This is a genomic window from Alkalibacterium gilvum (genome assembly GCF_900109085.1).
GTDB classification, from domain to species: Bacteria; Bacillota; Bacilli; order Lactobacillales; family Carnobacteriaceae_A; genus Alkalibacterium; species Alkalibacterium gilvum.
On the sequence record NZ_FNYW01000009.1, the window covers coordinates 1 to 48,345 of the forward strand.

The window sequence follows — 48,345 nt, forward strand, 5'->3', positions numbered from 1 at the left end:
ATTCCATAGAAAATTCCTGTAAGTATACCTTGTCCAATGGACACCTTGAGGGCATTAACAATAAGATTAAAACAATAAAGCGAAGTGGCTATGGTTATCGTAATTTTAAACATTTGAGAGCACGTATTCTAATTAGCTTTAAGTTGAAAGAAAAGACCAACAAAGAAATCAGACCCTTAACTTTTGAAGAAGAAAAAGAAATCGTCAAACAATTAAATACTAAAGTCGCATAAATAAAGGTAGAAAGCATGTCGACTTTCTACCTCGGAAATCTCTGACCAACACGATTTGACAAAGAACCAGTATTTCTAGCTTTTTTAAATCTGGTTCAAACGCATCCTTGTCATTTGTTTCTCTTGTACTTATTCGTCCCAGTGTCACATGCCTATAAAACTTTTTAGAAGCTCTTTTTATATTGTTTATAGTTGTTCATCTGTGGATTGGAATTGTGCATTATATAAATCTGCATAGAAACCATCTTGTTCTATCAGCTCTTCATGGTTACCCGTTTCAATGACATCACCATGATTCATCACAATAATCTTGTCCGCATCTCTAATCGTTGATAAGCGGTGAGCTACTACAAAGCTTGTTCTATTTTCAAGCAATCTTCCCATAGCCCGTTGTATCAATATTTCTGTTCGCGTATCTACAGATGAAGTTGCTTCATCAAGTATCAGAACTTCAGGATCAGCAAGGAAAGCACGAGCTATTGTTATTAACTGTCTTTGTCCTTGAGAAATATTTGTTCCTTCCTCATTCAGCATCGTATCATAGCCTTCTGGCAGACGTCTAACAAAATCATCCACATGAGCGGCTTCAGCTGCCTCCAAAATTTCCTGATCACTTGGATTTTCTTCATGACTACCGTATCTAAGATTTTCCCAAATCGTGCCGTTGAATAACCACGTATCCTGTAATACCATCGAGAACTTATTACGTAATTTGTCTTTCTTTATATCTCTGGTATCTACACCTTCATATCGGATGCTACCACCTTTTACGTCATAAAAGCGTTCCAATAAATTGATTAGCGTGGACTTTCCTGCCCCTGTTGGTCCAACAACTGCAATCATTTGTCCTTCTTTTACTGTTAGATTAAAGTCTGTCATAAGGAGGTCGTCCTGACCATATCCAAACTCTACATTTTCAAACTCAATTTTATAGTTTGTATTTTCTCTAGGTTCCAAGCCGGACTCCGTTTCTTTCATTGGGTCCTCGTCAAGTACTTCAAAAATACGTTCACAAGAAGCAATCGTTACTTGAATCGTGTTAGCTAAATTGGCTAACTGCCTTACTGGCTGAGAAAATTGATTAACATACTGAATGAACGCTTGAACATTACCTAATGATACTGTTCCGTTAGCTACTCCGATCCCACCAATGATGGCTACACCGAAATATCCTAAGTCTCGAGCAAAACTGACCAGTGGCATCATGATACCTGTTAGAAACTGAGCTTTCCATGATGCTTTATTTAATTTTGCACTTTGCTCTACAAATTTTTCTATTTCATCTTCTTCTCTGTTGTACGTTTTAACTATTGTATGTCCAGAATACGTTTCTTCAACTTGATCATTCAAAACCCCAAGTTCTTTTTGCTGGGCAGCAAATTGTTTCTGCGACTTTGGAGCTACAAAGGCAATCAAGAGAAAACTAATCGGCACCGTGACGATTGTTACTAGCGTTAATTGAATATTGATACTGAACATAACTATCAGCACAGTAACAAACTGGACCACACTCATAATAAATTGAGTCAAAGATTGCTGCAAGGTATTAGCGATTTGGTCCATGTCATTGACCGCTCGTGACATGATATCTCCATTAGAATGTGTATCATAATATTCTATCGACAGTGTTGACATCTTTTCTTTTAAATCTTTACGCATATCATACACAGTCTTTTGAGCGATATGAGCAGTGATATATTGTTGGAAATACCTAAATACTGCTTGTGTAATATAGACAATTGCAACAGTAATGAGTATATTTTTTATATAATCAAAATCTATAGGGAATGTATCAACAACCTCCCCAGCCTCTCTTAGCATCCTACCTTCTTGAATCCCGCGATATATTTCAGTTGTTGCTTTACCTAAAATATACGGCGCTAGTGTAGCTAATATGGTTGCACCTATAACTAAAATAAATGTTGCTGCTAGCCCCCAAAAGCGAGTTGACATATAACGAACTAAGCGTAAAGTCGTTCCCCAAAAATTATTGGCTCTTTTTGCTTTTAAATGTGCAGCATTTTTTGAATCTTTAGCCATTAAATGTCCTCTCCTTTCAACTGAGAATCCATTATTTCTTGATATACTTTATTCGTTTCTTTTAATTCTTTATGTGTTCCTTTTCCTACCATTTTACCTTTATCTAAAACGATAATTTGATTCGCATCCACAACTGTACTAATACGTTGAGCTATAATAACGACAGCTGCGTCTTTTGTTTCGGGTTCTAATGCTTCTCTAAGTTTAGCATCTGTTTTGAAGTCCAGTGCTGAGAAAGAGTCATCAAAAACTAAAATATCTCCTTCTGTAACTAAAGCTCTGGCAATACTTAATCTCTGTCTTTGTCCTCCAGAGAAGTTTCCTCCGCCTTGTTCTACATATGCATCGAGTTGATCCGATAAACCTAGAACAAAGTCTTTTCCTTGAGCAACATCCAATGCATGCCATATCTCTTTATCTGTAGCATCCGGTTTCCCATATTTTAAATTATCTCGAATCGTACCCGAAAATAAAATAGCTTTCTGCGGAGCAAAGCCTACAAGTTGTCTTAGTTTACCTTGTTCCACTTCTCTAATATCTTTGCCATTAACTTTTATTGAGCCACTCTCAACATCATATAAACGTGGAATCAAATTAGCTAAAGTCGTTTTACCAGAGCCTGTACCACCTATAATGGCTAAACGTTCTCCTTTTTTCAAAGTGAAATCAATGTTACACACGGCAGGTTTTTCAGCCCCAGGATAACGATAACTTACGTCATTGAATGCTAGTGACGCACCATCTTTTGTTGCCAATTCTTTTGGACTTTTTGGATCTTTAATAATATTAGGTGTATCTATGACTTCTAAAACTCTAGAAGCAGCAACTTGTCCACGTGGTAGGAAAAATAATGACTGAGATAACATCATAACACCGATAAGAATTTGCATAGCATATGTCATAAAGGCAACTAAATTTCCTACTTGCATGTCTCCAACACTAATTAACTGTGATCCAAACCAAATTATCATAATATTAGTAATACTAATAGCAAAGGTCATTGCTGGCATCATGAAAGCTAATCGAGTAAAAGCTTTAATTGATGTAGAAGCGAAATCCCAGTTCGCATCATCAAATCGTTCTTTTTCATATTTATCTTTATTGAACGCACGGATGACACGAATCCCAGTTAAGCCTTCTCTGAAGACTCTATTTAGTTTATCTGTTTTTAATTGCAATGATTTAAAAATTGGACTCGTTGCTCTTAAAATTAGGTACAACAAAAGTCCCAAAGCTGGTATAGAAATCAAAAATACAAAAGCTAATTGAGGCTCTCTTGTGAAAGCCATGATTCCTGCCCCTATCATAAGAAACGGCGAAAGCGCCATGACACGTAACACCATCATCATAACGAATTGAATCTGCATGACATCATTCGTTGTTCGTGTAATAAGTGTTGAGGTCCCAAATTTATCAATCTCTTCATTGGTAAAGTAGGCAACCGTCGTATAAATCTTTCTTCTAATTTTATCGCCCAATCCTTGTGACTCTTTAGCAGCGAAATATACATTACCCAAGGCTGAGGTTATTGTTAGAAATGTAAAACCCAGCATGATGAAACCTGTTTGTACAATATAATCAATATTTCCTTCTGCCACACCGTAATCAATAATATTAGCGGTGATCGTTGGCATGGCAAGCATGCCTACAATTTGTACTGCTAAAAAAACTAGACTTAAAAATATACGCCATGGATTCATCCACTTTCCTAATCTAATCATACATTTCCCTCTTTCTTTTCTGGAATAGCAATACCATAGGTGATCCATTCCAATCGTTTAATAAATAAGTTTTGAGTTTCTTTTACTGATAGTTCTTTCCAAAAGCCTTCCATGATTGTATCATTCAACATACTTAGAAAATACTTCAATATATCAAGTAGTTCATTTTCAGAATCAATTTTTAAATTGTCCCTATTTATGACATCAATAAGACGCTCATCTTTTGTTGGGCGTGTTTGTTTCCCTTTAAAATCCACGCGTACTTCTCGATTAATTTGATAATTCATATGAAGATACATATTTTCAAAAAAACCAAACTTTTTTGATTCCATAATATACATCACGTATTTTTCACTAAATAACTTGAAGCCTTCATAAAAATCACCTTTTTTTTCCTGAAAACTTTTAAGCATTAAATTATGATAATTACACCTGAATTTTCCTATCAGAAAAAAGTATAAGTCTTTTTTATCTTCAAAATACTGATAAAAACTACCTCGAGAGATCTCTGAATTTTTAACAATGTTTGAAATAGACGCTTCATTCAATGGTTTAGCCGAAAACTCCTTCATTGCTCCAGCAATTAGTCGTTCTCTTTTTTCTTCCGATAAATTAAAGAATGTTTGTGTCGGCAATTTAATACCTCCTTGAACGAAATTTTAAAATGACAACTTGTCATATTATGTTATTATATGTGCCGAGTTGTCATGATGCAAGAGAAAGATACTAAAAAAAGAAATCTTAGTCCAAGTCGTTTGAACTAAGATGTTTGAATTATTCTATTTTTCAGTCGTTTCATCAGTGACTTCTGTTGTCTCTTCTGTATCGTATAAATCAGAATTCTGCCTATACCACTGAAAAAGCATTGACAAGATTATTTTTAAAATCGCATATCCAGGTATACCAAATACTACACCCATTAGACCGAATAATCGCCCAGCTACAAGTAAAAGAAAAATAATATTGACTGGATGAATTTTTAATGAATTACCTAAAACTTGTGGTGAAATAACACGTCCTTCAAGCAATTGTTCAACTCCAAAAACAATCATCACTTTTAAAAGCATAAAGGGCGAATCGACTACCGCAATAATTAGTGCGGGTATTGTCGCTATAAATGATCCTAGGTAAGGTATTAAATTTAAAAATCCGGCGAATATACCTAGAGTCAAAGCGAAATCTAAACCAATAATTGAAAATCCAATGTAAAACATAAGTCCTACAAAAACTGCCACAATTAATTGGCCTCTAACGTAATAGCTAATTTTTTTATTAATATCTGTAAACAGTTTACTTATAGTTGGTCTTGCTTTTGTAGGGATAAAGCGAAAGAGTTTATGTGGGATTCCCTTCCCATCTTTAAGCAGATAAAAAAGTACAAAAGGCATTGTAAATAGAGTAATAAACGTACGTGTGATTGTACCAATAACGCTGCCAATACCCCCAACGGTTGCATTTAAAACAGATGACGTTTGATCTGTAAGTGTCTCAACAAATGACGTACTCTCAGTTTGATTCATTAAATCAGATAGAATGCCAATATTAAGTAAGGTTTCAACTTGGTCTATGAAGTTTTTCCAGTAAGACGGCCAAATATCTATAAGTGACAACACTTGTTTCTGTATGATTGGAACAATGTAATTCATTCCACCAATAATCACAAGAATAACGACACTAAATACAAACGCAATCGCGGTGTTTCTAGAAAAGCGTTTATTCTCCAGCCAATCAACTAATGGTGTAAAAAGATAATAAAAGATAACAGCAAAAATAATTGGAGGTCCAACGATACTAAAAGCTATCATAAGTGGTTCAAATATATAAGAGATTTGTGTAATCATAAAAACATTCAACGCTAAAAGAAAAATAACAAGCAGTACAGTGACAAACTTATTATCAATAATTTGTTTCCAGAACCAGGTATCATGCCATTTGTTTGAGTAATGTTTATCTTCTTTATTGTTCAATTTTCCCACCTCGTTTCTTCTATTTTAGCACACACTCATGACATAAAGGTAAATATTCATTCCAACATTTTCTTCTTTTTTCTGTTTCCTCTCTTTTGTACCCTCATCAGTAATTCTGTTATACTGTATAGGAAAATTAAATGCACTTAAGGAGGAAGGACGTATGACCCAAAAAATATTACTTGGTACCTATACTAAAAGAAAAAGTGAAGGTATTTATAGTGTGAAACTAGACGAACAAAAAAAACAGTTAATTGATTTAAAGGAAGAAGTCACTGTTTCTACCCCAACTTATCTTGCGGGAAACAATGATTACAGTTTACTTTTTTCTATTGCAAAATCTTCCAATGGACAGGGTGGGATTGCATCTTATAAATATAACAAACAGCAAAAATCATATACAAAAAGCGATAGTGTGTTTTCAGATGGTGCTCCACCTTGCTATATTGCTTATGATCAAGCTAAACAACTTATATTCACTGCAAACTATCATAAGGGACAAGTTTCCGTTTATCGAACTTCTACTGATGGTGACTTAACCTTAGTAGATACACATGTTCACTCAGGAAAATCTGTGCATGAAAACCAACAATCGCCACATGCGCATTATTTCGATTTTACACCTGACAAAAAATTCTTGGTCTCTTGTGATTTGGGTTCAGATGAACTTCTCATGTATACGCTGGATGATGAGAATAAACTCACTGTTTGTGATGTCATTTCTGTTACACCTGGGACTGGGCCTAGACACATAGTCTTTCACCCTAATAACCGCTTTGCCTATGTGGTAGGCGAATTAAGTAGTGATGTCATTGTTTTTAGCTATAACAGCACGAATGGGACGCTTACCCCCATTCAGACAATTTCTTCTATCCCACAAGACTACGATGCCTTTAATGGCGCAGCGGCTATTCGTATAAGCTCAGACGGTCGTTTTGTTTATGCATCAAATCGTGGACATGATTCCATTGCCATTTACGAAGCAGCAGAAGATGGCACTTTAACTCTTGTAAATCATACGCCTACTGAGGGTGAAACTCCTCGAGATTTTAATCTTGATCCTTCCGAATGTTTCATAGTGGTTGGTCACCAAGACTCAGATAATCTAACGTTATTTGAAAGAAATGATAAAGACGGCACTCTGACTTTATTGCAAAAAGACGTTTTCGCCCCAGAAGTCATCTGTGTAAAGTTTTAAGCAGGCAAAAGCAATCCTTATTTTATTTAAAAACAGGCTAGGGCAATTGCCCTAGCCTGTTTTTAAATTATAGTATTTCAAGTCACACTATTTAGACGTTACAGTACCAATCTCAGTTCCTTTGGTGGTTTCTCCGGTAGTGTTTAAGCTATAGTCATCCACTTGGTCCATATTAGTGAAGACAATAATAACTGTATCTTTTTTTCCTGCTTTTTTTAAGCCGTCTAGATCTACAGTCGAAATTTTTGTATCCGTTGTTACTTTATCTCCTTCTTTTACTAAAGTATCAAATGGTCCACCTTCAAGTTCAACTGTGTCGATTCCGATGTGCACGAGCACTTCGATGCCGTTATCCAGTTCTAATCCAACAGCATGCTGGGTAGGAAATACACTAACAACTTTTCCTGAGCCTGGTGCGTAAACATCTCCATCGCTTGGGACGACTCCAAATCCATCTCCCATCATTTTCTGAGAAAATACTGGATCCTCAACTTCTTCAATTGGAATAACCTTACCATTAACTGGACTCACTAATGATACTTTTGGATCTTTTGATTCTTTATCTTTCCCTTTTAGAAAATCAAATATACCCATAATTGTCCCTACTTTCTTTTATTTAAATTTTAATTATATTTTACCACTCAATCTATTATAATAATAGCATACACGAGACAATTCATAAATTAAAATGATCTTTATGTAATTTTTTTTAATATATCTGGTATTTCATTCCTAAGTTCGATATTATTAGAAAGCAAATATATTTTATTGAAGGAGTTATTTAAGTGTTTATAGAAATTATCAAATCAATTATTTTGGGAATCGTACAAGGTATTACCGAATGGCTCCCAATTAGTAGTACTGGCCATATGATACTGGTCGATGAATTTTTAGTTTTAAATACAAGCCCTGCCTTTAAGGAAATGTTTCTTGTCGTTATACAGCTCGCATCTATTTTGGCTGTAATCATTATATTCTTCAAAAAGCTTAATCCGTTTGATGCTGATAAAAATGATGATCAAAAAAAAGAAACATGGCACATTTGGTTTAAAGTTATTATCGGTGTCATTCCGGCTGGTGTTTTTGGGTTATTATTTGAAGATAAAATCAATGAAGTCTTCTTTAACTGGCAAACCGTGTCTGTTGCTTTAATTTTTTACGGTATTGCATTTATTGTTATTGAAAAAATGAACAAAGGAAAAAAACCGAAGATTACAAACTGGGAGCAACTAACTTATCGGATTGCATTAATGATCGGTTTCTTTCAGGTATTGGCGCTCATCCCGGGCACATCGCGTTCTGGTGCGACAATTGTGGGAGCAATATTGATCGGCACAGCTCGTCCGCTTGCAGCGGAGTTTTCCTTCTTTCTTTCCATACCTGTTATGGTAGGAGCAAGCATGCTTAAATTGCTTGGTTTTGGTTTCAACTTTACATCCGAAGAACTCATTATTCTTCTTGTTGGTTGCTTGTTCTCATTCGCTGTTTCAATCTTCGCAATTAAATTCTTGATGAACTACATTAGGAAAAATGACTTCAGCTTATTTGGTTGGTATCGAATTGTCATTGGACTTGTTGTGATTGGTTACTTCGCATTATTAGGTTAAGGCGCACAAAAAAGAGAGCCAGGGGCACTATATGACCTTGGCTCTCTTTTAAGTTTCATATAAATTAAATCAAGAAGTATGTTGCAAGTAAAGTAAGTAAAAATAACCCACTAACTATCCACTGAACGAGTGTAAGCTTATTTTTTTTGCCAATAGCTATTTGAACGAATGGGTAAAGAATAAAGCCGTACGCCATTCCGTCGACGATGCTGCCAGTAACTGGTATCAGTATAATAATCAATACAAGAGGCAACCACTCGACTACTTTTTCTACTTTAATAGAACGTACTGTAAAAGCCATTGAAAAGCCTGTAGCAACAATGACAGGTCCCACTGCTTCTGAAGGGATATACGATAAAAAAGGAGCTAAAAACAAAGCCATTAGGAACATAACTCCTGTAGTTATAGCTGTTAAGCCCGTTCTTCCCCCCTCAGCAATACCGGCACCATTTTCTGCAACAGGAATGGCCGGACTAGTTCCGAGTAATCCAGATATAAAACTGGCTATCGCTCCAATTTTATAAGCCTTCATGCTTCGCTTTCTATCTTCCAATAATGCCTCAATCATACCGATTGTTTCAAACATCAATAACATTGTGAGTGAAAAAACACCAAGTAGAAATTCGACTGAAAAGAACTGACTAAAATCAATTGCTGTAACAAGCTCATCAAAATTAAAGAGCGGTTTTAAATTAAAAGACACCGCTTCAAAAGAATCAAAATATATAACCCAATAAAGTAATGTGGTAAATAGGATAGCATATAAGAATCCGCCTTTTACATTAAAGCGTTTAATCAGTAGTACAAAAATAAGTCCTATAACTCCAACAGTGTTCCACTTTAAACTTCCCTCGACAATAACACCCATGTTCTCAAGGCCTATCACTACAAGAAATAGCCCAATCCCAACCGTAATTGCTTGTTTCAGCATGGTCGGAATAGCTTGGCTGACTTTGCTCATAACCCCAAATAAAGCAAGCAAGGAGAAAATTGCTCCAGAAACAACAACAACACCTAGACTCGACTGCCAAGTCAATCCTAAAGCCGCTACTAAAGTGAACGTAAAAAAGGCATTTTCTCCCATACCTGGTGCCATTGCTAAAGGAACATTAGCAAACCACCCCATTAAAAAACTGCCGATCACAGATATGAATATAGTTGAAAACACACTGAATTCACTTGGTACACCAGCTTCTCCAAGAATCATTGGGTTTACGAACAAGACATACGAAATTGAAAAAAATGTAACTAATCCAGCTAAAACTTCCTGTTTAACTGTTGTTTTGTTTTCTATTAAATTAAATCGGTCAAACATCAATACAGCCTCTTTCTTTTTAAATTAACGATACACCTTAGTTTAACAAGGTTTCATTTAAATGAAAAGAAAAACTTGTCTTTTAAATAAAGACAAGTTAATCATTTCTTATACTAAGGGTTCATCTAATAACTGTACACCATTCTTTTGCCCTACATATTGCTTTACTTTCCAGATATCATCTGAATAGCGCTTGATTGTATAATCAGCTGAAAAAGGTGCAGATGATGCGATATTTAGGAGTGATTTTCTTGTCCATTCCTTTTCATCTTTGTACAAAGCATCCACTTTTTCTTGAGCATCTACATACGATTCAAAATCCTTCAATACAAAATACTCATCATTATAATTGACTAAAGAATCAAAGATAGCATAACCTTCTCCATTTAAGCCTGGGATTGTATCATTTGTCAAGGCATCTAACGTCCGTCGCAGCTTATCATTCGATTCATAAATAGCTTTGGAATTATAGTTGTTTGCTGCTTTAAGTTCATAAACGTCATTACTAGATAAGCCAAAAACAAACATATTTTCTTCTCCGACAAAATCTTTTATTTCAATATTAGCACCATCTAGTGTTGCTAGTGTTAATGCACCATTAGCCATCAGCTTCATATTACTCGTTCCTGAAGCTTCCATACTTGCAAGTGAAATCTGTTCACTAACATCGGCAGCTGGTATGATTTTCTCTGCGAGCGAAACGCCATAATTTTCAAAAAAGACAATTTTTAATTTGTCACCGATATCTGTATCGTTATTTATTAACTCGGCTAATGAATTGATGACTTTGATAATTTGTTTTGCATACACATAACTTGGCGCTGCCTTGGCTCCAAATATAAAGACACGCGGCGTATAATCTATTGATGGATTTTCTTTTATCTCCAGATAACGGTAAAGAATATGCAACATATTTAAATGCTGACGCTTATAAGCGTGTAGACGTTTAATTTGTACATCAAAAATGGCTTTAGGATTTACTTTTATCCCTTGAACCTCTTCAATATACTCAGCCAATCGAACTTTATTTTCAAGCTTTATCTTGGCCAATTCATTAATCGTTTTCTCATCCTGTTCAAATCCTTTAAAAACTTTTAGCTCCGCAGGATTTCTCTTCCATTTTTGGCCTATCTTTTCGTCTAATAAATCAGTCAAACCTGGGTTGGATAATTGAATCCAGCGTCTTTGCGTTATTCCATTGGTTTTATTATTAAACCTTTCAGGGTATAGCTCAAAGAAGTCTTTTAATACATCATCCATTAATATTTCTGTATGAAGCTTAGCAACACCATTGACACTATGACTACCGATTACAGCTAAATGAGCCATATTCACGACACCATTTTGTAAAATAGCTGTTTGCCATGTGATACGCTCACCATAAATAGGTAATGTTGTTTCAACAAAACGTTTATTAATTTCTTCAATAATCATATAAATACGCGGTAACAAGTCTTTCATCATATCAACCGGCCATTTTTCTAAGGCCTCTCTTAGAATTGTATGATTGGTGTAACTACATGTTTTAAAGGTGATTTCAAAAGCTTGCTCCCATGACAAATGCTCCTCATCAAGTAAGATGCGCATCATCTCTGGAATGACCAGAGCTGGATGCGTATCATTGATATGAATCGCCACTTTATCTGGAATATTTTTTCTTGGTAAATTATATTTTTTATAATGACGTAAAATGGACTGCACACCTGCTGAAACCATGAAGTATTCCTGTTTCAGCCTCAACAATCTTCCTTCGTAATTTGAATCATCGGGATACAGCACTTGAGTAATTTCTTTTATTGGTTCTGTCGCTTCCAGAGTATGATAATTCTCTTCTTCTTCAACTGGAGTTTCCGCAGACCAAAGTCTTAAATTATTAACTATATCATTTCTGTAACCAACCATCGGTGTATCATAAGGCACTGCTAAAACATTTAACGTGTTCTCATATTTAGTTTTCATATGTCCTAAATGATTTTTTTCTAGCCAAACGTTTCCTCCGAATCTCACCATACAGGTTGACTTGTCGTTACGCGTTTCCCATACGTTTCTATAACGAAGCCAATTTTCAGGTAATTCGACCTGATAACCATCTACAAATTTTTGCTTGAAAAGACCGTACTGATATCTGATTCCATTTCCATTCCCTGGTATTCCAAGTGAAGCCAAAGAATCCATAAAGCAAGATGCCAAACGACCTAAACCACCATTTCCAAGTGCAGGATCGGCCTCGGCTTCTTCCAACTCATGAAATGATAAACCCATTTCTTCTAGTCCTTCTTTTATTGTATCAAGTAAACCTAAATTATAGGCATTACTTTCAAGTTGACGTCCTGGGAGAAATTCCATAGAAAAGTAATACACTTGTTTTACACTATTTTCTACATAATTTTCTCTTGTATTTTTCCAGTTTTCTGAAAGATAATTTTTTACATATATTCCTAGAGCATTATATATTTGCTCATTAGACCCTTCCTTATACGAGTAAGCATACATACTTCGAAATTGCACTTTAAATTCTTCAATGAATTTTTTTATAGTTAATGTCATAATAACCTCCATGTATTGGTCATAAGTATACGCGAAAGGAGCATTCAAAAGAAATTGACTTTCGAGTATGAATCGCACTATTTATATTTTATCGATATCTATTAGCATCTATTATCCTTTTTCAAACAGAATATAGTTAACATTATAACATTTGACAAAATACCTACTTTTTTTATAAAAAGAGCTCGTACCGCCCTTCACACTCAGGCCATACGAACCCTCTATCCGTTTATTTAATTTTAGTAGATCAAATACTTATAATGTTCAATATATTCTTGAGCAGATTTCTCCCAACTATTATTAATACTCATGGCTCTCGCTTGAATTTTTTTGAAACTTTCGGGCTTGTCATAGTAAACCGTCAGCGCACGATCAATGGTATTAAGCATTGTAATTGAATCAAAATCATAGAAACTGAAACCTGTCCCTTGTTCTTGGAATTCATTGTATGGATCGACCGTATCAACAAGTCCGCCTACTTCATGAACAATAGGCAATGTACCATATCGTAAAGAGTTAAGTTGTGATAGACCACACGGCTCAAACGCTGATGGCATCAAGAAGAAATCTGACCCCGCATAGATCCATTGTGCGAAATTACTATCGAAATGGATGATTGCTTGAAATTTATCTGGATATTTTTCTGATAAACGCTTCAAGTCCTTTTCAAAATAAGGCTTTCCAGTCCCTAACAGAACCAGCTGTACTTTTCTGAATTTTAAGAGCTCGTCCATAGACTCAACAATAAGTTGAACACCTTTTTGTTCATCAAGACGTGTTACGACTCCAATCAAAGCAACATCTTCTTGCGGAAGCCCCACTTTTTCTTGAAGTGCTTTTTTATTCTTCATCTTACCTTTTAAATTTTTAATAGAAAAATTATACGGAATTGTTTTATCCTTCTCAGGATTATAGGCATCATAGTCTATGCCATTGATTATTCCCACTAATTTATGATCAATTTTTCGAAGATCATTATCTAATCCATAACCAAATTCAGGAGTTTTAATTTCTTTTGCGTACGTTGGACTAACAGTTGTAACTAAATCAGAGTAATAAAGAGCCCCTTTTAGCCAACTCACTTTGTCCCCGTATTTTAATCCTTCTTCGTTAAAGGCTGCGTAGCCAATGTTATAAAAGTCAGATAAAATATACTGATCAAAAACACCCTGATAGAGGATATTATGAATAGTTAAGACTGTTTTAATATCTTTTAAAGCATTAATCCAAGAATATTTATCTTTAAGAAGTACTGGGATCATCGCCGTCTGCCAGTCATTAACATGTAAAATATCAGGTATAAAATCAATTTTTTCTAGCATTTCAATAATAGCTTGTTGGAAGAATGCAAAGCGTTCACCGTCATCGCCATAATCGTAAAGTTCTGAACGGTCAAAATGAAATGTGTTATCCACAAAATAATAAGTTACTGAGTCTTTTACCAATTTTTTTATTCCGCAATATTGTTTACGCCAGCCGACCTCAACAATGAAGTCGGTCACATCTTCGAGCTGTTCTTTTGTTGTATCGTCAAGTTTACTGATAAAATACGGTAAAACCACGCGAACATCATGTCCCTTGTCTGCCAACTCTTTGGGCAATGCCCCCACAACGTCGCCTAGACCTCCTGTTTTAAAAAACGGTGCACATTCAGAGGCGGCAAATAATAGTTTCATTTTTTTATTCACCCTTCTCTATGTCTCCTTCTGCATATATAATACTATCCTTAGCTACTACTATCGGATTTTCGATTGTTCCTTCCAGTCTAGCTCCTTTTTTCACGTAAACGTGTTTATCTAGGATTACATGATTTAAATATACATCTTCCTCAATGCAAGAATCTTGCATAATGATTGAATTTTCTACTTGAGCACCTTCTGCTATACTTACCTTCCTAAAGATAACAGCATTTTGTACTTTCCCGTAAACTTCACAGTCATTAGCAAATTGGGCGTTATTTATTTCTGATTGCTCACCATAATAGGTTGGTGCTGAATTCTTCGGCTTTGTAAGCACTGGATTAGCACGATAAAATAAGGCATTAAAATTATCCTCATTCAACATGTCCATGTTCGCTTGGAAGTAGCTCGAAATGTCTTCTATGACTTTTAAATACCCAGTATATTCATAACCAAAAATAGTTTTATCATCATCTAGACTGAACTGAATCAGATTTTTTACAGTGACATCTTTTTGCTGTTTTCTGGCTTTATAAAGAAGTTTCAAGAATGTCTCTTTATCTAGAATCATTATCTCCATGTTAAGTAACAGAGCGTTCTCTGTATCAGTTAAATCAGCAATAGAATTAAAGCCTACAATACGTTCTGAATCACTTTCACTCATAGAGAGTGAGGTATGAATAGAGTCTTTACGGACCTCCCCACGTTTTATCTTTTTGTAAACAACTGTAACGTCACTTTCTTTTTTCAAATGAAAACGCATCAGAGAATCCAACTGAACATTAGATAACATATTTGACCCCATTAACAAAACGTATTCAGCATTGGAGCGTGAAACAAAATGATAATGATCATCGTAATAATTCCCCGTGTATAATTCTGTCCCTTCTAACTCGGCTTTAAGATTTATATGGGAGTGCGTAAATACGCCACCGCCAACCCTTGATTCTAAACCCCATGTAGAACCTGAACGAATATGGTCATAGAGCGAATGCCCAGAACCTGAAATAAACAGAGCTGCAGACGGTACTTCTATCCCTGTCAGACTTGAAAAGGGGAAGTCTATTAGTCTATATCGGCAGCCAAAAGGTAATGCGGCCACAGGTCTTCTATTTGTTAAAGGTTTTAATTTGTCACTATTTTCTACTAAATTCAAAATAGGCGCAACTTTATTTCTCATCTGAGTAACCTCCCACTTCTTCATCGTACCCCACTACTTCAATTGTATCTGAAGTCCCTATTATTTCGACTCCATCATGGATATGTGCTCCTTCTCCAATAATTGCCTTTTCAATTTTCACATTTTCGCCAATAACTGCGTTTGGCATGATGAATGAGTTTTTGATATAAGAATTTTTTCCTACTTTTACACTGTGAGATAAAATAGAATGTTCAATCTCACCTGCTATATAACATCCATCTGTAATCATGGAGTTAGAGACATTCGCACTTTCAGTTAAAAACTGCGGTGTCGTGTTGGGGTTGTTAGAATAAACTCGCCATTTTCTATCCCTTATATTCAATTCATGTTCAGGATCCAAGAACTCCATATTTGCGTTCCACAAACTTTCGATTGTCCCAACATCTTTCCAATATCCTTCAAAAGAATAGGCATATATCGCTTCATTATTTCTTAAGTATGCAGGAATAACATGGTGTCCAAAGTCTGTTAATTGTCTGTCTTTAGCTTGACTGTCAACCAGATACTTTTTCAATCTTGACCAGTTGAATATATAAATACCCATTGAAGCTAAATTAGATTTTGGATTTTCTGGTTTTTCCTGGAATTCGACGATGCGATCAGTTTTGTCCGTATTCATAACGCCAAAACGTGAGGCATCTTCCCAAGGAACAGGCATAACTCCAACAGTTAATGTTGCCTCTTGTTCTTTATGGTAATCGAGCATTTTTTGATAATCCATTTTATAAATATGGTCTCCTGAGAGGATAACGACATACTCAGGGTCTTTATTATCTATAAAGTCTATATTCTGAAAGACTGCATGAGCAGTTCCTTTAAAGAATTTTTCGCCTTCCATGCTTGAATAGGGCTGCAAAATTGTTGCTTCGCCATCATGTCTATTCAATCCCCAATTTGCACCATTCCCAACATGGTTGTTTAAAATGAGTGGCTGATACTGAGTAACCACCCCTACGTCATTGATTCCAGAGTTAGCACAGTTTGATAAAGCAAAGTCGATGATACGGTAATTACCACCAAAAGGTACAGCGGGTTTTGCAATTTGCTTTGTTAGTTTCCCTAAGCGAGACCCCTGACCTCCGGCTAAAATCATTGCGACTGTTTCAGTTTTCATACGTTTTTGGAAGTGTCTATTGACCTTCCTTCCCTCCTCGTAATAACTAAATTTTTATCCCTTTTTATTGGCCACACCGTAAATACGTTTAGGTCTCAGTACAACAACACTTAAAGCTGGTAATAGTGCTTCTATAGCATAGGTTTTTCCATGTACGACTTCTTCGGTCGTTTTTAATATCCCCTGAGGTTTAGTCCAGGTCCCCCCTAAACTACTCCACTCAGTATTCCATACTTCCTCATATTGCCCTTTGTAAGGAACACCCACTTTAATATTTTTTCTTTCTACGGGTACAAAATTACAGAGTACAATTAGAAAATCTCTTGGTTTTTTCCCTTTACGAATAAAAAACAAGGTCGTTTCCTCTTCATTATCTGCATCTAGTATCTCTGTCCCTTCAAACTGATGATCGACTTCCCAAAGAGCTCTGTGTTGCTTATAAAACTCATTCAGTTTTCGGGTAAACGCGAGATGATTGGCATTCATCGAATCATCAAGGTTGTCCCATGCAAGCCCCTCTTGAAATCGCCATTCAAGAAATTGACCAAATTCTGCACCCATAAATTGTAATTTTTTCCCTGGATGCATCATACGATAGCTTTCTATTGTTCTTAATCCTGCAAATTGATTGTAGCGATCGCCGTGCATTTTGTGCATCATCGATTTCTTACCATGGACAACTTCATCGTGAGAGAAAGGTAAAATATAGTTCTCATTAAAGGTATACATAAATGAAAAGGTTATTAAATTGAAATGATTTTTTCTCAATAAGGGATCCATTTCAAAGAAACGTAACGTATCATTCATCCATCCCATATTCCATTTATAATTAAACCCAAGTCCACCTTCATGCACAGGGTGGGTCACTTTTGGCCAAGCCGTACTCTCCTCTGCCATCATCAATGTATCTGGATGTCTTTCAAAAATCACTTTGTTCATGAGCTGGATAAATTCGACGCCTGCTTTATTGACATTTGTTCCCTCGTCATTTGGTGTCCAAGGTCCTATGTCATAGTCCAGATAGAGCATATTACTCACTGCATCCACCCGTAAACCATCTAGATGGAATTGTTCTAGCCAGAATAAAGCATTGGATATTAAATAACTCCTCACTTGGTTTTTTCCTAGATCAAAGTTCAACGTTCCCCATCGATTATTATTAGCCTGATTAGGATCGCTATATTCAAATTGTGGCGTCCCATCATAATAAGCAAGTCCGTAGTCATTACGGTTAAAATGACCAGGTACCCAATCCATAATCACTCCGATATTTTCTTGATGCGCAGACTCAACAAAATCTTGCAATTCTTCCATTGTTCCATATTTAGAAGATACACCATAAAACCCAGTTGCCTGATATCCCCAACTTGCATCAAGTGGATGTTCCATTAGAGGCATAAACTCTATATGGGTATAACCCATTTTTTTTACGTAAGGGATTAGGTCTTCTTTTAATTCGCCAATCGTAAACCATGTTCCATCATCATGTTGCTTCCACGAACTCATGTGGACTTCATAAATATTTAAAGGACGGTTATAGCGTTCTAGCCGTTTACGATTAGCCATCCACAAGCCATCTTTCCATTTTTTGTCAGGGAGATCCCTCACAATAGAGGCATCATTCGGTCTCACTTCAAACTCATAAGCATAAGGATCTATCTTGTAGGCAACCGTTCCATCTTCTTGCACAATTTTATATTTATAACAATCACCTTTTTTAGGTCTACTATCTTTGAGCTTAAAGATACCCGTTTGTTCAACTTTTTCCATTCGATCAAGTTCAGCCCATTTATTAAAATCGCCTACGAGGTATACCTCTTTAGCATTCGGAGCCCAAACTGTAAAATTATATCCATCATCGTCTTTCTTGCATCCCATAGTCATATAACTATCGTAATTAGTCCCCTGGTTGAAAAGATAATAGGAAGTTACATCATCTTTACTGTCACTCCATTTTTTTTCATCATTGCTCATCAAAATCCCCCTTTTTGTGAAGCAAATCACTTTAAGTTTTAAATAAAAATTAGAAAGTTCTTATATAATTATTGTAACTTAAATAAAGGGAGTATACCAAACTTTAATACTTTTAATTTTTACTTTTTTTAAATGACCGTAACGCTTTTATCTACACCTTCAGACCGATGACAACTCTTTTCTTTAATGGTATGATGGTTGTGTATTAGATATTGTAATAATCTAGAGAGGAGGATTCATACTAATGGAAGGACTACTACTAGGTTTAGGCTTTATAGGAATAGCGCTAGCAATACTCACCCCACTTTTTAAAAGTGGCGCAGGGCTCGCCTTATTAAGTATGGCCGCTTATTTCTACTTTATAGGTACTGAAACGTGGTTACCTATCGTTTTATTCACTGCAGGATTATTGCTCATAGTCTTTGAAATATTTGTTCCAGACTTTGGTGCTTCGGGAATTATCGGAATCATACTTTTAATCTCAGGCCTGTATTTAACTATTGGAGATTTTACTCAGACCATACGAGATTTAAGTTTTTCCGTAGTCATTACAGCAGGTGTAATTATTTATCTAATTAAAAATGGTTACTCTCTCTCAAATGTGAACAAGCTTATTTTACAAACAAATATACAAAGTTCCAGCGATAGCACGGCTGTTGAAAAAGATAGAATCAACGTGGGTGAAGAAGGTGTAGCTGTTACTCCCCTTCGTCCATCGGGCAAAGTAACTTTTGGTGAAGATTCCACTTTGTATGACGTATTAAGTACAGAAGGACATATATCGAAAGATACAGCAGTCGTTGTAGAAAAAGTAAAAGGAACCAAGATAACAGTTAGAAAAAAATAGATAGGAGATATAACTATGGATATATTAGAAAATGGATACATCGGGATAATCATCTCAGCAATCATCATATTAATATTAATTAGCGTTTTCCTTCGCTTCGTCCCTGTAGGTTTATGGGTTACGGCTTACTTTTCAGGCGTCAAGGTAGGTATTGGTACATTAGTGGGAATGCGTCTTCGTCAAGTTAGTCCACACTCCATCATCCGTCCGTTAATTAAAGCCACAAAGGCTGGATTAGAGTTGTCAACAGATGAGTTGGAAGCACACTACTTGGCAGGCGGAAATGTTAACACCGTCATTGATGCCTTAATCGCTTCTCACCGTGCAGAAATCGATTTAGCATTTGAAAAAGCAGCTGCTATCGACTTGGCAGGACGTAATGTTTTCGAAGCGGTTCAAGTATCTGTTAATCCTAAGGTAATCGTTACACCAGATATTGCTGCTGTAGCAAAAGACGGAATCGAGATCATTGCAAAAGCAAAAGTTACAGTTCGTGCAAACATCGGACGTTTAGTCGGTGGTGCAGGTGAAGACACGATCATCGCACGTGTAGGTGAAGGTGTCGTTACTACCGTTGGTTCTGCCGAGAAGCACTCAGACGTTCTTGAAAATCCTGATATGATTTCTCAAACTGTCCTAGGTAAAGGATTAGACGCTGGAACGGCATTTGAAATCTTATCGATTGACGTTGCTGACGTAGACGTTGGTCGAAATATTGGCGCTAAATTACAAACAGAACAAGCGGAAGCGGATAAAAATATCGCACAAGCTAAAGCGGAAGAAAGACGTTCAATGGCTATTGCCCAAGAACAGGAAATGCGTGCAGAAACACAAAAAATGCGTGCCAAAGTTGTGGAAGCTGAAGCGGAAGTGCCTATGGCCATGTCAGAAGCTTTACGTAGTGGTAATCTAGGTGTTATGGATTATTACAAAATGAAGAATGTTAATGCAGATACCGAAATGAGAACAGCCATATCCGGACAGTCAACTGAAGAAGAAGAGTGATAAGTATGCCTCTTATAATTGGTTGGATTATTCAATTGATCGTATTCTTTACTGTTGTTTCATCTATCGCTTCTTTTTTTTCAAAGTCAACTAAAAACAAAACCAAGCAAAAAAAGGTAAATGACCCAAGCGAAGTTGAAGCACCTAAAAGAAAGAATAAAAATGTGAGACGTAATGAGCAACCCCAAAAGAATAAAGACAAACGCTCTCAACGCGAAGAAAAATATACACGTACGCCAAGAGCAAGAGATAGAGTGCGGGAATCATATGACCCAATAATCAAAGATGTGGTCACTATAGATAATCCTTACAGTACTAAAGAAAAGAATACTTCAGCTACTTTTAATAAAAAGAAATTAAAAGTAGCAGTTATTCATAAAGAAATATTGGACAAGCCCGTGTCAATGCGTGACGATTGGTAATTAGAAAATAAAAAAGCTTCAAGCAAGAAAAGATGAACGACCTCTATCTTTTCTGTTTGAAGCTTTTTTAGTCTCTATAAATCATGAAGAATTCTCTTTTTATTTCAATAAATTTTTCCATATTTCTGAGTATTTGAAATAAAACAGCCCGACTTTCGAACTCTTCTCTTGTTTTAGGTAAATCCGATCGCCTGTAATGACCATACAAACTTGATATATGATCCAAATGACTTAGAACTGGATTTTTTTCATGTAGTTGCTTAGAAATATCATCAAACAATTCAGCTAGCACAATATTTTGCTCTGTTTTTAGTTTAATTGCTGTAATATTATCGATATCCATTTCCAGTAAATCCAGCTGTCTTTCCCTCATCTCAATATAATTTATATAGTAATCATTATTATTGACTAAACGATTCTGATAATCTAATAAGGCAATCTTTTTTGTATCTTCAAGTAGATCAGACAGTTGATGAGCTTTAACTTTAAGTTCTCGATAGACAGTGTCCCCCATTAAATAAGTATAAAATAAACGTAATAACTGTCTCAGTTCTTCTTCAATCGAGCGAATATTCTCATTTATATCTTTCTCATAAGATGGCATCCAGAGATTAAAAACAATAGCAGTAGTAGCACCTATAATCATCAATAAGAACCCATTAATTTGCCAACTTAAAGCGATACTTTCTGCCGTAATAAAATGTGATACTAATACTGTTGTCGAAGCGATAACAGACTGAAAATTTAGTTTATACGCTGCAGGCACATAGACCATTAAAAACAAATTGAATGTCCAGACTGAAAAACCTAAAAAGTAAAATATAATCGATGCTATCGTAAAAGCCATCAGTGTCGATCCCAGCCTTTTTAAAGCAGTGGCTATGGATTCTTTTTTTGTATCTAGAACACTCAATATTGCTATAGTCCCTGCTGAAAAAGGATAAATCACCCCAACAGCCTTAGCAATGACTATAGCAATTGACGTAGCCAGCACGATTTTTATCATTTTGAATTTTATATTCATGCGGTCTATCCCTCTTTCGTAAAGGCAGTGTTCTCTCAACTAACTGTGTATCTAAGTCATTAATCGACGTCACAATGTTCCCGACTTTATTATCGATATCAATAGCCATAACCCCATTATTCCTGCTCCAATGAATATGATTATAGCAAAAATAGATACACCTGCTGCTTCTGCCATTACAAAAATAAAAGCAGATGCCAGTATGAGCGCTGCGATAATGACCGCAAAGACTAAACGATTGACCATTTTGTTTACCTCACGCCATTTATCATCGAAATGAACGAGATCAAGGTGAACAAGCAACCTTCCGTTATTTATCGTATCTAATGCACGTTTCAGTGCGGATGGGAATTTAATTGAATCTTTGGCTAACTGGTATGCATCTAATTTTATTTTTTCTGAGGATATAGCACTGAAAAACTTGATATCATCACTTGTTTTCATATAATCTGATGCTATTTCCATAATATTGATATCTGGATGTAAATCTGTAACTACACCTTCTAATATGGTTAACGTTTTAGCTAACAAGATAAAATCATTCGGCATAACCATTTTATACTTACGCGTAACATGTAAAACATCCGAGAAGAAGGCGTTCAAATTAATTTGCCCAAAACCTTTTGACACATATGACTGATAAAAATCTTCTAAATCTTCTGAAAACTGGAATCTATTTATTTTTTCTTTCGTAATCGCCATCTGCAATAAGAGATTCATAAGCTGGTCGATGTCCTCAAAAACAATCGCCTGCATCATTTTAATTAAATCTTTTTTTACTGGATCGGATAATTTCCCAACAATACCGAAATCAATAAACACAATTTTATTATCGCTTAAGATAATATTGCCAGGATGGGGGTCTCCATGAAAATAACCATCTTTAAATATTTGTGAAAGAATGGAATAGACTAGTTTTTCAGCTACATCTTTTTTTTCATAGCCCTCTTTTTGAATTTGTTCTAGGTTTAGACTCCTTATCCCTCCAACATAGTCTTCAACCAACACGCGTTTAGATGTATATGGAAGATATGGCGTAGGGACACTCACAGCTTTGTTATTTCTATTCATTTTTTTAAAGGCGATAAGTGCTTGTCCTTCATTTCTAAAGTCCAGTTCTATTTTTGTTGTTTCTTCAATTTCTCTAAAAGCTGCTTCAACGTCTACTAACATTTCCTTAACTGTCTCTGGTGCCATAGACACAATGCGCGAGAAAAGATGTATATCTCTCAAAAGATTCTCTTCAATTTCTGGTCGTTGAACCTTTATTACAACTTCTTCTCCCGTTAAGAATTTTGCTTTATGAACTTGAGCCACGGAAGCACTTGCTGTTGGTTTTTCTTCAACCCATTCAAAGACATCTTCAAGAGGTTCTCTAAATTCCTCATAAAATATTCGTTTAATTTCCGAAAATTCAAAAGGACTCGCATCATCTCTTAATTTTGATAGCTCTTCTATGTAAGTAGGAGGCAGTAAATCCTGACGCGTTGATATAATTTGACCGATTTTAATAAAGCTCGGACCGAGTTCTTCAAAAGCTAGACGTAGATTTTTAGCGTCTTGTTCTTTATGTTTCGTGCGCAAGCGTGTGCGGTAGATATGTCCAAAGCCGTATGACGCAAGAACACTGGCAATTTCTCTTAGACGCTCCCGATTACTTTTCATTTGTCTGCCTCCTATCTTTAAGTTAAAAAGAGGTGCTGACCAAGGATATGATCAACACCACTAACCTTATGAATCAGTAGATTTATTTTCTAATTTACTTTCCAACTCTTTAACCTTTTCTTCTAGTTCATCTATATCCTGTCTTTGTGCAACATTCATTTCCAATAAGACAGCTTCTAGGGTTTCTTTATCTTGTGTGGATAGATTCGTATTTTTTTTCTGAATCAACTCTTCTGTGAGCTTTTTACCTTCGGATACTGTTAATTTACCATGACTGACTAACTTGTCGACCTGCTCAACAGCCTTTTCAACTGCAATAGCTGTAGAACCGACTCCAATCAATAGTGCTTTTTTTATGTCTTCTAACATACGATAACCCCTTTCTTTATTTTACATTATCATTATATCACTCATCTTGTCTAATGTCAGATATTAGTATCCTACCAGTTTATGGAATGCTGTTCCCTGCTGCACTATAGATGTCGTACCATTCTTTTCGTGTCATTCTTATGTTTGTTGCTTTCGAATAATTTTTTATACGTTCCGGTGTCATTGTCCCTAAGATAACTTGCATTTGCGCTGGATGTCTAAGAATCCAAGATATTGACATTGCTTCATTATCCAAGCCATACTTTTCGCCAACTTCTGACAGCTTATCGTTTACTTTTTTATAGTCAGGATTATTTAAAAATACACCCTTTTCGCCGTGAACGGGAGACCAAGGTTGGATAGTCATGTCATTAAGACGACTGTAATCCAGGACTGCACGGTCATGGTCAATAGCATTCCCATCTTTCGTGTTTACATTGATTCCAGCATCTACCATTCCAGTGTGCATAACGCCAAATTGGAGTTGATTTGCAATCAATTCTTGATTCACATACTTTTTCAAAAGTTCAATTTGTAGTGGGCTGTGATTACTTACACCAAAATGTTTTACTTTCCCAGATGAATGCAATTGGTCAAACGCTTCAGCCACTTCTTCGGGTTCAACTAATGTATCGGGACGATGGAGTAGTAAGGTATCCAAGTAATCTGTTCCTAAACGCTTTAAAGAACCTTCTACTGACGATATAATGTGTTCTTTAGAAAAATCATAGAACCCGGCTCTTATACCTATTTTACTCTGCAAAAGTATCTCGTTTCTATTTATGGATGTTTTTTTCAAAGCCTCTTTAAATCGTACTTCAGATTCTCCTTTACCATAAATGTCTGCATGGTCATAGAAATTAATGCCTTCATTGTGAGCTGTTTCAATCACTTTTTTAGCATCGTTTGTATCAAGCTCAGACATACGCATACATCCTAAAGCGATTTCAGATACACGTAAATCTGATTTACCTAATTTAATTTTTCTCACGTAAAATCCCTCCATGTAAATAATAGTTTCATTCTACTCCATATTTATATAAATTGCTAAACTTAAACAGAAAAGAAACATATTTCTGTCTACTCTTTATAACAAAACGATTACACTAACATTACAAAAAGATTACTTATATTAAATTAACCTATTTGTGACTAAAAAGTGTCAATTTGTATTGCTTTTTATTTTAAATGATCTAAAATAGTAATTGTAACATCTTGTTCACACTTTTTTGAAATTCTTAAATCGAGTACATACACTCACCCTTGGACTTTTGAAAGGAGTCATGAATCATGATTACACTATACGTTTCTCCAAGCTGCACATCTTGCCGAAAAGCGAAAGCATGGTTAGAAGAACAGAAGTTACCTTTTATCGAAAAAAATATCTTTCATGAACCATTAACGAAACAAGAAATCAAACAGATTCTTAGTCTGACAGAAGAAGGAACAGGGGAATTGATTTCCTACCGCTCTCAAGCCTATCAGTCACTAACTATTGATATTGAAGAGCTAACAATCAATGAATTACTCGATTTATTTACAGAACAGCCTAGCTTGATTCGTCGTCCTATTCTAACGGATGACAGAAGACTGCAGATTGGATACAACGAAGAAGAAATAAGATGTTTCCTTCCCCGTCAAGCAAGAGAGGTTAAATTGGCTGAAATTCATCGACAACTAGCACGAGCCGAATTAGGATAAAATACAAAAGAGTAGATATCTACTCTTTTGTATTTTTTTTATCATCATACTGATTATTATAGCTTTTATTTATTTCTTCATTAGTTGAGTCATTTTGTTTTGTCTCCACTTTAACTTCTTTTGTAGGTTTCTCTCCTTCTGTCATTTGATCTTCATTCTCTCCCAATACTTGTTGTTCATATTCTTCTTGGCTATAGAAAAAAACATTATGAATTATTTTCAATATAGGTCTCATCAAAAGAAAAAAGCTAGCGAATATAAAAAGATAAAGCCCTAGTCGGTTTTTATCTGTAAATGTCTGAACTAAACTTCCTGTTAAATACAGTATACCAGTGAATAGATCATTAGCCAGAGAGATAATTGTATAATAGTTCTGAAAATAAATTCTGAAACTACCCAACTTAAGGATTATATCTTCATCCTTACCCGGATGAACCTTATGTTCTTTTTTTTCAATTTCAGGTTTTTTTGGTTTAAATAAGTCTTTTGACCCCATACTCACTTCACCTTCCATCAGTATGTTATATACCTAGGATAGCAAAAATGAAAGCGTTGTTCATTGATTTAACCTTATGCTTATTTTGTTTGGCAAACACTCAAATGCTCTATACTTAGTCAGTCTTTTATACTCCTATCAAAAAAGAACCCAGAGTATTCTGAGTTCTTTTTTTAATATTATTTTTTATTCATTCGTGATGAGTTCTAAAGGTGCTGCAATGTATTCATCAATTTCTTCTCCATCAAAATACTCAAACGCTGTTTCCATTGCAATTCGTCCCATTTCTAATGGCTGTTGAGCAATCGTAGCATCCATACGTCCAGCTTCAATCGCTTCTATTGCATCATCATTTCCGTCAAAGCCTACAACCACGATATCCTCTGCCAAACCTGCAGCCTCAATTGCTTCAAGAGCACCTAAGGCCATTTCATCATTTTGTGCAAAGATAGCTTCAACATTTTCATTACTTTGAAGCATATTTTCCATTACAGTTAAGCCTTCTGAACGGTTGAAATTTGCTGTCTGACTGTCTACAACATCTAGTCCGTCTTCTGCAATGTTCATGAATCCTTCTCCACGTTCACGCGTGGCTGAAGCTCCCGGCACTCCCTCTAATTGAACAGTAGTTGCACCTTCACCTACAAGATCAATAATGTACTGTGCAGCCATTTCTCCACCTTCAACGTTATCAGAAGCTACTAAAGTAACAACCTCTCCACCTTCAGTTGAACGGTCAATTGTTATAACGGGAATTCCTGCACTATTTGCTGATTCAATTGCAGGCTCGATTGCAGCAGAATCAACTGGATTTATCAGTAATACATCTACATCTTGTTGAATAAGATCACTGACATCATTAAGTTGCTTGGCTGTATCATCTTGAGCATCAACTGTGCTTACTTCTGTACCTTCAGATTCAGCTGTATTAACGACTCCTTCTTCTAATGAAACAAAGAAGGGATTATTTAAAGTCGATACAGATAAACCAACAACCATATCATTTGGATCAATATTCTCAATTTCTTCTTCACCATTATCTTCCGTATTACTTCCTTCTAAGCCCGTTGTTCCACATGCTCCCAATAATAGTGCAGACGTAGCAAATAAAGCGACAAATTTTTTCATTTTCTTTTCCTCCTAATATTTTTTAATATTAATCATTTTTTCTATCTAATAATACAGCGATGATAATAACAATTCCCTTAACAACTTGTTGATAGAAACTTGATACTCCAATTAGGTTTAAACCGTTATTCAATGTACCAATAATCAGGGCACCGACAAGGGTTCCAAATAAGCGCCCTCGTCCACCTGATAGACTAGTTCCCCCAAGAACAACCGCTGCGATTGCATCCAGTTCGTAAGACGTTCCTGCTGTTGGTTGAGCTGAGTTTAACCTTGATGTTAAAATCATTCCAGATAATGATGCCATAAATCCCGAAATGGCATACACAGCAATCTTAATTCGATCACTTTTTATACCTGCAATATATGAGGCATTTTCATTCCCCCCTATAGCAAATGTTTTTCGTCCAAATGTCATCTTATGCAAGATGACGAATAGAATACCAAAGGCAATAGCCATCAACACAACTGGGAAAGGGATCCCGAATATATATCCTTTTCCAATAAACTGAAAGAAAAAGCTGTCACCAATACCTGTTATCGGATTTCCATCTGTATAAACGAGTGTCAAACCACGATAGATTGTCATCGTTGCAAGTGTTGCTATAAACGGTGCTGTTTTTCCTTTTGTGATAACGACACCATTAACCGCTCCTAATAACGCCCCCATGATTAATGCGCCAAGCGTTGCAATAACAGGATTCCATCCTGCCGCTATCATTCCTGCACCTAATGCACCACTAAGTGCTAAAGTTGAACCTACAGATAAATCAATTCCGCCAGTGATTATAACGAATGTCATTCCAAAGGCAATGAGGCCATTAATCGATACTTGTCGTAATAAATTCAAGATATTACCTACTTGAATAAAATTAGGATTCATAATTGTTACAAATACCATTAGTACAATCAAGGCAAAGAACGGGCCTAATTTTCTTAACATTTCACTTCTATTCTCTTTTTTCTTAGATACACTGCTTGCTTCTGTACTCATTTGGATCCTCCTGTCGCTAAAGTCATAATTTTTTCTTCCGAAAGTTCTGTTTTATCTAGTTCTCCAGCTATACGCCCTTCATGAACAACAACTACACGGTCACTAATTCCTATTACTTCAGGTAAGTCACTAGATACCATAATAATACCAACACCACGCTCTGTAAGCTCTTTCATTAACATATAAATCTCACGCTTTGCACCGACATCGACACCTCTTGTAGGTTCATCTAAAATCAGAACACGCGATCCGGCACCAATCCATTTAGCTAGTACTACTTTTTGTTGGTTTCCTCCAGATAATGTTTTTACTGGCACCTCTCCACTTACCGTTTTTACAGTGAGGCGCTTGATCAATAAATCTGCAAAATCTTTTTCCTCTTTTGTATTGATCCATCCAGAACGGCTAAATTCACTTATAGAAGGGAGAGATATATTCTCTCTGAGTGAATCATCCAATATCAACCCTTCTTCTTTACGGTTTTCTGTTAAAAATCCTATACCTTTTTCTATGGCATCTGCAGGTGATTTTATGGTTATTTCTTCGCCATCCAGCATTATCTTTCCAGATTCTAACTTGTCTATGCCGAAAATACCACGCATAATTTCTGTCCTTCCAGCTCCCATCAGCCCTGAAAAACCAAGTATTTCCCCCTCGTGAATTTTAAAATCAATATTATTGAAATCTTTTCCATCACTAAGGTTTTCAACTTCAAGCAAGACATTACCATTGTCTGTTTCAATATCTGGATAATAATCTTCAAGATCACGTCCAACCATTTTTCTTACAACTTCATCATTATCAGTCTCTGCTGTTGCTTTAGTGTCGACGCTAACGCCATCCCTCATTACTGTTATTCTATCACTTATAGCAAATATTTCTTCCATCCTATGTGAAATATATATAATAGCAACATTTTTTGCTGTTAACTTTTCGATTGTATCGAATAGTACTTTTATTTCACGTTCTGTAAGTGCCGCAGAAGGTTCATCCATGATAATAACTTCAGCATTTGACATAAGTGATTTTGCAATTTCAACTAACTGTTGTTGACCAACAGACAGTGTCCGCATCTCCCTATCCAAGTCAACAGTTACTCCTAAATCTTCAAAAAGTCTATGCGCAATCTTTCGCATTTCTTTTGTTTTTATCCAACCCCAACTTGTTTTTAGCTCTCTTCCCATAAAGAGATTCTCTAGTACAGTTAAGTCCGGCCAAGTAATCATTTCTTGATGAATAAAACTGATACCATTTTCTTCTGCTTCTTTAGGATTTTCGAAGGTTCGTTCTTTTCCATTGATGATTATTTCTCCTGAATTATATTTATGTAAACCTGTCAGGATATTCATCAACGTTGATTTCCCAGCACCATTCTCTCCCATTAAAGCATGTACTTCGCCTGATTTAATATCTAAATCTACACCTAATAGGACTTTGTTACTTCCAAAGCTTTTAACAATCTCTTTCATTTCGATTTCCATTGTTTACACCTCCTAAAAAATAACACCGGATTGTAAAATTATATTTGAATAGGGTGTAGCCTCGCCGGTTCGAATAACAGCCTTCACTTTTTTTGATTGCTGCTTCAATTCATTATGCGAGAACCACTCCACTTCTATATTATTCATATATTTTTTTATATTTTTTAATTGTTCTTGATTGCTATCTTGTATTTCATTTGCCAAAATATATTTTTCTACTTCCATTTCTTTCAAAATGACGCTTAATACATCACTAAATTTCGGCTTGCCCAACTCAACTGCTAAATCAATTTTTTTTATGCCTTCTGGTATTGGTAGCCCAACATCTGCAATCATTATTTGATCTGTGTGACCTAGATCAGCAAATATTTTACTTATCTCACTATTCAATATGCCATTTTTTTTCATACAGTCTACTCCCTTTCATCTCTTCTATTGTCGGTATCCCTGATTGTGCCCCTTTTTTCTGTATTGATAATGAGGCTGCTAAATTGCCAAACTGAATACTTTCTTCAATAGACATACCATGTGCCCAAGCTACCCCGAAGGCTCCATTAAATGTGTCGCCTGCGCCAGTTGTATCAACTGGCTCTACTTTATTCGCCGGGACAAGTTTAACTTCTGTTCCGTCATGGTAATATACTCCTAGAGAACCTGAAGTAATTAATAATTTATTCGGATATCGAACCAGAACAGCTTCCATTTCCTCTCCAGGAAATAAAACAGAAAACTCTGTTTCATTCGGTGTAAAGAAACTAACTTTTTCAAGGGCGTCTTTGCTGAGCTTTCTAGCCGGCGCTGGATTATACAAAACAGGCGTACCAATCTTAAAACAAATATCTATCAGTTCCTCAATCGCTACAGCGGGGACTTCATTCTGAATAATAACTAAATCACTTTCTTTGAAGGTATTCTGAATGTCATTAATGCGTGTAGCTGTCAAAGCATTGTTAGCCCCAGGGATATAGATAATGCTATTATCACCATCCTGAACAGTTATCATTGCAGAACCTGAAGGCAAATGTGTAACCCGTTCCACATTGTCGGTAAGAATCTTATTTTCTTTTAAATTATTTATAAGATCGTCAGAAAAAGTATCTTCCCCAACTGTGCCTACCATAGAAACTTCCGCTCCTAATCGTGCTGCCGCAACAGCTTGGTTTGCTCCTTTCCCCCCAAAAGCTGTCGATAAATTCTGCCCCTCTACGGTTTCTCCAACATTGGGTCTTTGCTCTGTTTCAATAATAAAATCGGTAGATATACTACCTACAACTGTAAGTTTAACCATCTATATGTCCTCACCTTCTATTTGTCTCTTAGTGAACCTCGTATAATTAAATCTGGATCTAGTTTTATACGCTTTTTGTCTATTTTATTCTTACCGATTAAACGTATTAATAAATCTGAAGCCTCATAACCAAGTTTAAATGCTGGTTGAGAAATCGTTGTCAATCCTGGATAGACAAGTCTACTAAATGGAATATCGTCATATCCAATAACCTGAATGTCTTGCGGAATGCGTAATCCTCTTTTTTGAGCTTCTTTCATTATCGCTAGTGCAAATAAATCATTACTAGCAAGTACACTATCTACTTTTTTGTATTTTCTAAAGATATTTTGAGCCGCTTCTTCTGCTTCATCAATTGTAAATGATTGTGTTTGATATATTTCATATTCTACATCAGTGGGGTTTAAAACAGATAACATTCCTATTAACCGGTCAATTGATCCCGGAACTGACTTTGGTCCTGCAATGATAAGAACTTTTCCAGGTTCTCTATCCATAATTGCTTGAGCGGCTAAGATTCCACCTTTTATATCATTTGTGTATACGGCATAATCATCTTCTTCTAGTACTCGGTCGAGCATAACAATAGGCATCGCATGCTTTTGGCTCCAAGTCCCTTCAACAGCCGATAAAACACCTGCAACATTCTGTTGGCCAAAGAGCGTCATGTAATCTTGACCTAACTCACTTCCTTCTTCAACATTACCAAAAATCACACTATAACCATTTTCACGTGCGTTTTCTTCAATCCCTTTCATCAAGAGAGGAAAATAAGGGTTAGATATATCTGGTAATAAGAGGCCGATCATTTTGGATTTTTTCTGGTATAAAGAGCGCGCTACTTCGTTCGGATAATATTCCAATGCTTTTATTGCATTTTCAACTTTTTTTTGTGCTTCTTCACTCACATATCCATTTTTATTTAGCGCCCGAGAAACCGTCGCAACTGAAACACCTGCATATTTCGCTACTTCTTTGATCGTTGCCATTTTTCTCACCTATTCTACAGCTCTCTATATTACTTTAGCGATTACCATTTATAGTGTAACAATGTGTAACCGATTACACGTTTATAATACCACATGCTTTTAAAAATGCAAGCGTTTTTCTTTTTTTATTTTAATTTGGTTTACTTTTTATTTTTTCTAGCTTCAATTTACTTTTTATAAAATCGATTTTAATAAAATAAAATTAAAGAAGCTGGATAAAAACACCAGCTTCTTTGATTCCACTATTAATTTCCCGCATGAATTTCTCTTATCCTATGCATTTCTTTAATAGGTTCAGATAACTCTTTATATAGAGTAACTAGCGACTGATACGCTTCAGTATGACCTTTTATCGGCTCTATTACTTCTTTCATTGTATCAACATATTTTAGTTTTTCTGTTTGGTTTTCTTCTATTAAAACTGCCCCTAAGCAAGAACTCTCGAATTGATTAGAAATGATTATTTGTTTGCCAAACACATCTGCTGTCATTTGCTTCCATAATGGGGAATGCAAAAATCCGCCTGTTACTTTGATAGCTTCAGCGTTACCTCCTATTGTTTCCAGGATATCTAGTACTTCAAATAAATTTAACAAGACACCTTCCATAAGTGCTCTTATAAAGTGCCCTTTTGAATGTATGATATCAACACCTACAAAATGAGCTCTAAACGATGAATCCCAAAGAGGCGCTCTTTCTCCATTGAGGTAAGGATAAAAGAGTAATCCATCAGATCCCGGTTGAATATTCTCAGCTAAACTATTCATCTTTTCATAATCAAGAGAAAAAATATCCGCTAACCACTCAAATGTATTTCCACCATTATTAACTGCTCCTCCGACGACCCACTTATCTTTTTTTAAATAATAACAAAAAGTGCGTCCTTCTGGATCTAAAATAATACGATCAGTGACCATCCGTATTGCGCCACTAGTCCCCATTGTCATTGCTACTTCATTTTGACCAATAGCACCTAATCCTAAATTAGCTAAGCAGCCATCACTTGCTCCGATCACTATACGTGTTTTAAGTGAAAGTCCTGCCTCAAAATAAGTCTTCTTTATGTGTTTTTCGAAAATATAATTTGTATCGACTGGATTAGAGAGCATATCGGAATTAATACCAATAAAACGCAATACGTCCTCGTCCCACTTCAACTGTTCCAAGTTGAATAGCCCTGTAGCTGAAGCTATAGAATAATCTATTTTCCACTCGCCTGTGAATAAATAAGTGATATATTCTTTAACGCCTATTATCTTTACAGCCTTATGTAACATACTGGGATTATTCTGCTTCAGCCACAATACTTTACTGAAAGGTGACATAGAATGTAGCGGGGTCCCGGTTCGCTTGTATATCCAGTCTAGATTTTCATTTTTTAATGTCTTCTGTAATGTTTCATTTGAGCGATTATCTGCCCAAGTATAAAGAGGGGTAAGCGGGTTACCTTTCTGATCAATAAGCATAACACTGTGCATAGCACTGGAAAAAGATACTGTCTTAATCATACTTTTTATTTCTTCACAATCATCAACTATTGTTTTTAAAACGGATAGCACCGCATGAACAATCATTTTTGGATCTTGTTCTGCCATATTTTTCTCTTTTCGAAAAGTAGGATAAGCTTGAATGGCCGAGTCTTTCACTGTTAAATTCTCATCGTATAAAACAGCCTTAGTGCTGGTCGTTCCGATGTCTATTCCTATTTTATAATCCATTTATATACTTAGTCCTCCTTCCTTTTGATAGTATGCCCTCCAAATGCATAACGTAAGGAAGAAACTACTTTTTCTCCATATTTATCTTTATCCATAGAGGAATACCTGGTCATTAATGATTGAGCTATTACTGGAACAGGAATTTGCAGTTTCAGTGCTTCTTGAACTGTCCATTGGCCTTCTCCAGATGAATGAATAACCCCTTCAATATCATCTAAATTAGCATCTTCTGAAAAAAAGTCAAATGCTAGTTCCATCAGCCAACTCCTAATAACAGAGCCATTATTCCATACCTTAGCCACTTTAGCCATATCGTAATCATATTCAGCGTGTTCTAGAATATTAAAGCCCTCTCCAATGGATTGCATCATTCCATATTCCACACCATTATGAACCATTTTCAAATAATGACCGCTGCCACTAGGGCCCGCATATAAATAACCATCCTTTACATTCACTGACTTGAATATATTTTCAATTTGTGAAAAGGCATTTTCGTCTCCGCCGACCATCATGCATGCACCATTAAGAGCACCTGAAACGCCACCTGAAGTTCCTACGTCAAAAAAATGTAAGTTTTCCTTTTCACACTCTTTCCCTCTTCTTTTCGAATCTTCAAAATGAGCGTTTCCACCATCAATAATATAATCTCCAGGTTGTAACTGTCTCTTTACCTTTTGAAAAACGGACTCTGTTATTTCACCAGCTGGCAGCATCATCCATATTATTTTTCGTTTAGTAAATTTAGACATTAATTTTTCTATTGTTTCTACAAATTCAATATTTTTAACATTAACTTCTTCTTTTAAGGTTAGGTCTGTATCCATACCAAAAACTTTATATTCTTGATTTGCCATATTTTCAGCTAAATTAAGTCCCATTTTTCCTAAACCTATTATTCCTATTTCCATTCGTATTCCTCCCGATTAACTCATGAATAAAGGGCTGGACGAAAGCCAACCCTTTTTGTGCTTATACTATATAGCTTGTTTTTATCAAATCACTATTATGTTAGTTCTGGCCAATATTCGCTGTTAGCTGTTATCAAGTCATCTAAAATATCTTTCGCTACTTTAGCACTTGGTATAGTTTTTGATAGCGTGAGTGCTTGCCACAACTTTTGATAACTACCTTCTATATAGGCTTCAACAACAAGTTTTTCAACTGTTAATTGCTGGAACATCATTGCATGTTCAAATGCAGGTATTTTTCCTTGAGTCAATGGTTCAGGCCCATTATTTCCTACTATACAAGGCACTTCTACCATTGCATCATCTGGAAAATTAGCAATAGCTCCATTGTTTTCAACAATCATCAACATTCTTTCATGAGTATTAAAAGCAATAGCACGAGCTAAGTCCACAATGAAAGATGCATGACTGTCAATATGAAAGCCGCTATCTACAGCAGTACCTTTTTCAATAATATTTCTTGCTGCTGTGAATACCTCTTTTTCGCGTCCATCCATCACTTCATTTGCACGAGTGAATTTTTCGTTTGAATTAGCCACTTCATAGTCCGGGTATAGGTAATATTTTAAATACGTATTTGGTAGATAGCTCGGATTAACTGCTAAAAGATCCTTTGCTTTTTTATGCGTATCCTGCCAACTCTGATCCATATGTTGAGTGTCTACTTCTACCTTTGTTAAGTAGCCATTTTCAGAAACATAATCCTTTATTTGATCAATATATTCATGCCCTTCTTTATCTTTGACACTTGTCCACCAACCAAAATGATTCAATCCAAAATATCGTACTTCCAATTCTTCAGGTTGTTTATTTATAATTTGAGACATTCGACGTAATGTTCCTACTGGCATATCACAAATATTCAGAACTTTTGATTCAGGTCTTAACACACGACATGCTTCTGCCACTATGGAAGCTGGATTAGAATAATTTAGCATCCAGCAGTCTGGCGAATACTCTTCCATATAATCAATTATCTCTAACATACCCGTTATACTACGCATGCCGTAAGCTATTCCGCCTGGCCCGCACGTTTCTTGCCCAATCACGCCATGACGTAATGGGATTTTTTCATCTTTTTCACGCATTTCGTACTTTCCTACACGAATATGAGCCATACAGAAGTCTTTATCTGTGAATGCTTCTTTAGGATCGGTTGTGTAAGAGAATTTCAATGCCGGAGCTTGCTCTTTTAACAATATTTTCAAAGCTTGACCAAGTTGTGCTTGACGCTCTTCATCATTATCGTATAGAACTAATTCGCCTATTGGGAAACGCTCCATGTTGTCCAACATCATCATAACAATACCTGGGGTAAAGGTACTTCCCCCACCTGCAATAACTACTGAAAACTTTTTCATATTTTTATCATCCTCACTTATATTTTTAATTTACTCTTCTATCGGTTGTCGATTCAACACTTCATCAACTGACTTGCGAATTTTTGTCACTTGTAGTCCATATACAACTTGCACATTATTCCCTTTTCTCATTATGCCACTTGCACCTGTTTCATTTTTCAAAGTCTGTTCATCAACAATGTTAGGATTTTGTAAAGTCAGACGTAGTCGCGAGTAACAATTTGTTACTGTCTCAATATTTCCATCCCCACCAAGCGCAGTAATTATCATTTGTGCTATTCCTAAATCTCCAACAGGTTCATTCTCCTTGGCTTTTTTCTCTTTATAATCTTTTTTAGAATATAAGCGGGTTTCTCCGCCTTCATCTTCTCGACCAATCGTTTTATAATTAAACGCCTTAATCAAGAAGCTAAATAAGAAGTAATAGATAGCAAAGAATAGTAAGCCTACTGCAATATACATTGGCCATCCTGTTCGGTCTACACCTAATGGAACATTGTACAATAAGAAGTCCATAAAGCCATTAGGTCCTATAGCTCTTACATTTAAAAGATTTAATACAACCATACTTAGTCCACTTAATCCAGCATGAACTACAAATAATAAAGGGGCTACGAACATAAAGGCAAACTCAATAGGTTCGGTTACTCCAGCAATAAATGATGTTACAACTGCTGGAATTAAAATTGCTTTAGCCTTAGCTTTGTTCTCAGGCTTGGCTCTATGATACATTGCTAAACATGCACCAATCAGACCAAACATTTTTGAAATACCACGCGCATCCCAAATGACACTAGGTGCTAGTAAACCACCATCTGGATTAGCAATTTCTGCAAAGTAGATATTCCGGGCTCCTTCAAAAACTTCTCCTGCAACTTCTGTTACTCCGCCTAATTCACTATATAAGAAAGGCGTGTATACTAGGTGATGTAAACCAGTAGGTATTAGAAGGCGTTCGAGTGCTCCATATAAGAATATACCGAAGTTTCCACTTTGATTTATCATTAATCCCAAATTGCTAATGCCGACTTGGAAATAAGGCCAAATTGTAGTAAATAATATAGCTAATAAAGTAACTACTGGAATCAAAACGATAAACACAAATCGTGATCCACCATAAATTTGAAATGCATTATTAAATTCTTTATCTGCATAACGATTATGTACAATAGCGGTTACAATTCCTAAAATAATACCAAGAAAGACTCCCATATCTAGTATTTGTACCCCTAACACTAGCGTCTGTCCCGTCCCTTGTAAGTTTCCTTCAATCAACATACCCTGAATATCCATAAAACCATTCATTGCATTGATGAATACTAAATAACCAAGTAACGCAATAAAACCAGCTTCAGATTTTTTCTTATTAGCTAAACCGACTGCCAAACCGACTGCAAAAACCAGTCCTAGATTTACTAAAATTGAAACCAGTGACCCTGAGAGTATAGTTCCAAACCCTTTTGTAACTGGATTATCTAAAAATGGCAATACTTCAAGTAAACGTGCATTTGTAAATAAATTACCCATTGCAATTAAAATACCTGCAATAGGTAAAATCAAAACTGGTATAAACATTGCTTTAGAAAATTTTTGCATCATATCCATTATCTTTTCTTTCATGATTTTGTCCCTCCAATTTTTCAACTGAATTCAGTATATAGAGAAAGCGTTTTAAATAAAAGGCTTTCTCTATATCAAAAAACGTGTTTCGCAAACACGGAACACGTTTCATTAATTACTATTCTATTCGGCTGACTTACGCTTTACATTTTTTCTAGCATCTATAAATTATAAGTATTTTCACGCATATATTTAATAAATTAAACATCATTTATCTCATTCAAATAACTGCTAAGAAGATATTCGATTAAAAGTAAAGTAAATGGGAAAAATGTATTTGGCAATAAATTTCTATCATCAAGTTTATGTTGATCAGTAATTTTAAAATTTAGATCACTCAATTCACCTAAACGATTGACTGACTCTTTAGTAAAAGAAACAGTGTAAATCCCAGAATTTTTGGCAGTGTGCATTTTGTCCAACACTCCTTGAGTTTCGCCGGATTTTGAAATGGCTACAAAAGCACCTATATTTTTTAAATTATTTTCTAAAACACCTATAGAATCTAAAGAAGTAGCAATGATCACTTGTTTTCCTAATAGCAACAACTTCTTATATAAGTATTCTGCTGTGATTGCTGAAAACCCCGCTGCATAAATAAAAATGAATTTATCTTCTAATAGAAGGACTTTTTCTATAAAAGTGTCAACTTTATCTTTTGTATTATGCTTCATAATTAGTGAGCGATCAATTTTAAAAAAATCCAACTCTTCATCCACTTCTTCAGCATTAACTAATGGCAATAAATGATAGTATAAATCAATAAAACCTGTATATCCTAATTTTTTTGATAATCGTATAACACTTGCAGGTGAAGTGTAATTATCTTTAGCTATCTGTCTAACACCTTTTTGAAGAACAGTATCCATATTATCTAAAATATAGGTAAGTAGGTGTTCATCCATCTCTGAAAGTGCTACTCCCTGAGTGATTTTTGTTATATCAATCACAGTTATCTTCTCCCCATTTTATATGTCATCATAAGTATAACTAAAATAACTAAAAATAAAAATATGAATAATAAAGCTAAAACGATTAATTAATTTTAGACAAAAAAATACGGACAGTTTGGCCTGTCCGCATAGTTGCAACCTATAAAATTAGGTGAGGTTCACGTTCACAGCGTGAATGACTCCGATACCAACTTCCTGTTGTGATGGTTTAACATCTGTATCCTGCATGAAGTTTCCACAAACAGTGGAAACATTCGACTCATCGCATAAAAGTATTATAGCATACTTTAGTTGACTTCACAATATTTTTTTATTGAGTACAGTTTCAAGCCATGCCTTTGCGATAAAACCATGACCGGCTATAGTCGGATGTACACCATCCTCACCAGTGTAGTAGCTGAACCCATCTTTTATTCCTTGTGCATTTAAAAGACCATCTAGCGGGATTATTTCTGTTTGATATTCCTTTGCCATTTTCCTAACAATTTGAATGCGTGGATCCAGATCTTGACGCCAATCCATACGATTTTTTGGATAAGGAAGGACGAAAGGTTCCATTAGAATCACTCGTGCATCCGTACGTTGATGTAGAGATTTCAGTAAAAAACGATAATCCGCTTCAAATCTTACTCGTTCACTTTCCGTTACTAAATGTTTGTTATCTTGATTTTTCCATACATCATTTATACCGATTAGTAAGGTGACAATATCTGGTTGGCTCTCTAGACAATCTTTTTCCCATCTCTCCTTTAAGTCACTTAAGGTGTCTCCTCCTATACCTTTATTGATATAGGCAAGCCGCTTTTGGGGCATACTCGTTTGAAGATATCCAGAAATAAACAATGGAAATCCCCTTCCCAAATCTGCAGAGTCATTTCTGTCTCGACCACAATCCGTTATACTATCTCCAATAAACAACAACGTATCCTCACGCATTATTTTCATTATGGATGCTCCTTTATAAATTTTAAGCGCACTACATTTACATACATTGAAAGCGATAAAACAATTTAACTCCAACATCTTGACTTTATTTTCCTGGACTTTTAACTTTTCGTCAAGTAAAAAGTCATTTACTAACTCTTAGTGAACAATTAGTAACCAATTAATGAGTAAAGGTTTACATACCTAATAACATAATAGATAAGTCGCAATCTTTTCATATATTTAGTATTGACATCTCTTTTTGTATGCGCTATCATTATAAATAGAAACACAGTTAGTAGCAATACTACTCGTTTTCTTTTTCATAAAATCATCTCCTTTCTATGCAGGCGCCTTTGCGGAAACAAAGGTGCTTTTTTTGTATTTTTTTATTCTTCATAAATTTCTAGTGGTAACCCATCTGGATCCTTAAAAAACGTAAAGTGTTTCCCTGTATTTGCATCTACCCTTATCTCTTCACACTTTATTCCTTTTTTTTTAAGTCTTTTCACTGCTTTACTAACATTTTCCACACTAAAACAGAGATGTCTAAGTCCAGCTGCTTCGGGACTAGTCGGTCGTTTGGGAGGTGATGGAAACGAAAATAGTTCAATTTGACTCCCCCCTACTTTTAAATCACATTTATATGACTTTCTTTCTTCTCTGTAAACTTCATTGATAATAGGAAATTCGAGTAATTCTGAGTAAAAATGTTTTGATTTTTTGTAATCACTCGCAATGATGGCCACATGATGAATTGTGTTGAACATAATGTATCTCTCCTTAGCCTACTTAGTATTTATCTTATTAATTACTTAAAATAAAAAGGCAGTACCCAAAATCACTTTGGATACCGCCTTTTACTCTTATGCGCACGAGAAGACTCGAACTTCCACGGGGCATCTGCCCCACCAGCCCCTCAAGCTGGCGCGTCTACCATTCCGCCACGTGCGCTTTTAGCCTAACAAAAGTATCTTATCAGTCTCGCTCGTGATTGTCAATATCCTTATTGTAAAATATGCATGATCGTTATGATTTCTGTTATTATATGTTAAAGTAAAAAAAGATTATATAGATTATAAATTCTAAAAGGAGAGACGTCAAAATGATAAAGAATGTCGTATTTGATATGGGAAATGTTCTGATCAACTATAAACCAGAAGCATTCATACAGTCTTTCACGTCAAATGAAAAACACCAGCAAATGTTATTAAATGAGATTTTTTATTCTGACTTATGGCAACGGTATGACCGGGGTACGATTTCAAAAAATGAAATCATTAAGAAAGCCTCAACTAACCTGCCAGAAGCACTACATTCTTCCGTATCGGAAATCATGGATACATGGTACGAAAAAATGACCCCCATCTCCGAAATGGAAACGATTCTAGAACATCTTAAAGAAAATGAATACCAGCTCTTTTTATTTTCAAATGTCTCCCAAGATTTTAAATACATTAAACATATCGTTCCTGGTTTAAATTATTTCGATGGCTTATTTATTTCTTCAGACTGGAAAAGTCTTAAACCAGAAGAAGAACTCTATCAGAATTTCTTTGATCACTTTGACTTATTGCCGTCTGAATGCTTCTTTATTGACGATTTGGAGGCAAACATTAAAGCTGCTGCCACTTTCGGCATGAATGGTCACGTTTTTGATGGTGACATTTCGAAGCTAAAAAATCATTTCTATAAATCAAATATATATATTTAATAGTGATAGACAGCCGATGAGTAAGGTCATTGGCTGTCTATTTTTTCAATAAGTTGGAATTTACCTTTACACTTGGCGCAGACAAATCTTTCTGTATTGAAACGACGTTGTCTTTTAGCCACTGCCCCACACCGAAGACACTGATATTTAAGAAGTCGTTTCTGTTCACTTTTCTCTATCAAGGACGGGGTATATCGTAAGCCACCCACTTTTTGAAGGAGTTGCTTGAATGCTTTATCCTTATGCTGATAACCATGACCACTCAAATGCAAGTGATAATGGCATAATTCGTGCTTTATAACTCCAATAAATGCGGTTTCCCCAGCTTTTTCTAAAACCTTTGGATTAAAGTCTAAATCATGTGTTTGAAGATGATACCGGCCCCCTGTCGTTTTTAATCGTTTATTAAATGTTGCCTTGTGATTGAACGGTCGATCAAAATGTTGCAGAGAGACTTCTTCAACCAATTGTTGTAAATTTTCTGTTTCCATAAAGTTACCGCCTTTTATACAAAAGAGGCCAATATTTTTCTTGGCCTCTTTAATAACCTTTTATTTATTTGTATCTTCAATCATGCTGAGTGCGATACGACCTTTATTCAAATCTACAGAGTCGATCCAGACTTTGACGATATCACCGACCGCAACAGCATTGCTTGGATGCTTAATGAAAGAATGACTTAATTTTGATATATGGACTAAGCCATCTTGTTTCACACCGATATCCACGAAGGCACCAAAGTCAACAACGTTCCTTACTGTTCCTTCAAGTTCCATGCCTTCTTTTAAATCTTCCATTGTTAATACGTCTGTGCGTAATAGTGGCGCTGGCATATCATCACGCATATCTCTTCCAGGAGCAACCAGTGCTTTTTTGATATCTTCGATTGTTTCAGCACCAAGTCCTGTTTCATCGCTTACCGATTCATCTTCAACTAGTTCCAAACGGGCTTTTAAATCAGTTGATCCTAGACTCTCTTTTGTCAAGCCTGTCATTTCAATCATCTTTTTGGCTTCTTTATATGTCTCCGGGTGAATACCTGTATTGTCAAACGGCTCTTTACCGTCAGGAATACGAAGGAAACCAACAGATTGCTCAAAAGCTTTAGGTCCAAGTCGCTTCACTTTTTTTAGTTGAGAGCGATTAGTGAATTTACCGTTTTCTTCACGGTAGGTCACAACATTCTCAGCTGTCGTTTTAGTTAGACCTGAAATATGTTTCAATAAAGCTGCACTGGCAGTATTAACATTTACGCCAACCTGGTTGACCACGACCTCGATGACAAAATCCAACTGATTACTTAATTTCTTCTGAGAAACATCATGCTGATACTGCCCCACACCGATAGCTTCCGGATCGATTTTGACAAGTTCAGCCAAAGGATCCTGTAGTCGCCTGGCAATACTAACGGCGCTTCGCTCTTCCACTTGTAAGTCAGGAAATTCACGACGCGCTTCCGTACTAGCTGAATAAACAGAAGCCCCGGCTTCGTTCACAATAACATAAGCCACTTTTTTATCTACTTCTTTAAGTGACTGGGCAGTGAACGTTTCCGATTCACGACTCGCTGTTCCATTACCGATAGCAATAGTATCAACGTCATATTTTTTCACCATGTCCAGGAACTTTCCTTTGGCTTCATGGCGTTTAGCAGCTGAAGCCGGCTTATGTGGATAAATCACATCAATAGCCAAGACTTTTCCCGTCGCGTCAATAACTGCTAGCTTACAACCTGTCCGATAGGCAGGGTCCAATCCTAAAATGACTTGATCTTTTAAAGGCGCCTGCAAAAGCAGATTTTTAAGGTTCTCTCCAAAGACATTGATTGCCTGTTCTTCAGCTTTTTCAAAAAGGTCACTTCTTATTTCACGTTCGATTGCCGGTCCGATAAATCGTTTATAGGCATCACTTATTGCCTCTTTTACCTTTTCAACCGCCTCTGTCAGTTCACCGTCAGGCAATTCCTGACGGTTCATGTAGCGATTGATGTAGTCCTCATCTACGTCAATACCGACCGAAAGAATGTCTTCCTTCTCTCCACGGTTCAAAGCTAGTATACGATGAGAAACCAGTGTATCCAAAGATTCTGAGTAATCATAGTACATCTCGAAGACGCCTTTTTCATCAGCCTCTTCATTTTTTGCTTTAGAAACGATTTCACCTTTATTGTAGGTGTATTCACGGATCCACTCACGATACGTTGGATTATCAGAAATGTATTCCGCTATGATTTCATGAACGCCTGCCAAGGCCTCTTCTACTGATGCTACATCGTTTTCTTCGTCGACGTATTTTTCAGCCTCTTCGTTTAAAGGAGCAGTTGGATACGTCAGTACCCATTCAGCTAAAGGTTCCAGTCCTCTTTCCTTTGCAATCGTTGCTTTGGTACGTCGTTTTTGTTTATAAGGACGGTACAGATCCTCCACACGCTGCATCTGATTGGCAGCCTTTATTTCCTTTTCAAGTTCAGGCGTCAACTTGCCTTGTTCTTCAATGGAAGCCAACACGTCCGACTTACGTTTTTCAAGATTAGTCAGATAGGTGTGTCGCTCTTCAATCTCTCTGATTTGGACTTCATCCAATGAATCGGTCGCTTCTTTACGGTAACGAGCGATAAAAGGGACCGTATTCCCGTCATCCAGCAAATTCAGTACTGATGTGATCTGCTTTTTCGTGTATCCTTTTAAACCTTTGATCAGTAAATTTAATACGTATTTATCTTCTTCTGTCAAAACGATTCATCTCCAATACTTTTGTTCACCTCACTTAGTTTATCATAAATTTTCTCAAAAATAGAGTGCTAACTTCTTAGTATCTTTCTTCACTGCTTATAGAAGACACGACTTTTGAAAGAGCTATTGGCTTTAATCCTAATAAGTGCATACTCGCGTGGTTGGAGTCAGCTGAGTTCGACATTCCACTTTTTCATCTACTAAAAAAGAGTGAACCCAGAATCTGGCTTCACTCTTTAAATATCAAAGGTTACAATACTTCTTTCTAACTGATTTCTCAGGCGTTTATCTCTCCAATGTTTACTGCTTCCTAAGCAAGGCGAGATAAAGGTTCTATCTTCTTCACTAATCACCTTCCTGAAATGAACATGCCCCATAATGCTATATTTTATAGATTCAAAGTCTTTATATACGGATTCATAACTTTTCGCCCCAAGAAAAGCATTGGCAAAATCATAAATACGATGCGGCAATGGGACAACAAACGCCTCATGCGTTGCAACATGCGTCATTAATATAATGTTTTTATCTTTTACAGACTCCAAATCTTTATAAAGCTGATCCAGCATCTCTTTACTCACTTCTCTATCCTTTTGATGCCAGTCAACAAAGTGTAAATCATTCCACGAAGCAAAGCCGTATTTCTTTTTTTCAAACTGAGCTTCGGTATATTTTTCATGATTGCCATAGCCATAATCATACCAGCCGGGGGTTCCAACGACTACCCAGTCTCGATTTAATTCATATGGCTTCCCTATGAGCGAGTATTCTTGCTTATTAAAAAACTGATTAATTTTATGACTATCCGTAACCTCGTGGTCTTTAGCCCAGTAGTCATGATTCCCGGGAACGAACTTTACAACAATCCCGCTTTCATTCATTAGTTCCTCTATAAAAGCATGACTTTCAAGATAGTGATTGGAGATATCTCCTGCAATGAGAAGTACATCCACAGCTTTCTCTTTCAGCATAGTCACGAGTATTGAGAGGGTTGTCTCACCTTCGTCAAAAATCCATTTATTTCGATCGATGTGTAAATCAGATACTGTACCTATTCTCATGTTTACTATGAATCCTACTTTCTTAAGTGCTCGGAAAATGCATAGCCTTTGTTATCCACTGTGTAATGGTCTACTATACCATTTTTGTCAAAAACGACCCCATGCATCGCTCCACCGTAGACTGCTCCGCCATCGATACCAATTTTCCTATCTCCGGCAATCCAAATATCAGTATTCTTTTTTTCTGTATTCAGCATAGCAGTCACTGTATGGCCAAACACAAATGTTTTGTTCGTATGATTGGGTTGATCATAAAATCCCTCTCTAATCCACACATAATCACGTTCTGTAGAATCTCGCCAGTCACTTAAAGTCAAGTCCACTCCAGCATGAACAAACACATAATTCTCCCACTCATATATAAAGGGTAAGGATTCAATGAAAGGTTTTAGCCAAGGGGCTTTAGCTTGTAAACTTGCGGCCAACTCAACGACATCATACTCTCCCTCTTCCATATCAAGAAAAGACTGAATCGTTACCATCCCACCATTCATTTTGTAATTAGGTGCAGCATATTGTGGCTTATTCATGAAATTCAAAAGCATCTCCTCATGATTACCTCTTAAACAAATAGCATCATACTTTTCTACAAGCTCCTTGGCTAATTCAAAACATGCTTTAGGATTTTCTCCTCTATCTCCTAGGTCTCCAACCAAAACAAGTTGTTCTTTATCAGGGTTCCAGTACTCGAGAATCTCTTTAAACATTGTAATTTGTCCATGGACGTCACCGACAGCAAATAATTTATTCTTCATTTGAGTCACCCCTTCTAGGTATCATTCCTATCATTTCCCATACATTCAGTTTAACACATATCAAATCAGCACACTAAATGCCCTTCCATATACCATACACAAGGTACTCAATATCACTCTTTCTCATTATGAAAAAACGAGCAGGCCCTATAGGAGGCATCTACTCGTTTTTCATATCTATTCATTGAATCTTACTCTTATTAAGTAGAAGTACACTGTCTTCTACTTTTAAATTAAACCAAGGATTACAAAGTTAAAGATAAACAGGGCTGTGGTTGCCCATAAAACGGGATGCACAACTCGAATTTTTCCTTTAACAACTTTTGTGATGATGTAGAATAAAAAGCCAGCCGCAATACCATAAGATATACTGTAAGTGAATCCCATGAAAATTGATGCGAAAAAGGCGGGTATAGCCTCTTCTAAATTATTCCAGTCGATTTCTGAGAAAGCAGACATCATAAGAATACCGACAACAATTAAAGCCGGTGCTGTTGCGGCTCCAGGAACAATAGACATTACTGGGGAAAAGAAGGCGGTAAGCATAAACAACGTTCCAGTAGTCAAACTAGTTAAACCTGTACGGCCACCGGCTCCAATGCCAGCTGTACTTTCGACAAAGGTAGTAACTGGAGATGTTCCAAACACAGCCCCAATTGATGTAGCGACTGTATCGGCAAGCAAGGCTTTCTCCATTTTGGTATTAAGTCCATTCCCTTTTCCCATAGCTTTTTCATCTTCTAGAGTGAATATCCCTGCTTTACGGCCAGTACCAATAAAGGTTCCAATCGTATCAAAGATATCTGTTAGCGTAAACGCAAAAATTGTAATAAGTATGAGTGCATATCGTGATGGATCAGCTAATAGAGACCCTAGTCCTTGCGAGCCAAATGCCGCTCCAAAGGTCGTTCCTAGTTCTCCAAATGCAGATAGAATAGAGTTAGATGGATTGCTCAACCCAGACAAATCAGTGACACCCATGGGTATACCAATAACTGTTGTCAAGATAATCCCAATCAAAATGGCTCCCTTAACTTTAGCAACCATCATTATTATCGTTACGACTAAGCCGATCAGTGCTAGCAACGCATATGGATTAGTAAAGCTACCCATATCAGGAATAATTCCGCCACCGGTCACTACTGTATTAACCGCGCCACTGATTTCTTTTCCAGCCGTATACGGTTCGTTATTTACAGACAGAATCGACTGCCCTTCTGAAGTGAATGATAAGAGCTCTGCATTTTTCAGTCCAATGTAAGCAATAAATACGCCAATTCCACCACCAATCGCATGCTGGAGTGTTTCAGGTATGGCATGAATAATTTTCTTTCGAATTGAGGTTACTGTAATAAGTATACCAACGACCCCTGTCAAGAAAACCATGAACAGCGCTTCCTGCCAAGTAAAACCGAGTGCAAAGACAACGGTGTAAGTAAAGAATGCATTTAATCCCATTCCTGGTGCTTGTGCATATGGTACATTAGCGTATAGAGCTAATATGAGTGTTCCAACAGCCGCTGAAATGACGGTAGCTAGAAATACAGCCTGTGTTGGCATGCCGGTCAAAGCTAAAATTTGTGGATTAACAAATATGATATAAGACATGGCGAAAAATGTTGTTAATCCTGCTGCAATTTCTGTTCCTACTGTGGTGTTGTTCTCTTTCAAATGAAAGAATTTTTCTAACAAAGATAAAACCCTCTTTCATAATTTTTCTCCATTTCCGTGGAGTTACTCTAAAGGGTTATCTAATAAAATAATGGGTAAAATAGATGTAAATAAAAAAAGACAGTTCCCCGTCTTTAATTAACTACATCATAAACAATACATATTGTTTAATCTAATAGTCAATCCTTTAAGGGGATTGGTAGAAACTATAGCCCATATCGCTAAATTATATTAGATAACACTTATTAAGATGAGTTAATCATAATATATCATGGTGTAAAAAGCAACGAAATACGTAAATTTAATCAAACTATTATCAAAACCATTCGTTTATAAGCTAAAAACGAATGGTTTTGATTATGAAAACCTTAACAACAACACAGAAAACGAACGATAGTCGATTGAAAAATTTTGAATACCTTACAGATGTATTTTACACCTTTATATAAACATGAAGATTTTATGATTTTATATCATATGAATAGATTGAGCTCCTATTAATGTGTATACTTAAGAGTCAAGTCCATAATCTTGTGTAAAATACTATACAATGCTTTTACCTTTCTTAACCAACTCTTTGAGCTGATTTTATTAACAGAAAAATCTTATATTCAGACCTAATCGGTCCGATAAAAATACAACTTTTTTTAATTAATCGAATGATTCGAAATATATTTTCTTGTGGAACTGAGCCATTCTTCACTCTTATCCATTAAAACAGCACCGATTAATCGATTCGCTGATGCATGATTGGGAAAAATTCGGATCACTTTTTCTCGTCGTCGAACTTCTTGATTTAAACGTTCAAGAAGATTCGTGCTTTTTAAGCGATTATGACCTTGCCCTGCAACAATATATTG

The 48,345-nt window shown here is 36.1% G+C and carries 43 protein-coding genes, 1 tRNA gene and 1 riboswitch; of the genes, 8 read left to right on the forward strand and 36 right to left on the reverse strand.

All coding sequences use genetic code 11. The features are described from left to right. Positions 1 to 233, forward strand: a 233-nt coding sequence (locus BMX83_RS11045) for a transposase (protein ID WP_245746624.1), incomplete at its 5' end; no start/stop codon positions are given. A 186-nt stretch (positions 234 to 419) separates the two neighbouring features. Here BMX83_RS11045 and BMX83_RS03960 read toward each other — a convergent pair. The 4 genes from BMX83_RS03960 to BMX83_RS03975 form a co-directional block, all read right to left on the reverse strand. Beyond that, entirely contained in the window at positions 420 to 2,273 is a 1,854-nt protein-coding gene (locus BMX83_RS03960; protein ID WP_091633686.1) for an ABC transporter ATP-binding protein, read from the reverse strand. Continuing rightward, positions 2,273 to 3,994 carry an ABC transporter ATP-binding protein gene (locus BMX83_RS03965; RefSeq protein ID WP_091633689.1) on the reverse strand — a complete coding sequence of 574 codons (1,722 nt, stop codon included), beginning with the start codon at positions 3,992 to 3,994 and terminating at the stop codon, positions 2,273 to 2,275. The genes BMX83_RS03960 and BMX83_RS03965 overlap by 1 nt, the downstream gene beginning before the upstream one ends. Further along, the gene (locus BMX83_RS03970) at positions 3,991 to 4,629 is read right to left on the reverse strand and encodes a TetR/AcrR family transcriptional regulator (protein WP_091633692.1); all 639 of its coding nucleotides are present in this window, start codon (positions 4,627 to 4,629) and stop codon (positions 3,991 to 3,993) included. The genes BMX83_RS03965 and BMX83_RS03970 overlap by 4 nt, the downstream gene beginning before the upstream one ends. A 144-nt stretch (positions 4,630 to 4,773) precedes the next feature. Continuing rightward, entirely contained in the window at positions 4,774 to 5,961 is a 1,188-nt protein-coding gene (locus BMX83_RS03975) for an AI-2E family transporter (protein WP_245746625.1), read from the reverse strand. A gap of 163 nt (positions 5,962 to 6,124) precedes the next feature. On the opposite strand from BMX83_RS03975, the gene BMX83_RS03980 reads away from it, so the two are divergent. Beyond that, complete coding sequence (locus BMX83_RS03980) at positions 6,125 to 7,159, forward strand: lactonase family protein (protein ID WP_091633695.1); 1,035 nt, start codon at positions 6,125 to 6,127, stop codon at positions 7,157 to 7,159. Between the two features lie 87 nt (positions 7,160 to 7,246). On the opposite strand, the gene BMX83_RS03985 is transcribed toward BMX83_RS03980, so the two are convergent. Further along, complete coding sequence (locus BMX83_RS03985; RefSeq protein ID WP_091633697.1) at positions 7,247 to 7,753, reverse strand: PTS sugar transporter subunit IIA; 507 nt, start codon at positions 7,751 to 7,753, stop codon at positions 7,247 to 7,249. 191 nt (positions 7,754 to 7,944) lie between these two features. On the opposite strand from BMX83_RS03985, the gene BMX83_RS03990 reads away from it, so the two are divergent. After that, positions 7,945 to 8,766: an undecaprenyl-diphosphate phosphatase gene (locus BMX83_RS03990; RefSeq protein WP_091633700.1), complete on the forward strand. Its 822-nt coding sequence runs from the start codon at positions 7,945 to 7,947 to the stop codon at positions 8,764 to 8,766. Positions 8,767 to 8,830: 64 nt separating this feature from the next. Here the strand turns inward: BMX83_RS03990 and BMX83_RS03995 are convergent, their stop codons facing one another. The 6 genes from BMX83_RS03995 to glgB all read right to left on the reverse strand — a co-directional run bounded on the left by BMX83_RS03995 (position 8,831) and on the right by glgB (position 18,596). Next, entirely contained in the window at positions 8,831 to 10,081 is a 1,251-nt protein-coding gene (locus tag BMX83_RS03995) for an NCS2 family permease (RefSeq protein WP_091633702.1), read from the reverse strand. A 108-nt stretch (positions 10,082 to 10,189) separates the two neighbouring features. Further along, positions 10,190 to 12,628 carry a glycogen/starch/alpha-glucan phosphorylase gene (locus BMX83_RS04000; protein ID WP_091633705.1) on the reverse strand — a complete coding sequence of 813 codons (2,439 nt, stop codon included), beginning with the start codon at positions 12,626 to 12,628 and terminating at the stop codon, positions 10,190 to 10,192. Positions 12,629 to 12,867: 239 nt separating this feature from the next. Beyond that, on the reverse strand, positions 12,868 to 14,304 hold the full coding sequence (glgA, locus tag BMX83_RS04005; protein ID WP_091633794.1) for a glycogen synthase GlgA: 1,437 nt from the start codon (positions 14,302 to 14,304) through the stop codon (positions 12,868 to 12,870). A 4-nt stretch (positions 14,305 to 14,308) separates the two neighbouring features. Continuing rightward, on the reverse strand, positions 14,309 to 15,487 hold the full coding sequence (gene glgD, locus BMX83_RS04010; protein WP_177170491.1) for a glucose-1-phosphate adenylyltransferase subunit GlgD: 1,179 nt from the start codon (positions 15,485 to 15,487) through the stop codon (positions 14,309 to 14,311). Beyond that, positions 15,477 to 16,622, reverse strand: coding sequence for a glucose-1-phosphate adenylyltransferase (locus BMX83_RS04015; protein ID WP_091633709.1), 1,146 nt, complete (start codon positions 16,620 to 16,622; stop codon positions 15,477 to 15,479). Before BMX83_RS04015 ends, glgD begins: the two co-directional genes overlap by 11 nt. Positions 16,623 to 16,676: 54 nt before the next feature. Beyond that, positions 16,677 to 18,596 carry a 1,4-alpha-glucan branching protein GlgB gene (glgB, locus tag BMX83_RS04020; protein WP_091633711.1) on the reverse strand — a complete coding sequence of 640 codons (1,920 nt, stop codon included), beginning with the start codon at positions 18,594 to 18,596 and terminating at the stop codon, positions 16,677 to 16,679. Positions 18,597 to 18,840: 244 nt separating this feature from the next. Here glgB and BMX83_RS04025 point away from each other — a divergent pair, with 244 nt between their 5' ends. Genes BMX83_RS04025 through BMX83_RS04035 form a run of 3 tightly spaced genes read left to right on the forward strand, consistent with a single transcriptional unit; the run spans position 18,841 to position 20,870 of the window. Beyond that, complete coding sequence (locus BMX83_RS04025; protein WP_091633714.1) at positions 18,841 to 19,443, forward strand: NfeD family protein; 603 nt, start codon at positions 18,841 to 18,843, stop codon at positions 19,441 to 19,443. 15 nt (positions 19,444 to 19,458) lie between these two features. Further along, positions 19,459 to 20,448 carry a flotillin-like protein FloA gene (gene floA / locus BMX83_RS04030; protein ID WP_091633717.1) on the forward strand — a complete coding sequence of 330 codons (990 nt, stop codon included), beginning with the start codon at positions 19,459 to 19,461 and terminating at the stop codon, positions 20,446 to 20,448. Positions 20,449 to 20,453: 5 nt separating this feature from the next. Further along, the gene (locus BMX83_RS04035; RefSeq protein WP_091633719.1) at positions 20,454 to 20,870 is read left to right on the forward strand and encodes a hypothetical protein; all 417 of its coding nucleotides are present in this window, start codon (positions 20,454 to 20,456) and stop codon (positions 20,868 to 20,870) included. Between the two features lie 67 nt (positions 20,871 to 20,937). On the opposite strand, the gene BMX83_RS04040 is transcribed toward BMX83_RS04035, so the two are convergent. The 4 genes from BMX83_RS04040 to BMX83_RS04055 all read right to left on the reverse strand — a co-directional run bounded on the left by BMX83_RS04040 (position 20,938) and on the right by BMX83_RS04055 (position 24,919). Then, the gene (locus BMX83_RS04040) at positions 20,938 to 21,894 is read right to left on the reverse strand and encodes an aromatic acid exporter family protein (protein ID WP_091633722.1); all 957 of its coding nucleotides are present in this window, start codon (positions 21,892 to 21,894) and stop codon (positions 20,938 to 20,940) included. Between the two features lie 69 nt (positions 21,895 to 21,963). After that, a complete protein-coding gene (locus tag BMX83_RS04045) occupies positions 21,964 to 23,559 on the reverse strand; it encodes an ABC1 kinase family protein (protein WP_091633725.1) in 1,596 nt (531 codons plus the stop codon). A 66-nt stretch (positions 23,560 to 23,625) separates the two neighbouring features. Further along, on the reverse strand, positions 23,626 to 23,928 hold the full coding sequence (locus BMX83_RS04050) for a phasin family protein (protein WP_091633728.1): 303 nt from the start codon (positions 23,926 to 23,928) through the stop codon (positions 23,626 to 23,628). Between the two features lie 79 nt (positions 23,929 to 24,007). After that, entirely contained in the window at positions 24,008 to 24,919 is a 912-nt protein-coding gene (locus tag BMX83_RS04055) for an aldo/keto reductase (RefSeq protein WP_091633730.1), read from the reverse strand. Positions 24,920 to 25,218: 299 nt separating this feature from the next. Between BMX83_RS04055 and spx the strand changes: the two genes are divergently transcribed. Then, positions 25,219 to 25,629, forward strand: a complete 411-nt coding sequence (gene spx / locus BMX83_RS04060; protein WP_091633732.1) for a transcriptional regulator Spx — start codon at positions 25,219 to 25,221, stop codon at positions 25,627 to 25,629. A 19-nt stretch (positions 25,630 to 25,648) separates the two neighbouring features. Here the strand turns inward: spx and BMX83_RS04065 are convergent, their stop codons facing one another. From BMX83_RS04065 to BMX83_RS04135, 15 genes are all read right to left on the reverse strand, one after another. Further along, positions 25,649 to 26,125, reverse strand: a complete 477-nt coding sequence (locus tag BMX83_RS04065) for a YrhK family protein (RefSeq protein WP_177170492.1) — start codon at positions 26,123 to 26,125, stop codon at positions 25,649 to 25,651. Between the two features lie 186 nt (positions 26,126 to 26,311). Further along, positions 26,312 to 27,253, reverse strand: coding sequence for a D-ribose ABC transporter substrate-binding protein (locus tag BMX83_RS04070; protein ID WP_091633738.1), 942 nt, complete (start codon positions 27,251 to 27,253; stop codon positions 26,312 to 26,314). Between the two features lie 28 nt (positions 27,254 to 27,281). Next, positions 27,282 to 28,247, reverse strand: coding sequence for an ABC transporter permease subunit (locus tag BMX83_RS04075; RefSeq protein WP_091633740.1), 966 nt, complete (start codon positions 28,245 to 28,247; stop codon positions 27,282 to 27,284). Then, positions 28,244 to 29,728 carry a sugar ABC transporter ATP-binding protein gene (locus BMX83_RS04080; protein WP_091633743.1) on the reverse strand — a complete coding sequence of 495 codons (1,485 nt, stop codon included), beginning with the start codon at positions 29,726 to 29,728 and terminating at the stop codon, positions 28,244 to 28,246. Before BMX83_RS04080 ends, BMX83_RS04075 begins: the two co-directional genes overlap by 4 nt. 12 nt (positions 29,729 to 29,740) lie before the next feature. Further along, positions 29,741 to 30,136, reverse strand: coding sequence for a D-ribose pyranase (gene rbsD, locus BMX83_RS04085; protein WP_091633745.1), 396 nt, complete (start codon positions 30,134 to 30,136; stop codon positions 29,741 to 29,743). Beyond that, positions 30,111 to 31,016, reverse strand: a complete 906-nt coding sequence (gene rbsK / locus BMX83_RS04090) for a ribokinase (protein WP_091633748.1) — start codon at positions 31,014 to 31,016, stop codon at positions 30,111 to 30,113. The genes rbsD and rbsK overlap by 26 nt, the downstream gene beginning before the upstream one ends. A 17-nt stretch (positions 31,017 to 31,033) precedes the next feature. Then, positions 31,034 to 32,005 (reverse strand): LacI family DNA-binding transcriptional regulator, encoded by a 972-nt coding sequence (locus BMX83_RS04095; RefSeq protein WP_091633751.1) that lies wholly within the window; start codon positions 32,003 to 32,005, stop codon positions 31,034 to 31,036. A 245-nt stretch (positions 32,006 to 32,250) separates the two neighbouring features. Continuing rightward, complete coding sequence (locus tag BMX83_RS04100) at positions 32,251 to 33,723, reverse strand: gluconokinase (RefSeq protein ID WP_091633753.1); 1,473 nt, start codon at positions 33,721 to 33,723, stop codon at positions 32,251 to 32,253. 8 nt (positions 33,724 to 33,731) lie between these two features. Then, on the reverse strand, positions 33,732 to 34,634 hold the full coding sequence (gene gnd / locus BMX83_RS04105; RefSeq protein WP_091633756.1) for a phosphogluconate dehydrogenase (NAD(+)-dependent, decarboxylating): 903 nt from the start codon (positions 34,632 to 34,634) through the stop codon (positions 33,732 to 33,734). Positions 34,635 to 34,729: 95 nt separating this feature from the next. Continuing rightward, the gene (locus tag BMX83_RS04110) at positions 34,730 to 36,055 is read right to left on the reverse strand and encodes a 6-phospho-alpha-glucosidase (RefSeq protein WP_091633759.1); all 1,326 of its coding nucleotides are present in this window, start codon (positions 36,053 to 36,055) and stop codon (positions 34,730 to 34,732) included. A gap of 30 nt (positions 36,056 to 36,085) precedes the next feature. Beyond that, positions 36,086 to 37,675 carry a PTS transporter subunit EIIC gene (locus tag BMX83_RS04115; protein ID WP_091633762.1) on the reverse strand — a complete coding sequence of 530 codons (1,590 nt, stop codon included), beginning with the start codon at positions 37,673 to 37,675 and terminating at the stop codon, positions 36,086 to 36,088. Positions 37,676 to 37,875: 200 nt separating this feature from the next. Further along, on the reverse strand, positions 37,876 to 38,625 hold the full coding sequence (locus BMX83_RS04120) for a MurR/RpiR family transcriptional regulator (RefSeq protein ID WP_091633765.1): 750 nt from the start codon (positions 38,623 to 38,625) through the stop codon (positions 37,876 to 37,878). Between the two features lie 300 nt (positions 38,626 to 38,925). Continuing rightward, positions 38,926 to 39,573 (reverse strand): SGNH/GDSL hydrolase family protein, encoded by a 648-nt coding sequence (locus BMX83_RS04125; protein ID WP_091633767.1) that lies wholly within the window; start codon positions 39,571 to 39,573, stop codon positions 38,926 to 38,928. A gap of 368 nt (positions 39,574 to 39,941) precedes the next feature. Next, positions 39,942 to 40,322 carry an SMU1112c/YaeR family gloxylase I-like metalloprotein gene (gloA2, locus tag BMX83_RS04130; protein WP_091633770.1) on the reverse strand — a complete coding sequence of 127 codons (381 nt, stop codon included), beginning with the start codon at positions 40,320 to 40,322 and terminating at the stop codon, positions 39,942 to 39,944. A 99-nt stretch (positions 40,323 to 40,421) separates the two neighbouring features. Then, a tRNA-Leu gene (locus BMX83_RS04135) sits at positions 40,422 to 40,506 on the reverse strand. 151 nt (positions 40,507 to 40,657) lie between these two features. Between BMX83_RS04135 and BMX83_RS04140 the strand changes: the two genes are divergently transcribed. Then, positions 40,658 to 41,266 carry an HAD family hydrolase gene (locus BMX83_RS04140; RefSeq protein ID WP_091633773.1) on the forward strand — a complete coding sequence of 203 codons (609 nt, stop codon included), beginning with the start codon at positions 40,658 to 40,660 and terminating at the stop codon, positions 41,264 to 41,266. A 26-nt stretch (positions 41,267 to 41,292) separates the two neighbouring features. Here the strand turns inward: BMX83_RS04140 and BMX83_RS04145 are convergent, their stop codons facing one another. From BMX83_RS04145 to BMX83_RS04170, 6 genes are all read right to left on the reverse strand, one after another. Then, entirely contained in the window at positions 41,293 to 41,757 is a 465-nt protein-coding gene (locus tag BMX83_RS04145; protein WP_091633776.1) for a SprT family protein, read from the reverse strand. Positions 41,758 to 41,817: 60 nt separating this feature from the next. Next, positions 41,818 to 43,998 (reverse strand): Tex family protein, encoded by a 2,181-nt coding sequence (locus tag BMX83_RS04150; protein ID WP_091633779.1) that lies wholly within the window; start codon positions 43,996 to 43,998, stop codon positions 41,818 to 41,820. Between the two features lie 236 nt (positions 43,999 to 44,234). Then, entirely contained in the window at positions 44,235 to 45,059 is an 825-nt protein-coding gene (locus BMX83_RS04155; RefSeq protein WP_091633782.1) for a metallophosphoesterase, read from the reverse strand. 14 nt (positions 45,060 to 45,073) lie between these two features. After that, positions 45,074 to 45,814, reverse strand: coding sequence for a metallophosphoesterase family protein (locus BMX83_RS04160; RefSeq protein WP_091633785.1), 741 nt, complete (start codon positions 45,812 to 45,814; stop codon positions 45,074 to 45,076). 228 nt (positions 45,815 to 46,042) lie between these two features. Further along, positions 46,043 to 47,506, reverse strand: a complete 1,464-nt coding sequence (locus tag BMX83_RS04165; protein WP_091633788.1) for an NCS2 family permease — start codon at positions 47,504 to 47,506, stop codon at positions 46,043 to 46,045. Between the two features lie 135 nt (positions 47,507 to 47,641). Continuing rightward, positions 47,642 to 47,739: riboswitch (purine riboswitch) on the reverse strand. A gap of 393 nt (positions 47,740 to 48,132) precedes the next feature. Continuing rightward, on the reverse strand, positions 48,133 to 48,345 hold a 213-nt coding region (locus BMX83_RS04170), incomplete at its 5' end, for a transposase (RefSeq protein ID WP_177170493.1).

Coding starts and splice junctions, on each gene's coding strand:
- glgA (WP_091633794.1), bottom strand. CDS start 14,304: ATGAAACTATTATTTGCCGCCTCTGAATGTGCACCGTTTTTTAAAACA.
- spx (WP_091633732.1), top strand. CDS start 25,219: ATGATTACACTATACGTTTCTCCAAGCTGCACATCTTGCCGAAAAGCG.
- rbsD (WP_091633745.1), bottom strand. CDS start 30,136: ATGAAAAAAAATGGCATATTGAATAGTGAGATAAGTAAAATATTTGCT.
- BMX83_RS04100 (WP_091633753.1), bottom strand. CDS start 33,723: ATGGATTATAAAATAGGAATAGACATCGGAACGACCAGCACTAAGGCT.
- BMX83_RS04155 (WP_091633782.1), bottom strand. CDS start 45,059: ATGAGAATAGGTACAGTATCTGATTTACACATCGATCGAAATAAATGG.
- BMX83_RS04065 (WP_177170492.1), bottom strand. CDS start 26,125: ATGGGGTCAAAAGACTTATTTAAACCAAAAAAACCTGAAATTGAAAAA.
- BMX83_RS04075 (WP_091633740.1), bottom strand. CDS start 28,247: ATGAGTACAGAAGCAAGCAGTGTATCTAAGAAAAAAGAGAATAGAAGT.
- BMX83_RS04080 (WP_091633743.1), bottom strand. CDS start 29,728: ATGGAAATCGAAATGAAAGAGATTGTTAAAAGCTTTGGAAGTAACAAA.
- BMX83_RS04015 (WP_091633709.1), bottom strand. CDS start 16,622: ATGAAAACTGAAACAGTCGCAATGATTTTAGCCGGAGGTCAGGGGTCT.
- BMX83_RS04040 (WP_091633722.1), bottom strand. CDS start 21,894: ATGAATATAAAATTCAAAATGATAAAAATCGTGCTGGCTACGTCAATT.
- BMX83_RS04140 (WP_091633773.1), top strand. CDS start 40,658: ATGATAAAGAATGTCGTATTTGATATGGGAAATGTTCTGATCAACTAT.
- glgD (WP_177170491.1), bottom strand. CDS start 15,487: ATGAGAAATAAAGTTGCGCCTATTTTGAATTTAGTAGAAAATAGTGAC.
- BMX83_RS03965 (WP_091633689.1), bottom strand. CDS start 3,994: ATGATTAGATTAGGAAAGTGGATGAATCCATGGCGTATATTTTTAAGT.
- BMX83_RS04095 (WP_091633751.1), bottom strand. CDS start 32,005: ATGGCAACGATCAAAGAAGTAGCGAAATATGCAGGTGTTTCAGTTGCG.
- BMX83_RS04110 (WP_091633759.1), bottom strand. CDS start 36,055: ATGAAAAAGTTTTCAGTAGTTATTGCAGGTGGGGGAAGTACCTTTACC.
- glgB (WP_091633711.1), bottom strand. CDS start 18,596: ATGAGCAATGATGAAAAAAAATGGAGTGACAGTAAAGATGATGTAACT.
- BMX83_RS04070 (WP_091633738.1), bottom strand. CDS start 27,253: ATGAAAAAATTTGTCGCTTTATTTGCTACGTCTGCACTATTATTGGGA.
- BMX83_RS03995 (WP_091633702.1), bottom strand. CDS start 10,081: ATGTTTGACCGATTTAATTTAATAGAAAACAAAACAACAGTTAAACAG.
- BMX83_RS04035 (WP_091633719.1), top strand. CDS start 20,454: ATGCCTCTTATAATTGGTTGGATTATTCAATTGATCGTATTCTTTACT.
- BMX83_RS04045 (WP_091633725.1), bottom strand. CDS start 23,559: ATGAAAAGTAATCGGGAGCGTCTAAGAGAAATTGCCAGTGTTCTTGCG.
- gloA2 (WP_091633770.1), bottom strand. CDS start 40,322: ATGTTCAACACAATTCATCATGTGGCCATCATTGCGAGTGATTACAAA.
- rbsK (WP_091633748.1), bottom strand. CDS start 31,016: ATGGTTAAACTTACAGTTGTAGGTAGTATATCTACCGATTTTATTATT.
- BMX83_RS04000 (WP_091633705.1), bottom strand. CDS start 12,628: ATGACATTAACTATAAAAAAATTCATTGAAGAATTTAAAGTGCAATTT.
- gnd (WP_091633756.1), bottom strand. CDS start 34,634: ATGGAAATAGGAATAATAGGTTTAGGAAAAATGGGACTTAATTTAGCT.
- BMX83_RS03980 (WP_091633695.1), top strand. CDS start 6,125: ATGACCCAAAAAATATTACTTGGTACCTATACTAAAAGAAAAAGTGAA.
- BMX83_RS03960 (WP_091633686.1), bottom strand. CDS start 2,273: ATGGCTAAAGATTCAAAAAATGCTGCACATTTAAAAGCAAAAAGAGCC.
- BMX83_RS04125 (WP_091633767.1), bottom strand. CDS start 39,573: ATGAAAATAATGCGTGAGGATACGTTGTTGTTTATTGGAGATAGTATA.
- BMX83_RS04115 (WP_091633762.1), bottom strand. CDS start 37,675: ATGAAAGAAAAGATAATGGATATGATGCAAAAATTTTCTAAAGCAATG.
- BMX83_RS04145 (WP_091633776.1), bottom strand. CDS start 41,757: ATGGAAACAGAAAATTTACAACAATTGGTTGAAGAAGTCTCTCTGCAA.
- BMX83_RS03985 (WP_091633697.1), bottom strand. CDS start 7,753: ATGGGTATATTTGATTTTCTAAAAGGGAAAGATAAAGAATCAAAAGAT.
- BMX83_RS04050 (WP_091633728.1), bottom strand. CDS start 23,928: ATGTTAGAAGACATAAAAAAAGCACTATTGATTGGAGTCGGTTCTACA.
- floA (WP_091633717.1), top strand. CDS start 19,459: ATGGATATATTAGAAAATGGATACATCGGGATAATCATCTCAGCAATC.
- BMX83_RS04025 (WP_091633714.1), top strand. CDS start 18,841: ATGGAAGGACTACTACTAGGTTTAGGCTTTATAGGAATAGCGCTAGCA.
- BMX83_RS04160 (WP_091633785.1), bottom strand. CDS start 45,814: ATGAAGAATAAATTATTTGCTGTCGGTGACGTCCATGGACAAATTACA.